Below are 54912 nucleotides of genomic sequence, written 5' to 3'. Positions count from 1 at the left end.
TCTTCTTTTACCATTTTTGTAACCAGTTTAATTTATTTATCTTTACTATTGTTTCTAACAATCCCTATTCGTTTATTTTCCTTCTTTGTTTTTTTTGATTTAAACAATATGTAGCAGTTTTTCTTATGTTGTGTGAGCTTCTTATAAGTCTTAATTGTTTTTGTAAAGTTGATTGTTTTGTTATAGAGTTTATATTGGTTTTTGTTAAGTTTTGTTAATTTAGACTAGGTTTAAAGAGATATGAGAAGAGCAAAGAAGTCATTTGATGATTATGTTGTGTATTTTAAAGAAGGCAGGCTTAATGACGCACAAATAGCAAAAGAGATGGGAGTAAGTCGTGTTAATGTAGGAAAGATGAGACGCAAGTGGGAAGAGGTTAAGGATGACCATGAATACGTTAAAGAAACTGCTAAGCTTACTATTCGTGAGGATACTTTAACTAATATTTTGCTTCATGCTTCACAAAGTACAGCCCAAGCGCGTGATCTTAAAAGTCAGTTCAGTATGGCCAGAAGCATGTTGGGAATTGAATTTATAAATTCATTTAGTCGTTATTTAGAGTTGGAACTTAAAGCCCATAATCACGAGATAGAAATATTAGAATCTAAGATTATAAGTCTTGATAATAAAATTAGGGATAATAATCTTTCGCATTCAGATGAAGAGAGTAAGAGGCTTGAAGAATTAAAACTTAAACTGGATGAACTTAAAAGGGAAAGAGAACTTAAGAAGATGTCACTTTATTATAAGACAATGCTTAAGCTTAAAGCTACTGATGTTGATGTGAGATCTAAATTTTAAATTTAAAGGTTAGGAAATGGATATATATAAACTACCTCTTTTTAAGGAAATGCAAAAAGAATACAAGCGTGAATTTGGTATTGATATAGCAGATTTAATTAAACTGAAAGCAACTGTAATTGATTTTAGAGGGTTTGAGAAGACATATCTAACTAAGAAACAATGTGAGGTTTTAAAATTAATTGAGAATAATAATCAAAGTAAAATTATCCTGTCAGGTGGTATTGCCAGTGGTAAAACATTCTTGGCTTGCTATTTATATCTAAAGATGCTCATTAAGAATAGACATTTTTATAAACAGGATACCAATAATTTTATATTAGGTAATTCACAAAAATCATTAGAGATTAATGTTTTAGGGCAGTTTGAAAAGATTGCTAGCATGCTAAGAGTACCCTTTACGCCAAAGTTTTCTAATACATCATATTTTGAAATAGACTCCTTAAGAGTCAATCTATATGGTGGAGATAAGGCAAGTGATTTTGAAAGGTTTAGAGGAAGTAATTCCGCTCTTATTTACGTTAATGAAGCAACTACACTGCATAAAGAAACATTAATAGAATGTTTAAAGAGACTTAGAGTAGGTATGGAAACTATTATATTTGATACAAATCCAGACAGTCCAGAACATTTTTTTAAAACTGATTACATTGATAACAAGAAAACTTATGCTACATATAACTTTACAACATATGATAATGAACTAATATCAAAAGAATTTATTAAAACCCAAGAAGAGATTTACAGGGACATGCCAACATATAAAGCAAGGGTACTTTTGGGAGAATGGGTTGCCTCATACGATTCGATATTTACCAATATTAATCTTACAAGTAATCATGAATTTATAAGTCCAATAGCATATTTAGATCCTGCATACAGCATTGGAGGTGATAATACTGCCCTTTGTGTTTTAGAAAGAGTAGATCAAAAGTATTATGCATTTATATTTCAAGAGAAGTTACCAGTCAGTGATCCTAAGGTATTAAATACAATTAAAACTATTTTAACAAACCTTAATGTACATACACTATATGTTGAAGATAGGGATGATACTTCTGGGCATGGGAATGTGACTAAAACCTTTCTTAAACTTAGAGCAGGTATGAATCATGAGTTTAGAATTGCGCCAATTAAACCTATAAGTAATAAATTTACTAGAATTGCTACGTTAATAGGACCATTTGCAAGTTCTAACTTAAGTATTATGTACTATTCAAGCAAGTCAGCAATTGCTGATATTTATAAGTACAAAGGAGATGGAAAGAGTGCTGATGATTCATTAGATAGCCTATCAGCAGCATATATGTTATTGACTTTGGGTATACGTTCTCTTAAAGCACATTTTACTAAAAGAAGGTTCCTATAACACTTAAAATATTATATAATAATTAAATAAGGAGATTTTTATGGGACTTGCACAACCAGTAATTACACAACAAATGGTTATAGCAGAACTTACCAAAGCTGGGATAAATAGAGAGATTGCTATTGATCTGTCTTACAGATATTATCGCAATGAGCTTACTTACAAAGACATTGAGTATTTAGAGACTACTTTTAACCTTAAGCTTGAAAAGCTTGAGGCAAGCTTAAAATCTGATATTAGAGACCTTGATAATAAGATTGACTATTACTGTTGAGAATAATCTTAACTAACATTATACTTAAAATTTCTCTTCCTGATAAAGATTGATACTGTTGAGAAATTGAATTAAAATCTGATATTAGAGACCTTGACAACAAGATTGATAACGTTAGAAATGAATTAAAATCTGATATTAGAGACCTTGATAATAAGATTGATACTGTTGAGAATAATCTTAAATAAAGATTACTACTCAACCTTGATAAAGAATACTTTGAGAATAACTAAATGAAATTGTACTGAAATTACTGAACTTGATAACAAGATTGATACTAATACAATAGAACTTAAGAGCACATTAAGATTACATAATTGGATGTTTGGGACTCTTATCACCCTTAATATAGGAATATTTTTAGCATTAATATCACTATTAGTAAAGTAAATTTATTTAACTAGCCCCTTATTTAATTGACTTTCTGTCAATTATTTTTTCCCGTCATTTTTTTTACAAAAATTATTTAATTTTTTGTTAGAAACAATTAGCAAAAATTAATTATTGCATTATACTTGCTATCGTTAAAGGTTAAATAAGCCATGAGCTTAAATTTTAAGATTAATTCAAGAGATTTATATAAATATTCAATATTTTTTAGAAACTACATTTCAAATGTAGCAGAAGATTGCCTTAAGAATGGAATCACTTTAAATAGTGTAACTACTGCTTTGAATGTTAATGATGCTTTAGAAACGTTAAAAATAGAGCTAAAAGCAACATTATTGCAGTGTCTTATTAGTTATCGTTTTAATGGTGTTGGATACATTTTAGTTAAAACAGCAGATCAGCTACAAGATTTATACTTGGAAGTAAATAAAGAATTGCCTATTGGGTTTATGTATCTTGATTATAGTAATGTTCGTGATGAGGGGCCTGATGCTACTTATATAACATATACTTTAAAAGTAAATACAGATGAGAAGATATCTTATAAGGAAATAAAGATACATAAGAGCAGGGTAATCATACACTCCAATTATGATTATGTGCTTAAAGCATACAGCCCATGTTATACGCAAAGCTTTTTGCTTAATATATATCTTTTTGAACAAATATATAAAGAAATAGAAAAGCGAATAGAGAGTCATAACTTTTTATTTTACAGGGATGAATCATTAGTATCATTACAAGATGCCTTAAGTAATGCTACAACCTCATTAGAACTTTTAACTAAGGGTGTTAATGATAGGGCGAGCATATTTCCTAATATCTTTAAAAGAAATGATTTAAATGAGAATCATATAAGTGCGTTTAAGAGTGTAAATAGAGATTTAGAAAGAGAGCTTTCTAGACTTAAATCCAACTTAAATAATGAAGGAATATTTTACAGTGGCACACCAGATGCCTCACTGGAGGTTATTAAGTATGACTTAACCTATTTAAAGGAAGCATTAGCATTAGTAAAAGCAAAGATAGGTGCTGACACAAAAGAACCACTAACAAGGAGCTTTAATGAACAAGTTAAGGGACTGGGAAGTGATGGTAAGGGGGACAGATCGAATTACTATGACTTTCTAAAAGGTGTTCAAGAAGAGCTAGAAATTAATTGTAATAGTAAACTGGGTAAGCATTACTACTTAGACATGAGATTTAATTCATTGCATGTGCTAACTGAAGAAGAAAAGTATGAGAGAGATTCTAGACTTATAGAATTAACCCTTAAATATAAGGAATTAGAATCAAGCAATACGTTAAGTCAAAGAGAACTTGACGCTTTAAGATCAAAATTATTTTTTTATGAAGGCTAAAAGGAGATTTTATGAACAAAAAAACACAAGAAAATGTAGATAGCGCGCAAAAGGATAACTTGATGCAAAGTACAGAGGATAATAAAGAGGATAAAAATAGTATTACTTTAAGTTTAAAGGAATATGAAGAATATAAAGCATATAAAGCAACAAGAGAATCTGATAGTCAGAATTTAAGTATTAATGAGAGGATATCAAAGGAGCTTGCCGATACGCAAGCACGCTTGGAAGAAGAAAATAAATTATTAAGTGAGGCTTCTCGTATTAATGAGATTGATACTTTAGCACGCAAACATTTAAGTTCGCATTTTAATAAAGAAACACTACTTGCTAAAGGCTACTTATTAAAAGATATAATGCAAGCACAACGTAGGGAACTTGTTAGGAAGTACGTACCAGCTGAAGACATTCAAGCTATTGCTAAGGTAAGAGATACTAGTCATTTAGATGGAGAAGTGCTTGAACAACTTGTAAACCTTGCTAAAGTAAATATAAAGAAAAGAATCCAAGCTACAAGTATCAGTTCCAAAGGTGAGATTAAACTTAACTTAACAAATGAGGATATATCAATCTTAGATCCTAACTTTAGTCCCCAAAACTTTAATGAGTTTAATATTTCTATTGCTAATGCTTATAAAGAGAGAAGAAATGAGTTTTATAAGCTTGGAAAACAAAAAACCGCTTAAGGAGATAAGTATATATGTCACAGGCCATAACACAACTAAAAACTGAATATGATAAGAAAGTAAAAGAAATACAAGACCTAATGAAGAACCCGAATAGAGATGCTGGTCTTTTTCATGTAGATATAGGTTTTCAGGATAAAGGAGTACACTTTGCAAATCAAGGTGGGACTATAACTAGCAGTGTTGACAGATTAGAAAATTATCCTGTTAAAGGATATCCATACAAGAGAGGAATTAAGTTATCTTTTGAGGATGGTTATGAACCTTGTGTTGAAGCTTGTGGTGGTGCTGACCTTTATGGAATATGTACTGATATAGATGAATTTACTGGTACTGCCACAGTAATGCCAATAACAAACAATTTTACTGGATATTTGGTAGTAAAAAAAAGTAGTCAATCTTCCATTACACCTGGCGTAAAAGTGAAATTTGATACGAATGGAGAGATTGAAAATGACAGTGGTTCAGGTTCTCGTATTATTAATGGTATTGCCTTATCAAAGGCATTTAAAATCAATGAAAATCTATACATAGCGCTTGTAAGTATATTTGGAAATAGAGGGGTCAGCTAAAAGTGAGTAGCAATGGTCAGCAAGCAAGCTTAACACCAAATGTGCCAAATGAATCACTTGATCCTGACATTTATTCTTCAATGGATGATACTGAAATTGTCCAGTTTTTAAAACAACAAGTAGAACAAGAAGCTTCCATACAAGAGAACTCTACACAGGGGAGGAGAAGAGGTAAGAGACATGCAGCGGCACTAGAGACTGCTGAGGGTAAGACCCTTAAAGAGGGTATCTTAAAATTAAAGAAATACTCTAAAAGTTTTAATGATGAGCCTGCTGTTTTTAAAGCCAAGACTGGATTTAGAGATAAAAATTTAACATTTGATGCTATATGTCAATCTTTATCAAGTAGCACAGATAAATTAGAAGAATACCCAGCTTTTGGATTTCCATACAAACGTGCTGTTAAATTAAAAATTGAAACAGGTAAACCTGATGAAGTTCAAGTAGAAGTTTCTGATGGCAAAAATATGTATGGAATATGCATTGATATTAATGAATATACTAATATCGCAACAGTAATACCAATAACAAATAATTTTGAAGGATATGTATTTGCGCAAAATTCTTCTGGTATTCAGGTTGGTGATAAATTAGATTTCAATTCAAATGGAGAAGCCTTTAAGACATCTAGTTCTTCATCAGTTTCAATTAATGCAATTGCACTTAGTAACATATTTACTTTGCAGCTTACTGATGATGAATCTAAAAAAGGACAAGAAGATTATAAATTGTATTTAGTAAAGATAGCTCTTTATGGTAATAAGGCAGTTTCTTAAAATAGGAGGATTAAAGTGTCAAATGTAACTCAGTTAGTAAAACAATATGAAGATAAAGCTAAAGAGCTTAAAAAGCTGATGAAGAATCCTACCAGGGATGCTGGTACTTTTAGTAATACAGCTGATTTTAGGAATAAAAATTTACATTTTAGTAATTCTGGTGGAACTGTAACTAGTAGGCACGACAAATTTAAGAATTATTTTTTTAAAGGTTATCCATATAAAAGAGGAGTAAAGCTTGTTGTAGATACAACATCAGATAATAGTAAACCACACTATGAACCACATGTTGAAGCTGGGGGTGAGGATGACCTTTATGGTATCTGCACAGATATTGATGAGTTTACACAAACTGCTACAGTAATACCTATTACAAATAGCTTTCAAGGGTATCTTGTTGCAAAAGACAATTCTATTAAGAGAAAAGATAAGCTTAAATTTAACTCAGATGGTCAGGTTGAAAAGAATAGTTCAAGTAATAACAAAATTAGTGTAGTAGCCCTATCAGATTCAATTGAACTTGATAGTACCGAAAAGAAACTTTACGTAGTACATGTAGCTGTTTATGGCAATAAAGGTAAACCAAGTTAATAAATTAAAGGAGTTTGAAGATGTCAGAATTATATGATCAAAATTATTATGCTAAGGAAATATCAAATATATTTTCTGAAATAAAGTTACCAGTATTTTACAACTGGTTTTCAAATGAACAAATCGAAGATGTTGATTTAAAGACCGGGTACTTAAGAACAATAAAATGGGATGCGTTTCTTAATGCCAACCCTACAACATTAGTAAATGAAGTTAATACTATTGCAACAATAGGATTTAGGTCAGAAGCAGTCAAGCTTAACTACCTTAAATTACAATATAAGTTTAGACATTTAAAGCAAACTTCTGAACAGTTTTATAAAAATAATGATTATGCAGGCGATGTAAATAATAATTTATTGCCTTTCAAGGAAGCATATAAGCTTGCAATTAATGAGATTATTAAACTTATAAATCACTTCATATTAACGGGTACTGTTTCAATCCAAAAAGATGGAAAGAATCAAAAACGTATGCTTCCTAATATGTATGGCCTACTTAATATGCCAGATCAAGTCAAAGAAGAAGTAAGCAGTAGTGATAAAGATAAGATGGATAAGATCTTTGAAAAGATTGAATCAGGACTTGCAAAGTTAGAACTTGGTGATGAATTTTCTACTCCTATGATGGTATTAGTTGACCAAGCAACCAGTTTGAAACTTGTAAAACCATATGCAATACCAAATGCGTCCTCATCATCTAATATTTATTCTTCAACTGACTCTTGGGAAGACTTTTTGGTTAAGACTATTAAAGCTGTTAATAATAGACAAGAAGTTTACGTAGAGACAAGTAACTTACTCTCAAATCAGATACTAATTTATCCATTAAATGCAGAACTAATTAAATTTAAACCAAGTAAATATATGTTACCAATGCCAAATGAACAAGTTGATAAGGATTCAACTGATATTGCTCATTCATACATTGATTTTGTACTTGGTGGACTTTTGGCAACACAGAAGACTATTTTAAGAGTTGATATTAAGCAAAGTTAAGGAATTGTGACTTATGGATAGTGATGTAGAATCATCAGAAGGTTTTGGAGAGCTTTACTTACGAATTAAAGCTCTCTTAGATTTATCTGAAGAGGATTTAAGTTTTGCAAAGTTTGAAGAACAAGCAAAGCTACTTGAGATGATACTTAATACACGTGGTGTTAACCTTAGCACATTAAATATTAGTCAAGCATCTCTACTGCTTTATTATCACATAGGTTGCCATCTAAAGCGTTCTGGTGTGATTCGTGAGTTTGGTCTTGAGAAAATCAAAAAAGAAAAATTTGGTGAGCTTGAGATTGATTATTATCCATCCTCAGGTACCGAATTGAATTGTGGGAGTAAAGATTATTGTTCCTCTTTTGAAGAGCTTATCACACAAATTAAGTCAGGAGCGCGTAAGACTTACTGCATAGGTGTTGTGTAATGAGCACAAGAGACAGGCTTGCTAGTATGGCAGAACGCATGATTGGCAGGTTTCGTGAAGAATCATACTTCCTGTTTTACAAAGGAACATATTCGCATGATGATGAGTTTGAAAGCCCTGAGATTAATTTCGATAAAAATAATTACACTCAATTTGTTGGAATTATTATCGATATCTCTCCACAAGAACTTGTAAAAATTAATGACTCTAATATTTATGATTTGAAAAACTTATCAAAGCTTTATACAAATGCTGAGATTAATTTTGAAATTAAAGACAGAGTATCACTTGAAGGTTCATTTTTTGAAATTATAAATATTGACTCTAGCGTTGGTTATAAGACTTTAATTTTACGGGGTTTAGAATGGAGATAAAAGGTTTTAGAGAAATAGAATTAGAGATTGGTTGGTTTGGGGGGCGTGCTTTGGTAGCATTTATACATGAAATGGGTACTAAGAATTTACCCATACGTAAGCACTTGACCGAAGTAGCTAATTCTTCTCAGTTTAGAGAGTACGTTAATACCAATTACATGAATAATGAATTTAATAAAGGCATTCAAAATGGTATGAATGCTTTGGGAAATGCATTCATAGAATATTATAAAAATTACGTATTAGCATCTAAAGTAAAACCTGCACTCTCTCCTAAGACAATTGCTTTAAAAAAGAGAAGGGGTAGCAAAACACCTGAGGTACCACTCAGTTGCAGCGGACTTATGCTTAAGACCATTGAATATAGGATAAATGAATGATACTGGATATTACTACTATAAAGCAATCTCTGATATCAGTTTTAAAAGACTTCACTAAATTTGCAAGCATTCATAAACTTGATGTTGATATTATAAATACGCATAACCATCCATACATGTCTGAACATACAATAAAAAAGCCCAATATCCTTGCAATAAAATTTGAAAATCTTGAAGGTCTTTTTAATCACAACTTAAGAACCGGTTCATTTTACAAAAATGTAAATGAATTTGGTATCTGTTTCCAAATCTATTTCATGGCATTTGCAAACGTTAATAAAAATGCATATAAGAGACTTATGTCACTTTATACGTTATTTAGTGATTTTTTACATGACTTAGGTACCCAAAGTTGTTCGTTCAAACCTGAAGAAGGTATAAGCACTCATGAAATAGAGCTAAAGTTTTACATTTATGCTACAACCAATATGCAAAATTCTGGTCTTATTGATATTGAAAGCAATTATAGTAAGTTAGCATACTCTGCAAGTTGTGGTTTTAAAGCTAATGTACAAGTAAAAGAAAACCAAATTAAGGAGGAAGAACAGAATGCCACAAGATACAATCAGTGTGAATTTGGCACATTCTGAATTAGATATAAACTATGTAAGTTACTATACACCCTTACTAGTGTATAAATGTGCAAAGATCAAACTCAATGATTCAACACCTAAGATAAAGATATTAAACTTAAATATAAATAGCTTTGAAAAACAAATCGAGGCACTTGAAAAGGAAGGAAATAATGGTGAGGATGAATTTAATAAGGAGAGAGAATACCTAAAAAAAGCAATGCAAGCATTCTTCTCAGCAGGTGATGCCGGACTTAGATCAGTCAAGCTACTTATATATAAAGAGGGAACCGAAGCAAAGGCAATTAAAACCCAACTTAAAGACAATAGATATACTTTTGTTGCCCTTATTAATACTTATTCAAGTAACAGTGATGGTGGTGATGGGCTTACAATATATAAGGATGATTATACTCATTTTAAAGACCCTGCTCACTTCTTTGTATTTGCAACAAAAGAATCTGAAATAAAAGAGTTGTTTAAAAATGGTACGAATTCTAAATCTAAAATTATTGTTATCCACTCTAAAGGAGAGGAATACTTACACTTAAGATTTATATCTAAATACTTACATGAAGCTAGTATTTTTCATGCTGTAAACCCTTATGGACTTAAGTTTAGCGGTATGAGTCCTATTACTGATGATTCTATAACCTGTAAACTTAGGAATGCTAATATTAACTTTTACTCATTGCTTAATGAGACTGGTCTTGATGGTGTTATGGCTTTTAAGGAAGGAGTAACTCTTGAAGGAACTCCCATTGACGAATTATTTACTTATCATTATATCAAATCTGAACTTACATCCGAGCTTATTAGAGTATGGAATGTTAATGGTAGACAGAATAGTAAACTATCAGAACTACAACTCTCAGGAAAAAGAGATAATGCTTACAGTGCTGCTGTTGAATGTATGCTTAAACGTTTCATTGATAGGAATATTATTGTTGCTTACTCCAAGCTTAAGATTCACATATCACCAACACCCGAGCTAAAGCTTTTCTTATCAATAGAGATTACTTATAACCACTCTATGAACGCTGTCCTTTTAAACATTACAGCACAAGATATAAATAGTTATATAAATAGCTTGAAGGAGAATTGAGAATGGAACAATACTATGATTTAAGGAACATATTTTTTTCAATTGGTGGGAATGAAATTCAAGGCGGTAAGTTAGAACTTACAAGTGAACCTACAACAAGAGCAGTAGCTAGCAGTGAAGATAGGGGTTTCCCCGTAGTTAGCTTCAGGGATCCTAGAACCATTACTTTCATATTCAATATTGAAGTTACAATTGGATCTTATGAGTACAAATTGCTAACAAAGCTTTCAAAAGACCAATTTTATAATACTCATCAAAGTAAAACTGCAAAGATGTTAGATTTAGTATTCAATGACTTAGAAGACATCAAAATTGTATCTCAATATGCATTTTTTGCAGAAGAACCTTCAAGAAGTTATTCTGCTGAGGCTGAAAAGGTTACATTTGAAATCAGAGCGGTTAACTGCACAGTAAACACCTAATTTTGAACGCTTAAGGAGGATTTTATGATTACGCGTTACAAAATGAATATCTTAACTAAAGATAAGACTTTTACATTTGAAGTAAGAGTACTGCCCGTTTACGAATGGGACTCTATATTAGGATTTTCACAAAATGAAGGCATCAAAAAACTTAATAATCTTGAATACTTAAGAGCAATAACAGACCTTATGATTAAACCTGGCTTTTTAGATGAATTTTACTTTATTTTAAATGAAAATAGAGAGTACATTACTTACTACAAAGATTATCTTAAGTACATACTTTACTCAATTCAGTTTGATGTATTCAAATCAGATCCTGACTTTAAGAAACCAACTTTAGTTTACTTAAGCCATTATCTAAATAATGCTGATGGATTTGTACAATTTGATTACATTAATGATAGTTGGAATTATGAACAGATAATACAAAATATCAAGTCACAACAAACATCAATGGGGATACAGGATGAAAATCCATAATGGAAGTAAAATCTTTAATGAAACCAAACTTGAATATTTTAAGTTACTTGAAGAGATAAAACAAAACAAATATTTCTTTCCTGTTATCATGGGTATTTGCACTTTAAATGAAGTCAAAACATTGAACTACGAAGAACTAAATGAGGTTTACAAAATATCGAATCTGAAACTTGAAAAGCAAATATTTGAAATGACTCTCTCTAAGGGAATGTTATGAATACTCCAAAATTTACAATTAAATTTACAGGAGTGCTAGATCATGCATCAACTCGCAAATCATTAGAAAAAGACATTTCTAAACTAGAACATTTAATTAAACCTAAAAAATCTTCTCTAAAGAGCACTAAAGATATCTTAAAACATAACTTATCTGAGAAGAAACGTGAACTAGCCAAACAAACCAAATATGAGAAATTACGAGAAAGGGTAGAAAAGTTTAGATTTACTGAAACTAAAAAACTTGTTAAGCTAGGATACAAATTTGAAGAAGCTAGAAAAAAAGCATTCAAGCGTTCACTTATGTCAAGTAAAGACCGAAGACAATTAGAATATGAAGAAATGAAAAGTGGCAAGCATAAGGAAACAATACTTCACAAAGCTATTCAAAAAAGTATTCTTAAAGGCGGCAGCATTTTGAAAATTGCTACTGGAACTGCTCTTGGACATATAGTGGGTCATACCTTTCAAAGTGGTATTGGTGATATCTTGAATTTTGCAAAAAAATCTATACTTAATGATGCTAGATTTCAAAAGCTTGACTTAATTACTTCAAGAGTATTTACAACAAATGAAAAGAGCAAACTTGATAGCATGCTTCAAGGCATACCTGGTTTTGGGAACAGCATTGAAAGAGAAGATTTTCTCAACTCTGCTGGGACTCTTAGAAAAGTATTACAACACTTAGGTCAAAACAATGACGATAATCTTAAGCAGGCTGTAACATTTGCTGCAAAGCTTAAATCTACCGGGGTTGTTGGTGATAAGAATTCTGCTATTACTGCAGTAGCAGAATTCTTGCAAGGCAAAAGCGGTTCTCTTTATAACATTATGAGTTCATTTAATAAATTTACTGATAAATATAATGAACGAGCTGAAATGGAATATGACAGAGTAGCAACTGGTTATACCTTTGATTACAGAACAGACAAATTAAAAGAAATTATTAAGGACTGGAACTCTCTTGAGTTTCCTACTTATGCTAGTGAAGCTGAAAAAATTAAGGATAGTCTGGATAAAGCTCAAGATTCATTTGGAAAACTTTCAGCTAGTGTATTCCAACCCATGTTGGAAAAAATAGAAACCATAGCTAAATGGTTAACAGGTTTTACCGTCAAAACACATATTGTTGAGCCCATAATAGACGGAATTAAAAGTTTTTTCGGTGACATTAACGAATGGCTTATAAAGCTTGGAAATCAAATTCTAAAATTAACATTGCCTAATTGGGCATACAAATGGTTATTTGGTTCAATACCTACAACAGATAAAAGCCATTCACCACTCTTAAGTACTGATACTGAATCAAAATTAGAAACAGACGCAAGTATAAAAACACCTTAAGGAACATTTAAATATGATACCACAATTTACAACAGACTTTATTCATAAATATAAAGACACAGCACCAGTAAAGGCAACACTAGACTTCTTAAAGCTTACTCCATCACAAGTAACAAGTATCCTTAAAGAAACATTCAATGAAATTTCTAGTGTGTTTATGGCATATAACTTCTTAAGTTTATGTCCAAGGATGGACTTTAAGGGACTTGGATACGTTCCACAAGGATTTTTCATCTTACCCAAAACTGAACTAATTAGCACAACTTACACCACAACATGTTCAAAGCGTCCTGTAATTGACTACTACACACGTAAATCTGAATATGTAAGTTACAATCCAACTTTCACTGGTGAAGTTATCACATTAAATAATGCTGTATTAACTAGTGCTTATAAGGAACTGCTTAAATTCTCGGCTAATACGGCTTTTGGAAAGTTAATCTTTCCTCATACCAGTAATCTGGCAAAACAACAACTTATTAATAGAGTTGAAGAGAGTGTACCATTTAGTTTCTACAGTCCAACTTTAGGGTTCAGGGGTATTGTTGCAATTACCTCTCTTACCCTTAAGGACACAGTATACCTTGATGAGGTTGAAATTAGTCTTACCTTAGAAGTTCTTAAAACATTTTCAATATATAAAGGGTAACTTCATGGAATGTAGACTTATCAAATACGACTTCAAAATCGAATTTTATAATCCAAGTAAAACTAGCACTAAGAATATCACATCAGAAGAAAAGCCTAAAATTATAATTAAAACTGAAGATGGAATACACATTGACATATCAATATCTGATATGTACTCAAGTAACAATTATGTGTGTGCAAAGAAAAGCAAGCTAACCCTTTGGAACCTACCTATAGACTTTACCGATAATGTAAATGAAGGAGATATTGTAAAAATATCTTATAAAAAGTTCGCAGACTCTAAAGATTATGACTTTATTATGGCAGGTTATTTGGGTGTTCCTATGAGTACTGATTATGCTAATGGTGATTTTAGTGTTGACCTTGAAATTCATTTGGCAACAAAAAGTAATTATTTCAATCGCAAGCTTAAAATAAATCAATTCCAAGGAATGAGTGTAGAGAATGCAATTAAATCAGCTTTTCCTGGTAAATGCATTATCAATATGAGCTATGCTGATAGAACAAAAATTATAACAGAAAGTTTTTGTGCAAATACTCCTCTTGAGTTTCTTGAAAAGATAACTAAAAAGTATGTTCAAAGCGTTAGAACAGATATTGTACCTAAGGAGCATACACAACTTATTAAAGAATCGGCTCTCGGGAACACTCATGTTGAGTGTAATTATATTTTTACTAACGCCACACCTGCAGAGCAAAATACAAATTATCTACCTCTTGAAGATTTTGGTCTGCAGTTTATTCCTCAACAAGAGATTACTATTGGCAGTACTTTAAGTATAAGATTTATATATTGGAATGCCAAAGTTATGTACACACACAAACTGAAAGTTGGTGACAGGATAAAATTTATTGACTCGCTTGGAAAAGAAGTTAAAAGCAGTATTATAGAGTCTAATGCTATCTTAAGCAATACTGGTGAATGTTCGCTTATCCTTAAGCTTTATGATGACTCTAATTACTTAGAAATAAATGGGACGGCTAAATAAATGAACTTGAATTATGAAATATACAGAATGAATAGCCAAATGAAAGGCTCCCCGTTAACACAAGAAGAAATAAAACTATGGATTTATAGAAACATTTTTATCTCTAAAATAGGAATAATTAAATCTTTTAACACCTCTACACAAAAAGGTGTTGTTTTACTCTCTGGACACACAGACTTAGAGATTAAGACACGCAATATATCAAACATGCATTTTAATCTTAAAGAAAATGACGGGGTAATCTTACTTCAAAGTAGTATTAACCTTTTTAATGAGGATGATAATCATTATTTTGACAAAAACTATTTTTATATTCTAAGGCCAATTAACATGCAAAATGCTACTATCAAAGTTAATGACTTTGCAATTGACATACAAAACCCCATAGACATTAAAGCTAACAATACAAGTTTAAGGTCAGTATTAGAAGAAATTGTTTCTTGTCTATACAATTTACGGGTAATTGGGAATGCTAGTGTTGAACCTAGCTTTTACAGCAATCTTACAAAGATTACAAATAAAATAAATATGTTACTAAAATAGGTTTTTGCTAAAATAGTGCTATACTTACTACCGGTTAAAGGTTAAATTAGAATCATTAAAAGGTTAAAGATTGGATTTACAGATTGACAATCAATTTAATTTGGTTTTTAAAAAAGACTTAGCATTAACTAGTGGAATAAATGAACAAAAGCAACGTTTATTTATATTTTTAAGAACTCCAAAGGGTAGTCTTAAGAATGCTCCTAATTGGGGATTTGATTATAATTTCTTTACAAGGTTTGCTAAGACAAGCTCTTTAACACAAATTAAAACTTACTTTTCAAGCATTATACAAGACCTCAAAATTGATGTTGTCAACATTGAAACAATTACTAAAAATAACACATTAAACATTATATTTGAATTTGCAAACGACACTTTAGATATGGAGATTAGAATATGAGCATTCTTTTTGATCCTGATTTTGGTATTCTAAAACAGAATATCCAACAAATAGTTAATGCCAAACGAGCATACTTACGAGATATGCATGGGATTGTAATTAATAATGACCCATCCTCTATTTACAATATTATTGCAACCTCACTTGCAACAATTGAAGAACAAATCATTGATGAACTTAATTCATTTTTCTCTAAAGTAAGTCCCGGTGGCGAATACTTTAAGGCAATCGAAGAGCACATAAGTGTTAAGAGTACTACCTTTGATGCGGTTCGTTCATCATTGCTTAAACTTAAAGAAATAGAGTACGTCAATATTGATTCTAAAGTCGGAACAGCTGATATTTATCTTATATTAAATGACTCTTTACTAAATTCTAGTAAAACTGATATCACTGATTCTACATTTAAAGCCAAACTTTGGAAAGTGCTTTATTCAACTATGCCTGTAGGTACACTCTTTAATGGTAGTATCACAATTGATGGCCTTAACACTCACAATCAACTCAAAAGCTATAAAATATCTTTAGGAAAGAAAAAATACGTATACCTTAAAGTAAAATATCAACTTGATCTTAAAAATCACATATATCTTAACATAGACATGCAAATAAGAGATATATACAAACGTATTGTAACTAATAACTATCCTGATATGGGTATCAGCTTTGAATATCAAGATTTTATAGCTCCTGTTAATGAAATTAAGGGAATTAAGAGTATGAAAATATATGCTTGCATTAAAGACACAGATGACACTAAAATTGCAAGCATTACTGATTCAGAATTTAAGGAAAATACTAATATTGAAGTTAAGCCTGAGGAAATACTTATCTTCAATCTTACTGACAGATTAATCATTGACATTACAACTTAAAGGAGCTATTAAAAATGCAAATACCCATCCATCTTCAAGATACTGGGGTTGAAAAGTTCATACAAAATGAATTAGAGTATGCAAATACAATGTATTTAGAACTAAAAAGGCTAAATTCTAATTTCACAAGTATTACTGCTACACGCCACTGCTCATCACGTTTTATTGCCATTTGGTTATCCAATCTATTTAGAATCTTTTACTCTGAAAGCCAACCACTCGAATCACTTGTAGCAAACATTGATAGTGTGCTTTTTGCTTTACGTCATATTGGCACTGATGAATCATTTATAAGACTTTTTAAGGCCTTCTTAAATGTCGATATTGAAGTTACTACCCCACAAGCTGGTGTAATTAACATAAAATTATTAAACAGGATAAAAACTAACTTTATTTCCTTTATCTCTCCTAGCACCGTTAAAGGGCATAAACCAAAACGTATTCGATTACATCAAACAAAAAAAGGATTTAAAACGGCATATAAATTTTTAACATTCAATTTCCTTCCTAAAGGATATTCACACTCAATTTATGCATTTATAAAAAATCTCATTCCTATAGGACGTGTCTTAAAAATTACAAATAATGAAAACATAGAAATTATTACTTTTAATTAAGGAGAACATTAATGTCAAGTGAAGAGAAACTCTTAATTGATGAAGAAGAATTTATCCAAATCAACAACCTAAACAGAGTTGGTGATATTCAAAAAACTGATTTAATGCTACTTGATGATGGAGGTTCTAATTGCAATGCAATTACATATGAAAATTTTCTTAAAAAAACTAAAGACAAAATCTTCAAAAATGAGGGACTTGAGTATTTCAAAGAAGTCATTAAAGACACAATTGCTACTGAACTATTAGCAAATGAAAACTTTATAAATCAAGCTTATAATAAAGTGCTTGAAAAATTACTCAACAATGCCAATAACGGTGTTTATAATATTTCTGATAAAGTAAGAGACAGAATTATAGGAAATATATCATCAACTACATTAACTAAAAATGATAAGTTTGTAATTATGAATTATAGTACGCTACAAAAATCCCCAGTACCTGAATATTTAACAGGAATTCCTTCTGGGTTTACTACAACAAAAAGCAAAACTACAAGTTCATATATTTACCCATCTTATTTTAAAAATCAAGCTTACGTATTAGACATGACATCAGAATATTCAAATCAAGAAGTTGAACTCTTATTTTATACATCTGATGATGATAACCCTATTTATTTAGACATTACTGTTGCTCTCACAATCAATGCGTCTGGTACTAAATATGCAAAAAAAGTAGCACTTAAATACACTGATAGCTCACAAAAGTCAACAGCATATTATTACGGTGCTAAAAATGCTTATGTAGATATTTTATGTCCAGTACTTAGAGGATGGTACATTCAAAAACGTGGATATATAAATGGTAATCGTGTTCCGGTTTTAGTAAAGTTATAACTTTATATAGTTTTTGCTATTCTTTGCTATATAGTTGTAGCTTACCTATTATAAACTCGAGGTGATAAAGTTGAATGAATTAAGTATTAATAACATATTAGATTTTTTACTTCAACTAATTAACATCAATGAAGTGAAGTTAATCATTATTAGTATTTTTATATTAAGTCTGGGTTTGATTTTCAAACCAGTAATCAAAGATATGCTAAGTATCTTATTAAGTAAGATAAAAATACATGACAGAGACAAAGAAAAGGAGGATTTATGATACTTGATCGTAATTCTTTAGATACTGCTTTAAATGCAATCGTAACATTATTTGACACACTATCTAATTTTGAAGATGGGTCGTTTAATGAAAATGCTCATAAAACATTCATGCTATTAAATGACATTTACACAGAATATCAGATTATCTATACACAAAATATGGAAAGGTTAGAGAATGCCTTAACTCCGCAAATAAGAGAAACACTTGAACCTATCCAAACTAAAATCAAAAAATTCATAGAAAAGGTTAATAGCAATCCAGATAATATGCAATTACCATTAGAAATCTCATCAATTGAAAAGGAGGTCAAATGAAATTAAGTACTGCTAAATTGAGTGTTGATATCCTAAACAAATTTACAGAAATTATAAAAAATAACCACCAAGGTAAAAACACCGTAACCTACATTAATATTTTCACCAAAGTGGTTAATTATTTTTACTCACTATATGAGGCAAGTGTATATCAAATGGAACAAAAGGAAGCTATCAAACTACTCTCTGAAATTGAAGAAATACTAAGGCTCAACATCGAGATAATAGAAACTGCTGGGGATTATGATGATTATTCAAAATACATTTCCCAACTTAGAGCTAAACGTAATAAGCTCATGAGTACTTACATCAAAATGTTAAAAGAGGCCTAATTTGAAAAAACTAGTAAATTTAACTTTCTTAACGCTTATCTTCTCATGTACATCTATTGCTTCTCTAACGGAAGAACCAACATTTCCTAAAACCCAAACCCTCACAGAATTAAGTACTTATGAAGCTAAGCTAGCTGATTATGTTATGTACTTGCAAGTATTCTTAACACGTACAAAAAAGAAAGTTAATGACCCAAAGTATCCTAAGTTTACTTATTTTGATTCTTCTACACTCAAGTCTGAACAGACAATCCAGGATTTAATGTTTAATATCAACATTTTCAAAGCATACATCAAGATAACTAAACCTATTGCTGAAGCGGTTTACAAAAAATATTCAAAACTAAAAAATTAATATTATTTAAAGCCCCTAATGGGGCTTATTTGCTTTAAATTATCATCTATGTATCAAATAAATATCTTAATTCTTCTTCTCTTGACAAGAATCCAAATAATCTGAGTGGACTATCCTCATATTTAGGCTGCATAAGCGCTATAAATGCCTCAAATTGATCTAACTTCCTCATAAGATGATTATTCTTAAATATATATTCTCTAATGAGTTCTATCCAATAGTTAACACTCCTTAAAGCTTTATTCATATTAAAATACTCTAAAAAGGAAGAATCATCCCCCTTCTTTATAGCACTTAAATATGCATTTATCTGCGATATACTCTCAAATGGTTTATCAACCAAATGCTTATGCATACCACGTGCTGCTATAAGAAGACTTTTATAGCAACTAAACTTAATTGAATTAGCTTTATTATCTTTATTTACTCCTACTGTATTAGTATTATTAGATTTCACAACTCTATTCACATCTACAGGTGGGGTTTCTACACCCTTAGATTGTTCCTCTGTTGTGTCTTGTCTAGTTCCTAAGGTATTTGCATCATTATCTTCCTCACTCTCAATTGATAGATTGGATGGTACATGCTTATTATCACTTTTGGTAACAGACTCATAATCAACAGGGTGCATCTCTTTAGTCACTATTTTCTCAGTTTCAGTATGCCCTATTTGTTGTACCTTATGAGCTTCATAAAGATTATCTGTATCTCCTAGCTCTTCTCTTATATAGGGCATACTCTCAAGCCCCGCACCTGGCAAAGTTCTGCATAGACAACTAACTGCACATTTCCTTAACATAAATACTGGTTTCTCTCTCCAAATAGGTGAGTTTTTGTAATACTCATTAAATAAAACAGAAAAACTATAAATATTACCATGCTCTGATTTGAAGTAAGCTGTACATTGCCAATCTTCTTGTACCATTTTATTGCCCTTAGAATCAATTTTAATTGTCTTAACCATCTCTTCTTTAAATTCAAGGCTATATTTACTATACCCTGCCTCATATGCCCTTATAAGTAAGGTTTGATATGCTACCACAACTGCATATCTCCCATTAAATGGAATTATGTATGCTTCCTTCTTGAATGGATTTAGATTATTTACTTGTAGTAAAGTTAAGATTTCTCTCTCTGATTGAGTATCCATTCTTTTAAGTCCATGCATACTCTTATATGCTTCCCATACCTCATAAATATTACTTGAATTCATTTTTTCTGTTATTATACTAATCGTATTTGATATCTCAGGTTTTGCTATATTCTTTGTATTTGTCATGATTAACACCCCTTATTATTTATTTTATAAATAAATAATAATAGCAAAAACTAAATTTGTCAAGTTTTATGAAATTTTTGTTAAAAAAATTTATGGAATATTGGACTATTGATATTGAAAATAAAAATTTAAGTCTTTGTTAACACTTCTTCAAGAAGAACTTGCTAACAAAGACTTAAAGTCTGTCTAAATTGAACAAAATAATAAGGTAGTTCTACAATGAATAGCACTACTAATACTAGTAAAATACAACAAATTTCAAATAAAATCAACCCTTGTTCACAATAACTTTTTTATCCTATAAAGAACTTACTTATGAGAGACATGATAATAAATATAATTATCGGTATTTCTATTACTGTAATAACAATGGAAATTATATTTCCTACACTAATCTTTTCTAGTAATACTGAATGATTATTTTTAATTTTCTCTCTCAAAACTGGAATATTGCTTTTATTTTTTTCTCTTAAGACTTCAAAATTAAAATTGTTATTATGAAGTAAAATGAAATCTACTGCTGCTTCAGCAAACCCCTTATTTAAGAATTCAATCCTTAAATCTTCTGTTTTATATGTTTTATATGCCAAATTATTCATAAACACTCCTTATGAATCGCCTTTTCAACTTTTAAATTCTTTCATAAACTTTTCAAGCAAATCTTTTTCACTTGAAAAAAGTTTATCTAATACAAAGCCAGTAAACTTAGCATTCTTTTTATAAAAATCATAACTATCTTGGCTTTTAAGCTGAAATCTTAGTGGCTTTATTGGATTTACTTTTGATTTCTTCAAATTTCTACTTTCCTTTTCCATCAAAAAAGATAAAGACTGCCTAAATCCATTTTCAACTAAATATTCTTCTTTTAAAATTCCATCTTGAATAGCACTAGCTATCCTTAAATAAGAATAGGCCTGAGATTTGGCTAGTTTATAATCTTTTATAAATTGAGAAAAGCTTTTATACCCATCTAACTTATAATATTCTTTTCCCTTTATCTCTCTTAAAATATGCATGGCCTCTATTTTATTATAGATATCATCTTTTATATTATCCTTTAACTTATTTTTTAAAAGGTCAAATCTTTTCTGGTCATTACTTACGTTAATATCTTTATTAACCAATAAAATAGAATTTTTATCATTGTTTAAATTTCTTGCACTGATTATTATTTCATCATTATTTTTTTTATTCATAAAATCCCCTTGATTTGTTGAATTTTTACAGTTGTCCAGCGCTGGACAACTTATACACTTATACTAGGAACTTCTATTTTATCGTTATTAAGCTTTATGCGATATAATAAATTACTCAATATCTGATCATATTCTATGATAGAATCCGACTTTAAATCAAAATCACTGTTGCTTGCTATTTTTCTATTTAGACTTTCCCTTTCAGATACGAAACCTAAAAAATTATCCTTTTCTTGAATTATTTGCAATAATTTTTTATGTGTATTATTTTTTTTAAACCTTGTTATAATAAAGAAAATTGGTGTTAACCTTTCCAATTTTTTAATGAAAAACTCTAAAAGTTCATAGCTTTCAAGTGTCCATTTTTCAGCTGTCATCGGCACTATAATATAGTCAGTAGAATTTAAAGCACATTTTAATGTAAAATCTAAACTCGGATTAGTATCAATCACTATGTAATCATAATTTATTTTCAACCTCCTTAATTCTACCTTTAACTTTAAATCAATAGATTTATGCCTATTTGCACAATAAAAATCTTCATTTAAACTATGTAAAGTTAAATAACTAGGAAGTAAATCTAAATTGCCTTCAATATTAAAAATTGCATTATCAATCTCCAAATCTCCTTTTAAAACCTCACATATGTTTTTTTCTATTAAATTTATATTGTTTTCTTTTATCTCGTTAAAGAAATAACTAGTAACCGATGCTTGCGTATCCATATCTATTAAGAGTACTTTATACTCTTTTGCCAGCAAAGTAGCTAATATGAGACTAGTCGTACTTTTACCGACACCACCTTTAATCGATGCAATTGTAATTACTTTAGTTTTTTTTCTATCCATTTATTTATAAAACCCCCATCTGGTAATTTTTTATTGTAAAACTCATATACTTGATTTTCTAAATTCACCATTAATTCAAGTAAAAATTTACTATATTGTGTCTCTAATTTTTCTTTCTTAATCAAACGAGATATTCCTTTGATATAGCAAAACACACTCCCTTTTTTAAATCTAAATTCTATGTAATAAACTTTTGAAAAAGTATATGCTTTTACGACACCATTTTCTTCATATCTTGTTATAATGTTTTGTACTGGTTTTCTATACCCGTAATAAATACCTAAGAATTTATCATTCTCTTTTATAGAAAATAAATTCAGTGTGTTTATCTTTTCTTTATTAAATAATCCTCTAAATGCGATAAAAAACTTACTACTTTGTCTCCTATGTACTCCAAACGTATATAAATCATTCATTATCTTTGTGTGATATATTTTTCTACCATTGTTCTCTTCTACTTTAGCAAAGATATGTTTTTTTTCTATTTTTTTTAATCTCTGATTCCTTTTTCTTGAGGCGTTCTAATACACTCTCCACAACTAATCCTTAACTGGTAATTTTCTCAGATTCTCCTAATTTTAAATAATTCCCACCACTCTCTACTAACTCTAAAATTTCGTAGTAATAATGATTATTAAATACCTTGTTATACTCTAATTTATTCTGTTTGTTTAAATATTCTTTTAGCATTGGTACTAAAACTGAGGTGTCTACTTTATGTCTTAATTGTTCAAGAAGTATGCTAAATACGTTATTCCTAATTTCTTTCTCATCTTCTTTTGCGGTTGCTTCAACACGTTCAACTGACTTTTTAAGCTTCCCTATTATCTTTTCTAAGTCATTGTACTTATTGTTTTCTATGATAAAGTGTGGTTTATCTTTATATAGCTCATATACCTTTTGTATTTGGATTTCCAACTGTTTACTATTATAGCCTTCATTTTTTAAGATAATTTTTGTTTCATCCAGTATTCTACTTAATTCCTTTTGCTTACTTGCAAGCTTGTTTTCTTTTAGCTCAATGTTGCTTTTTTTCTTGTGTTTAATTTTTTCAATGAAGTTTTCTGTTCTTTTAAGTATCTTAAGCACTTTAATTGTAACATCTTTTTCTAGTTTTAAATTCAAAATAGAGAAGAAAGTATTTGATTTAAAATTACATTTCTTAGCGTACTTTTTTACTTGCAGTTTCTCTATTTCTTTTATGTCTTTCTTTTCTTCTTTTTTATTATTATATATATTATATATACACTCCCATTTTTCTACACTCCCCTTTTTAGTGCAAGCCTTTTTAATATTTGCTTTAACGCGAGTTTGAAATTTATTTTCTTTTTTCTCTCTAAAGAGTTTATTGATTATGCGGTAACATTTTTTCTTAGAGTATTTAAGTTTGTAATAAATTTCAGTTCCCATGTTAACACCCAAATGTTTGTAATAATTAATTGTTACTTTAAATTCTTTTTCTAATTTGTATAAATAGTTTTGAAGTGTTTTAAGCTTAGCAAGCTTTTGGCCATTTCTTTTCATATTGTTATTAAAGTAATAAAGTATGTCGCTTTGGGTGTATTTTTTAAGATTTAAGTTCATGTAGTTTAGTGTAGATATTAAAATACTCCAATTTGTTCTGTTTGTTTAAATATTCTTTCAGTATTGGTATTAAAACTGATGTGTCTACTTTATGTCTTAATTGTTCAAGAAGTATGCTAAATACGTTATTCCTAATTTCTTTCTCATCTTCTTTTTCGGTTACTTTAACACGTTCAACTGACTTTTTAAGCTTCCCTATTATCTTTTCTAAGTCATTGTACTTATTGTTCTCTATGATAAAGTGTGGTTTATCTTTATATTGCTCATATACCTTTTGTATTTGGACTTCCAACTGTTTACTATTATAGCCTTCATTTTTTAAGATAATTTTTGTTTCATCCAGTATTCTACTTAATTCCTTTTGCTTACTTGCAATCTTGTTTTCTTTTGGCTTAATGTTGCTTTTTTTCTTGTGTTTAGTTTTTTCAATGAAGTTTTCTGTTCTTTTAAGTACCTTAAGCACTTTAATTGTAACATCTTTTTCTAGTTTTAAATTCAAAATAGAGAAGAAAGCATTTGATTTAAAATTGCATTTCTTAGCGTACTTTTTTACTTGCAGTTTTTCTATTTCTTTTATGTCTTTCTTTTCTTCTTTATCTTTATTATATATATTATATATACACTCCCCTTTTTCTACACTCCCCTTTTTATTACATCTTTTTTCAAGACTAGCATTTACACGATCTTTGTGCCTCTCTTCTTTTTTTCTCTCTAAAGAGTTTATTGATTATGCGATGACATTCTTTTTTAGAATACTTAAGGTTATAGTGAATTTCAGTTCCCATGTTAACACCCAAATGTCTGTAATAATTAATTGTGACACCTAATTCTTTTTCTAATTTATAAAGATATTTTTGAAGTGTTTTAAGAGTAGTTTCTTTTGTGACCATTGCGTCTTAAATTTCCGTTAAAGTAATAAAGTATGTTGCTTTGAGTGTATTTTTTAAACTTTAAGTTCATGTAGTTTAATGTTGATATTAAAACGATTAATTTGTATTGATGTTTTTTGGTAGGCTTTTTTTGTACCTCTCATTTATGATCTCCTATTATTTATTGTGTTTTATTACTAACCATAATAACTCAATAAATATTAAAAAGTAAACTTCTCTTTTAATAAAAAAGATTTTTTTTAAAATTTAACAAAAATAATATAGCAAAAGTTTTGACAAAAACAATTTTTGCTATATTATTTTTGTTATAAAACACAGTAAATAATAGGAGATTAATATGACAAATATAAAAGCAACAAAAACAAAAGAGAAAATAGTAGAGGTAGGAATGGAGCAGCCAAGTTTGTATGATCAAAAAATGTTTGAAGGATTTGATTCATTTGCACATCAAAGTCAAGACCAGATTAATAAGGGACAAAAAAGTGTAAGTAAAATCAGCAGAATAGGACGCAAGCTATCAAGAATTGGCAAAAATGAATGTTTCAAGTTTAATAGCAAAGTTGATTTTAGTATTCAAAGGAATTCATTAAAGCGTATAGGAGCAAGTGAAGTTGGGAGTATGTTTATTGGAGCTGAGAGTGTTTCAAAATTAATGCTTGATAGGGTCTTGAAATTATTAGGAAAAGAGATTTCATTAGAAGAGAACTTAAGCATGAGGAAAGGAAAGCTACTTGAGAATTTAGGGTTTGATGAATTTGTACGTATGCATTCTGATGAGATTGCTGTTTTACATAAGAATAAATATGCAAATGGGATAGATAAATATAATTACTTCAAGAAGTTTAAGGGACGGGACAATTTGGTTGGCTCAACAATTGATGGTTGGTTTGAAAACCAAGAAGGGGAAGCAGAGCTTTTAGAAATTAAATGCAGTGATAATATTTATTTAAAGAGTGCTGTAATTGAATACAATAAGAATGGTAATTTTTTAGAAAACAAATACTTTTTCAAGTATTACGTTCAAGTGCAAATACAACTTTTATGTACAGGTTTAAGTAAGGGGAATCTGTTTTTTCTAATAGGTAATGAAGCTATTAATTGTGTAATTGAGAGGAATGATAAGTTTATTAATGAAGTAATGTTTGATGTTTCAACAATGGAAGCGGAAGTAAGTAGTATTTCTGAAGCTTTAAGAGCAAAGTATGATATTGAGAATATAGATTTAGATAGTTTAAGTGAACTAATTCAAGAAGGGATTGAGAGTAGTGAGGTATACAAATATTTTTCAGAATCAGAGTATAAAGATAACTTTCTAGAATTTGTAAGATGTACTGACCTGGAGATTGATGAAGAGAAGGATAATCTGTTGAAAGGATATCTTAGTGAAATTAGTACTTTGCAAACAGAGATAGAAGAAGCAGAAGAGATAGCTAAGAGTAGACATACACAAGAGCTATATAAGGCAACAAAACCCATGAAAGATAAACTTAAATCCCGAATAGATGAAATATTTGCAGAATTTTCATTAATGGAACATGTAAATTATAATTTTGAAGGTATTCTATTCTCTTTAGATACAACCAAGCGAGCTATTAAAGATAGATTTAAGTCTTTAAGTGGCAATATCAGTTTTCTTGCTAGTAGTTTAGATTCAGTGCAGCAATGGTCTGATATTGAAACTTCCATTGTAAGTGCTTAAGGTTGGAGGTTATGAGGATTAGCTTTATGGTAGTACTTTTACTAATTACTTATCAGGTTGTGAAGTTTTTATGTAAATTTAGCAAAAGAACTTTAGAAAAAATAATTTATGATTATTACTCAAGACAAGAATTTTTAGAGGATATGAGAAGACTTGATCATGATTTAAGACTCATGGAAATGATGAGTAGATTAAGGGATAAGGAGAGCTCTCATGTCTGATATTAATTCAGTAGTATTATCAGGACGTCTGACTAGAGACAGTGAAATTACTTACGTTAACAACAGCATTCCTATTTTGAAGTTTGGTTTAGCTAATAATAGGAGAATAAAAAGGAATAATGAATGGATAGATTATGCTCAATTTTTTGATTGTGTGCTTTTTGGGAGTAGAGCAGAAAGACTAATAGCATTTCTTTTAAAGGGGAAACAAGTTGTAGTTAATGGGTCTTTAAGGTATGAGAGTTGGGATGACAAGCGAACTGGTGATAAGAGAAGCAAGAGCAGCATTTTAGTGGATGAGATTCAAATACTAAGCCCATTACCTGCTTTAAGAGCACCTAATAAGGTTGATTCTGATGAAGGGTTTCATGAGGATATCCCTTTTTAGGAATGATATATTGCAATCAAAAATAATTGTAAGCTAAGGAGTTTTGAGTATGACCTATGCAAAAATTGAACTTGTAGAGAAGATGATGGACCAAAGAGATGAATTTGAAGAAGTTTTATTTAGTAAGGTAGTTGAGAAGGGAGCGGTAGTGCTTGTAAAACCTTACGATGAGGAATTTACTTGTTCATTGGCGAGGCATTATCTTGATATTTTTTTAAGGTTTTGCCTAAGGATTCCACATATTAAAGCTATATGTGGAATAACTAAGATTAAGGAAAAAAGTCTTTCTGTAAATAAGCATTTCAGGTCTTCTATGTTTGTGGACCTTATGTTAATTTTTTTGAAGATTTATCGCTGTTTGAAGTTGAATTTCAAAGTATTAAATTTGATAGTAGAGGTTAAAGATTAAAGGTTAGAGGTTAAAGATGAAAATAACGCAAAATAATCCAAAGTTAATTTTAGAAATACGTCAGTGGGGATGTTACTTTTTATGTCTGCATTATTACATAGAACGATTTAAAAAATTGCAGTTTAGTATTAATGATATTAACAATAATTATCATAAATTTGTTGGTTTAGGATACATTAAAAGTAATTGTTATATTCTAAATCCATGCAGTATACTCCAAAGTTTTGGGATTAAGACAAGTGTGCGTTGGATAAGTCATTCTTACAGATGCACAAATAATGAATTTGAAATAAGTGAAGTTAAAATCAAAGGTGTATCAGGCTATCATTTTATAGCAACTAACGATACCAGTGTTCTTTATGATTCACTTACGCTTAAGGAAAGAGGAGTTGAATATCAAATTACATCAAGGAGAGTGTTTAGGAAACATTGAAACTGCTAGCTAGAGAGGGAAGTAAGTATCGTTATAGTAAGGTTATTATAAGTCTTTTTCCTAAGCATACTTCATATATTGAAGGATTTTTTGGAACAGGAGCAATCTTTTTTGCAAAACCATTAGCTTGTTACAATATACTCAATGATAATTCTCAGTTTATTTATAAGTTTTTTTATTATTTGCGACGAAATCCTGATTCACTTTATAAGAAGGTAAGAGACGCAATTATTTATGACAGAATTATAAATGAAAATCAAGACAAAATAGAATATATGGTTTTAAGAAGTTTGTATTCTCTATATGGTTCATATAACTTAACTATGAGGTTAGATAGAAGCAATTCTAAGAGATTATTTCTGGGTATGCTTAAGACTTATAAGTCTAGAGTAAAAGAGATGCTTGATTATGCAATATTTACTTCGCGTGATATCTTTGATTTTCTGGGTGCTTTGCCGAAAAGAGATAAGATCGCTTCAACATTTGTATATCTTGATCCACCATATTCAATTTCACGTGGAAGTCTTGCTGATAATCGGGGGTGGGGTTTAGATTCTCTTGAGAGGCTCATTGTAGAGATGAAGAGATATAATTGGCAATTTGCAATAAGTGAATTTGATGATTTAAGGGTTTTAGAACTTTTCTTGAAATATAATCTTAATGTTAATTATATAGCTCGTTCAACTGGAATAGCTAATACTTTTGGGCATACTAAACATGAAATACTTGCAACTTCATATAGAACCAGTAAATCAAGTATGAGTTGTAAAAATACTCGTTATATTCAACTTGAAATGTTTAAAGAGAAAGCGTGAATTTGTATTCTTAATTTGTGTATAAAAAAAGACTCTACTTCTCTGAATCTTTTAGAGTCTTTTTTTATTTTAAAAATGAAATATTGGTTTAAACTTTCAGGATTTATATGTATTATACACTAAATAATTGCCAAAAACTAGAGCTTAGCAAATAATTTATTGTTAAAAAAAATACCTAAGAACCAATCCTTAGATATTTATACATATTTATATGCGGTAAATGAGTTTTGATAATAACTTTAGTAGAAGTATATAATAAATTAGCAAAAATTGTAAGTTATTTCAAGCTAGTTTTGATATCTTTGTAAGCATTAATTTTACTTGCATGGGAGAGTCCATAAACATTATCAATCTCAGTAGTAGATGAGTATTTCATAAGTTCTTTAATTTCAAATGAGTTGTATCCTTTAGATTTTAGTGAGGCAATAAATATATTTCTACATATATGTAAAGATTTACGGTGTTTAAATCCTGCGCTCTCTAGCAATGATTTAAATTGTTTTGAAATCTTAATTATGCTAATTCTATTGTCACGGAATTTGTGTTTACTCTTTTGAAAAAGATAAGTACGCCTTTTGTCTTTTCCTTTGCTTGCAAAATGTTCTTGATGTATTTGCATAATAGCATAAAATTCAGACTCACTAATAACTACTTCTCTTATGCAGATACTACTTCTCTTCTTTGCTACATTAACACGAAGAGAATAGAATACTTCACCATCACAGCTTGTTTCTTTTGATACATCAGATAGTCTTACATTTTGTATCTCAACACCTCTGCAACCAGTAATACTTAAGATATATACAAACCATCCTGAGATTGGGTTGATTTGTATAAGCTTTTTTATACATTTTTTTACTAGTTTGGTTGTTTTGTCATTTAGATAGAATCTTACAGGAGTGTTTTTTGATTGTTTTGAAGCTTTATTTTTACTCTTAAGTGTACTTTTAAGTTGTGACAATTCTTCATTGAGGCATTCATTTTGCTTTATTAGTTCATTAATAAAGTTAAGATTACTGTTAGTTAAGAGTTCCTTTTCATGCATTTTATTGTTAACTAAAGATTTTAAAAATATTTAAAATTAGTTACAAAAATGTTAGCAAATACTTGTATTGTAAGTCAATTCTAACGTCGCTTCATTGTATATAAAATACCCCCTCTAAGGTACTTTATGTAAATAGAAAGGGTACTTTTTGATATGTTAGGTTAATATTTCTAGTATACTTTATCCTATCTTTAACAAATACTTGAAAATATCCTCTACATATACTCTATTTGTCTTTTTAGTGGATCTTCATTTTACAATGGTACGTATTGCTCTTTAAAATTTAACCTCTTTCTTTTTGTTAACCAATTGTTTACTTTTTATCTTCTTTTACCATTTTTGTAACCAGTTTAATTTATTTATCTTTACTATTGTTTCTAACAATCCCTATTCGTTTATTTTCCTTCTTTGTTTTTTTTGATTTAAACAATATGTAGCAGTTTTTCTTATGTTGTGTGAGCTTCTTATAAGTCTTAATTGTTTTTGTAAAGTTGATTGTTTTGTTATAGAGTTTATATTAGTTTTTGTTAAGTTTTGTTAATTTAGACTAGGTTTAAAGAGATATGAGAAGAGTAAAGAAGTCATTTGATGATTATGTTGTGTATTTTAAAGAAGGCAGGCTTAATGACGCACAAATAGCAAAAGAGATGGGAGTAAGTCGTGTTAATGTAGGAAAGATGAGACGCAAGTGGGAAGAGGTTAAGGATGACCATGAATACGTTAAAGAAACTGCTAAGCTTACTATTCGTGAGGATACTTTAACTAATATTTTGCTTCATGCTTCACAAAGTACAGCCCAAGCGCGTGATCTTAAAAGTCAGTTCAGTATGGCCAGAAGCATGTTGGGAATTGAATTTATAAATTCATTTAGTCGTTATTTAGAGTTGGAACTTAAAGCCCATAATCACGAGATAGAAATATTAGAATCTAAGATTATAAGTTTTGATAATAAAATTAGGGATAATAATCTTTCGCATTCAGATGAAGAGAGTAAGAGGCTTGAAGAATTAAAACTTAAACTGGATGAACTTAAAAGGGAAAGAGAACTTAAGAAGATGTCACTTTATTATAAGACAATGCTTAAGCTTAAAGCTACTGATGTTGATGTGAGATCTAAATTTTAAATTTAAAGGTTAGGAAATGGATATATATAAACTACCTCTTTTTAAGGAAATGCAAAAAGAATACAAGCGTGAATTTGGTATTGATATAGCAGATTTAATTAAACTGAAAGCAACTGTAATTGATTTTAGAGGGTTTGAGAAGACATATCTAACTAAGAAACAATGTGAGGTTTTAAAATTAATTGAGAATAATAATCAAAGTAAAATTATCCTGTCAGGTGGTATTGCCAGTGGTAAAACATTCTTGGCTTGCTATTTATATCTAAAGATGCTCATTAAGAATAGACATTTTTATAAACAGGATACCAATAATTTTATATTAGGTAATTCACAAAAATCATTAGAGATTAATGTTTTAGGGCAGTTTGAAAAGATTGCTAGCATGCTAAGAGTACCCTTTACGCCAAAGTTTTCTAATACATCATATTTTGAAATAGACTCCTTAAGAGTCAATCTATATGGTGGAGATAAGGCAAGTGATTTTGAAAGGTTTAGAGGAAGTAATTCCGCTCTTATTTACGTTAATGAAGCAACTACACTGCATAAGGAAACGCTAATAGAATGTTTAAAGAGACTTAGAGTAGGTATGGAAACTATTATATTTGATACAAATCCAGACAGTCCAGAACATTTTTTTAAAACTGATTACATTGATAACAAGAAAACTTATGCTACATATAACTTTACAACATATGATAATGAACTAATATCAAAAGAATTTATTAAAACCCAAGAAGAGATTTACAGGGACATGCCAACATATAAAGCAAGGGTACTCTTAGGAGAATGGGTTGCCTCATACGATTCGATATTTACCAATATTAATCTTACAAGTAATCATGAATTTATAAGTCCAATAGCATATTTAGATCCTGCATACAGCATTGGAGGTGATAATACTGCCCTTTGTGTTTTAGAAAGAGTAGATCAAAAGTATTATGCATTTATATTTCAAGAGAAGTTACCAGTCAGTGATCCTAAGGTATTAAATACAATTAAAACTATTTTAACAAACCTTAATGTACATACACTATATGTTGAAGATAGGGATGATACTTCTGGGCATGGGAATGTGACTAAAACCTTTCTTAAACTTAGAGCAGGTATGAATCATGAGTTTAGAATTGCGCCAATTAAACCTATAAGTAATAAATTTACTAGAATTGCTACGTTAATAGGACCATTTGCAAGTTCTAACTTAAGTATTATGTACTATTCAAGCAAGTCAGCAATTGCTGATATTTATAAGTACAAAGGAGATGGAAAGAGTGCTGATGATTCATTAGATAGCCTATCAGCAGCATATATGTTATTGACTTTGGGTATACGTTCTCTTAAAGCACATTTTACTAAAAGAAGGTTCCTATAACACTTAAAATATTATATAATAATTAAATAAGGAGATTTTTATGGGACTTGCACAACCAGTAATTACACAACAAATGGTTATAGCAGAACTTACCAAAGCTGGGATAAATAGAGAGATTGCTATTGATCTGTCTTACAGATATTATCGCAATGAGCTTACTTACAAAGACATTGAGTATTTAGAGACTACTTTTAACCTTAAGCTTGAAAAGCTTGAGGCAAGCTTAAAATCTGATATTAGAGACCTTGACAACAAGATTGACAACGTTAGAAATGAATTAAAATCTGACATTAAAGACCTGGATACCAAAATTGATACTGTTGAGAATAATCTTAACATTAAGATTGATAACGTTAGAAATGAATTAAAATCTGACATTAAAGACCTGGATACCAAAATTGATACTGTTGAGAATAATCTTAACATAAAGATTGATACTGTTAGAAATGAATTAAAATCTGATATTAGAGACCTTGACAACAAGATTGATAACGTTAGAAATGAATTAAAATCTGATATTAGAGACCTTGATAATAAGATTGATACTGTTGAGAATAATCTTAACATAAAGATTGATACTGTTAGAAATGAATTAAAATCTGACATTAAAGACCTTGATAATAAGATTGATACTGTTGAGAATAATCTAAATGTAAAGATTGATACTAAATTTACTGAACTTGATAACAAGATTGATACTAATACAATAGAACTTAAGAGCACATTAAGATTACATAATTGGATGTTTGGGACTCTTATCACCCTTAATATAGGAATATTTTTAGCATTAATATCACTATTAGTAAAGTAAATTTATTTAACTAGCCCCTTATTTAATTGACTTTCTGTCAATTATTTTTTCCCGTCATTTTTTTTACAAAAATTATTTAATTTTTTGTTAGAAACAATTAGCAAAAATTAATTATTGCATTATACTTGCTATCGTTAAAGGTTAAATAAGCCATGAGCTTAAATTTTAAGATTAATTCAAGAGATTTATATAAATATTCAATATTTTTTAGAAACTACATTTCAAATGTAGCAGAAGATTGCCTTAAGAATGGAATCACTTTAAATAGTGTAACTACTGCTTTGAATGTTAATGATGCTTTAGAAACGTTAAAAATAGAGCTAAAAGCAACATTATTGCAGTGTCTTATTAGTTATCGTTTTAATGGTGTTGGATACATTTTAGTTAAAACAGCAGATCAGCTACAAGATTTATACTTGGAAGTAAATAAAGAATTGCCTATTGGGTTTATGTATCTTGATTATAGTAATGTTCGTGATGAGGGGCCTGATGCTACTTATATAACATATACTTTAAAAGTAAATACAGATGAGAAGATATCTTATAAGGAAATAAAGATACATAAGAGCAGGGTAATCATACACTCCAATTATGATTATGTGCTTAAAGCATACAGCCCATGTTATACGCAAAGCTTTTTGCTTAATATATATCTTTTTGAACAAATATATAAAGAAATAGAAAAGCGAATAGAGAGTCATAACTTTTTATTTTACAGGGATGAATCATTAGTATCATTACAAGATGCCTTAAGTAATGCTACAACCTCATTAGAACTTTTAACTAAGGGTGTTAATGATAGGGCGAGCATATTTCCTAATATCTTTAAAAGAAATGATTTAAATGAGAATCATATAAGTGCGTTTAAGAGTGTAAATAGAGATTTAGAAAGAGAGCTTTCTAGACTTAAATCCAACTTAAATAATGAAGGAATATTTTACAGTGGCACACCAGATGCCTCACTGGAGGTTATTAAGTATGACTTAACCTATTTAAAGGAAGCATTAGCATTAGTAAAAGCAAAGATAGGTGCTGACACAAAAGAACCACTAACAAGGAGCTTTAATGAACAAGTTAAGGGACTGGGAAGTGATGGTAAGGGGGACAGATCGAATTACTATGACTTTCTAAAAGGTGTTCAAGAAGAGCTAGAAATTAATTGTAATAGTAAACTGGGTAAGCATTACTACTTAGACATGAGATTTAATTCATTGCATGTGCTAACTGAAGAAGAAAAGTATGAGAGAGATTCTAGACTTATAGAATTAACCCTTAAATATAAGGAATTAGAATCAAGCAATACGTTAAGTCAAAGAGAACTTGACGCTTTAAGATCAAAATTATTTTTTTATGAAGGCTAAAAGGAGATTTTATGAACAAAAAAACACAAGAAAATGTAGATAGCGCGCAAAAGGATAACTTGATGCAAAGTACAGAGGATAATAAAGAGGATAAAAATAGTATTACTTTAAGTTTAAAGGAATATGAAGAATATAAAGCATATAAAGCAACAAGAGAATCTGATAGTCAGAATTTAAGTATTAATGAGAGGATATCAAAGGAGCTTGCCGATACGCAAGCACGCTTGGAAGAAGAAAATAAATTATTAAGTGAGGCTTCTCGTATTAATGAGATTGATACTTTAGCACGCAAACATTTAAGTTCGCATTTTAATAAAGAAACACTACTTGCTAAAGGCTACTTATTAAAAGATATAATGCAAGCACAACGTAGGGAACTTGTTAGGAAGTACGTACCAGCTGAAGACATTCAAGCTATTGCTAAGGTAAGAGATACTAGTCATTTAGATGGAGAAGTGCTTGAACAACTTGTAAACCTTGCTAAAGTAAATATAAAGAAAAGAATCCAAGCTACAAGTATCAGTTCCAAAGGTGAGATTAAACTTAACTTAACAAATGAGGATATATCAATCTTAGATCCTAACTTTAGTCCCCAAAACTTTAATGAGTTTAATATTTCTATTGCTAATGCTTATAAAGAGAGAAGAAATGAGTTTTATAAGCTTGGAAAACAAAAAACCGCTTAAGGAGATAAGTATATATGTCACAGGCCATAACACAACTAAAAACTGAATATGATAAGAAAGTAAAAGAAATACAAGACCTAATGAAGAACCCGAATAGAGATGCTGGTCTTTTTCATGTAGATATAGGTTTTCAGGATAAAGGAGTACACTTTGCAAATCAAGGTGGGACTATAACTAGCAGTGTTGACAGATTAGAAAATTATCCTGTTAAAGGATATCCATACAAGAGAGGAATTAAGTTATCTTTTGAGGATGGTTATGAACCTTGTGTTGAAGCTTGTGGTGGTGCTGACCTTTATGGAATATGTACTGATATAGATGAATTTACTGGTACTGCCACAGTAATGCCAATAACAAACAATTTTACTGGATATTTGGTAGTAAAAAAAAGTAGTCAATCTTCCATTACACCTGGCGTAAAAGTGAAATTTGATACGAATGGAGAGATTGAAAATGACAGTGGTTCAGGTTCTCGTATTATTAATGGTATTGCCTTATCAAAGGCATTTAAAATCAATGAAAATCTATACATAGCGCTTGTAAGTATATTTGGAAATAGAGGGGTCAGCTAAAAGTGAGTAGCAATGGTCAGCAAGCAAGCTTAACACCAAATGTGCCAAATGAATCACTTGATCCTGGCATTTATTCTTCAATGGATGATACTGAAATTGTCCAGTTTTTAAAACAACAAGTAGAACAAGAAGCTTCCATACAAGAGGACTCTACACAGGGGAGGAGAAGAGGTAAGAGACATGCAGCGGCACTAGAGACTGCTGAGGGTAAGACCCTTAAAGAGGGTATCTTAAAATTAAAGAAATACTCTAAAAGTTTTAATGATGAGCCTGCTGTTTTTAAAGCCAAGACTGGATTTAGAGATAAAAATTTAACATTTGATGCTATATGTCAATCTTTATCAAGTAGCACAGATAAATTAGAAGAATACCCAGCTTTTGGATTTCCATACAAACGTGCTGTTAAATTAAAAATTGAAACAGGTAAACCTGATGAAGTTCAAGTAGAAGTTTCTGATGGCAAAAATATGTATGGAATATGCATTGATATTAATGAATATACTAATATCGCAACAGTAATACCAATAACAAATAATTTTGAAGGATATGTATTTGCGCAAAATTCTTCTGGTATTCAGGTTGGTGATAAATTAGATTTCAATTCAAATGGAGAAGCCTTTAAGACATCTAGTTCTTCATCAGTTTCAATTAATGCAATTGCACTTAGTAACATATTTACTTTGCAGCTTACTGATGATGAATCTAAAAAAGGACAAGAAGATTATAAATTGTATTTAGTAAAGATAGCTCTTTATGGTAATAAGGCAGTTTCTTAAAATAGGAGGATTAAAGTGTCAAATGTAACTCAGTTAGTAAAACAATATGAAGATAAAGCTAAAGAGCTTAAAAAGCTGATGAAGAATCCTACCAGGGATGCTGGTACTTTTAGTAATACAGCTGATTTTAGGAATAAAAATTTACATTTTAGTAATTCTGGTGGAACTGTAACTAGTAGGCACGACAAATTTAAGAATTATTTTTTTAAAGGGTATCCATATAAAAGAGGAGTAAAGCTTGTTGTAGATACAACATCAGATAATAGTAAACCACACTATGAACCACATGTTGAAGCTGGGGGTGAGGATGACCTTTATGGTATCTGCACAGATATTGATGAGTTTACACAAACTGCTACAGTAATACCTATTACAAATAGCTTTCAAGGGTATCTTGTTGCAAAAGACAATTCTATTAAGAGAAAAGATAAGCTTAAATTTAACTCAGATGGTCAGGTTGAAAAGAATAGTTCAAGTAATAACAAAATTAGTGTAGTAGCCCTATCAGATTCAATTGAACTTGATAGTACCGAAAAGAAACTTTACGTAGTACATGTAGCTGTTTATGGCAATAAAGGTAAACCAAGTTAATAAATTAAAGGAGTTTGAAGATGTCAGAATTATATGATCAAAATTATTATGCTAAGGAAATATCAAATATATTTTCTAAAATAAAGTTACCAGTATTTTACAACTGGTTTTCAAATGAACAAATCGAAGATGTTGATTTAAAGACCGGGTACTTAAGAACAATAAAATGGGATGCGTTTCTTAATGCCAACCCTACAACATTAGTAAATGAAGTTAATACTATTGCAACAATAGGATTTAGGTCAGAAGCAGTCAAGCTTAACTACCTTAAATTACAATATAAGTTTAGACATTTAAAGCAAACTTCTGAACAGTTTTATAAAAATAATGATTATGCAGGCGATGTAAATAATAATTTATTGCCTTTCAAGGAAGCATATAAGCTTGCAATTAATGAGATTATTAAACTTATAAATCACTTCATATTAACGGGTACTGTTTCAATCCAAAAAGATGGAAAGAATCAAAAACGTATGCTTCCTAATATGTATGGCCTACTTAATATGCCAGATCAAGTCAAAGAAGAAGTAAGCAGTAGTGATAAAGATAAGATGGATAAGATCTTTGAAAAGATTGAATCAGGACTTGCAAAGTTAGAACTTGGTGATGAATTTTCTACTCCTATGATGGTATTAGTTGACCAAGCAACCAGTTTGAAACTTGTAAAACCATATGCAATACCAAATGCGTCCTCATCATCTAATATTTATTCTTCAACTGACTCTTGGGAAGACTTTTTGGTTAAGACTATTAAAGCTGTTAATAATAGACAAGAAGTTTACGTAGAGACAAGTAACTTACTCTCAAATCAGATACTAATTTATCCATTAAATGCAGAACTAATTAAATTTAAACCAAGTAAATATATGTTACCAATGCCAAATGAACAAGTTGATAAGGATTCAACTGATATTGCTCATTCATACATTGATTTTGTACTTGGTGGACTTTTGGCAACACAGAAGACTATTTTAAGAGTTGATATTAAGCAAAGTTAAGGAATTGTGACTTATGGATAGTGATGTAGAATCATCAGAAGGTTTTGGAGAGCTTTACTTACGAATTAAAGCTCTCTTAGATTTATCTGAAGAGGATTTAAGTTTTGCAAAGTTTGAAGAACAAGCAAAGCTACTTGAGATGATACTTAATACACGTGGTGTTAACCTTAGCACATTAAATATTAGTCAAGCATCTCTACTGCTTTATTATCACATAGGTTGCCATCTAAAGCGTTCTGGTGTGATTCGTGAGTTTGGTCTTGAGAAAATCAAAAAAGAAAAATTTGGTGAGCTTGAGATTGATTATTATCCATCCTCAGGTACCGAATTGAATTGTGGGAGTAAAGATTATTGTTCCTCTTTTGAAGAGCTTATCACACAAATTAAGTCAGGAGCGCGTAAGACTTACTGCATAGGTGTTGTGTAATGAGCACAAGAGACAGGCTTGCTAGTATGGCAGAACGCATGATTGGCAGGTTTCGTGAAGAATCATACTTCCGGTTTTACAAAGGAACATATTCGCATGATGATGAGTTTGAAAGCCCTGAGATTAATTTCGATAAAAATAATTACACTCAATTTGTTGGAATTATTATCGATATCTCTCCACAAGAACTTGTAAAAATTAATGACTCTAATATTTATGATTTGAAAAACTTATCAAAGCTTTATACAAATGCTGAGATTAATTTTGAAATTAAAGACAGAGTATCACTTGAAGGTTCATTTTTTGAAATTATAAATATTGACTCTAGCGTTGGTTATAAGACTTTAATTTTACGGGGTTTAGAATGGAGATAAAAGGTTTTAGAGAAATAGAATTAGAGATTGGTTGGTTTGGGGGGCGTGCTTTGGTAGCATTTATACATGAAATGGGTACTAAGAATTTACCCATACGTAAGCACTTGACCGAAGTAGCTAATTCTTCTCAGTTTAGAGAGTACGTTAATACCAATTACATGAATAATGAATTTAATAAAGGCATTCAAAATGGTATGAATGCTTTGGGAAATGCATTCATAGAATATTATAAAAATTACGTATTAGCATCTAAAGTAAAACCTGCACTCTCTCCTAAGACAATTGCTTTAAAAAAGAGAAGGGGTAGCAAAACACCTGAGGTACCACTCAGTTGCAGCGGACTTATGCTTAAGACCATTGAATATAGGATAAATGAATGATACTGGATATTACTACTATAAAGCAATCTCTGATATCAGTTTTAAAAGACTTCACTAAATTTGCAAGCATTCATAAACTTGATGTTGATATTATAAATACGCATAACCATCCATACATGTCTGAACATACAATAAAAAAGCCCAATATCCTTGCAATAAAATTTGAAAATCTTGAAGGTCTTTTTAATCACAACTTAAGAACCGGTTCATTTTACAAAAATGTAAATGAATTTGGTATCTGTTTCCAAATCTATTTCATGGCATTTGCAAACGTTAATAAAAATGCATATAAGAGACTTATGTCACTTTATACGTTATTTAGTGATTTTTTACATGACTTAGGTACCCAAAGTTGTTCGTTCAAACCTGAAGAAGGTATAAGCACTCATGAAATAGAGCTAAAGTTTTACATTTATGCTACAACCAATATGCAAAATTCTGGTCTTATTGATATTGAAAGCAATTATAGTAAGTTAGCATACTCTGCAAGTTGTGGTTTTAAAGCTAATGTACAAGTAAAAGAAAACCAAATTAAGGAGGAAGAACAGAATGCCACAAGATACAATCAGTGTGAATTTGGCACATTCTGAATTAGATATAAACTATGTAAGTTACTATACACCCTTACTAGTGTATAAATGTGCAAAGATCAAACTCAATGATTCAACACCTAAGATAAAGATATTAAACTTAAATATAAATAGCTTTGAAAAACAAATCGAGGCACTTGAAAAGGAAGGAAATAATGGTGAGGATGAATTTAATAAGGAGAGAGAATACCTAAAAAAAGCAATGCAAGCATTCTTCTCAGCAGGTGATGCCGGACTTAGATCAGTCAAGCTACTTATATATAAAGAGGGAACCGAAGCAAAGGCAATTAAAACCCAACTTAAAGACAATAGATATACTTTTGTTGCCCTTATTAATACTTATTCAAGTAACAGTGATGGTGGTGATGGGCTTACAATATATAAGGATGATTATACTCATTTTAAAGACCCTGCTCACTTCTTTGTATTTGCAACAAAAGAATCTGAAATAAAAGAGTTGTTTAAAAATGGTACGAATTCTAAATCTAAAATTATTGTTATCCACTCTAAAGGAGAGGAATACTTACACTTAAGATTTATATCTAAATACTTACATGAAGCTAGTATTTTTCATGCTGTAAACCCTTATGGACTTAAGTTTAGCGGTATGAGTCCTATTACTGATGATTCTATAACCTGTAAACTTAGGAATGCTAATATTAACTTTTACTCATTGCTTAATGAGACTGGTCTTGATGGTGTTATGGCTTTTAAGGAAGGAGTAACTCTTGAAGGAACTCCCATTGACGAATTATTTACTTATCATTATATCAAATCTGAACTTACATCCGAGCTTATTAGAGTATGGAATGTTAATGGTAGACAGAATAGTAAACTATCAGAACTACAACTCTCAGGAAAAAGAGATAATGCTTACAGTGCTGCTGTTGAATGTATGCTTAAACGTTTCATTGATAGGAATATTATTGTTGCTTACTCCAAGCTTAAGATTCACATATCACCAACACCCGAGCTAAAGCTTTTCTTATCAATAGAGATTACTTATAACCACTCTATGAACGCTGTCCTTTTAAACATTACAGCACAAGATATAAATAGTTATATAAATAGCTTGAAGGAGAATTGAGAATGGAACAATACTATGATTTAAGGAACATATTTTTTTCAATTGGTGGGAATGAAATTCAAGGCGGTAAGTTAGAACTTACAAGTGAACCTACAACAAGAGCAGTAGCTAGCAGTGAAGATAGGGGTTTCCCCGTAGTTAGCTTCAGGGATCCTAGAACCATTACTTTCATATTCAATATTGAAGTTACAATTGGATCTTATGAGTACAAATTGCTAACAAAGCTTTCAAAAGACCAATTTTATAATACTCATCAAAGTAAAACTGCAAAGATGTTAGATTTAGTATTCAATGACTTAGAAGACATCAAAATTGTATCTCAATATGCATTTTTTGCAGAAGAACCTTCAAGAAGTTATTCTGCTGAGGCTGAAAAGGTTACATTTGAAATCAGAGCGGTTAACTGCACAGTAAACACCTAATTTTGAACGCTTAAGGAGGATTTTATGATTACGCGTTACAAAATGAATATCTTAACTAAAGATAAGACTTTTACATTTGAAGTAAGAGTACTGCCCGTTTACGAATGGGACTCTATATTAGGATTTTCACAAAATGAAGGCATCAAAAAACTTAATAATCTTGAATACTTAAGAGCAATAACAGACCTTATGATTAAACCTGGCTTTTTAGATGAATTTTACTTTATTTTAAATGAAAATAGAGAGTACATTACTTACTACAAAGATTATCTTAAGTACATACTTTACTCAATTCAGTTTGATGTATTCAAATCAGATCCTGACTTTAAGAAACCAACTTTAGTTTACTTAAGCCATTATCTAAATAATGCTGATGGATTTGTACAATTTGATTACATTAATGATAGTTGGAATTATGAACAGATAATACAAAATATCAAGTCACAACAAACATCAATGGGGATACAGGATGAAAATCCATAATGGAAGTAAAATCTTTAATGAAACCAAACTTGAATATTTTAAGTTACTTGAAGAGATAAAACAAAACAAATATTTCTTTCCTGTTATCATGGGTATTTGCACTTTAAATGAAGTCAAAACATTGAACTACGAAGAACTAAATGAGGTTTACAAAATATCGAATCTGAAACTTGAAAAGCAAATATTTGAAATGACTCTCTCTAAGGGAATGTTATGAATACTCCAAAATTTACAATTAAATTTACAGGAGTGCTAGATCATGCATCAACTCGCAAATCATTAGAAAAAGACATTTCTAAACTAGAACATTTAATTAAACCTAAAAAATCTTCTCTAAAGAGCACTAAAGATATCTTAAAACATAACTTATCTGAGAAGAAACGTGAACTAGCCAAACAAACCAAATATGAGAAATTACGAGAAAGGGTAGAAAAGTTTAGATTTACTGAAACTAAAAAACTTGTTAAGCTAGGATACAAATTTGAAGAAGCTAGAAAAAAAGCATTCAAGCGTTCACTTATGTCAAGTAAAGACCGAAGACAATTAGAATATGAAGAAATGAAAAGTGGCAAGCATAAGGAAACAATACTTCACAAAGCTATTCAAAAAAGTATTCTTAAAGGCGGCAGCATTTTGAAAATTGCTACTGGAACTGCTCTTGGACATATAGTGGGTCATACCTTTCAAAGTGGTATTGGTGATATCTTGAATTTTGCAAAAAAATCTATACTTAATGATGCTAGATTTCAAAAGCTTGACTTAATTACTTCAAGAGTATTTACAACAAATGAAAAGAGCAAACTTGATAGCATGCTTCAAGGCATACCTGGTTTTGGGAACAGCATTGAAAGAGAAGATTTTCTCAACTCTGCTGGGACTCTTAGAAAAGTATTACAACACTTAGGTCAAAACAATGACGATAATCTTAAGCAGGCTGTAACATTTGCTGCAAAGCTTAAATCTACCGGGGTTGTTGGTGATAAGAATTCTGCTATTACTGCAGTAGCAGAATTCTTGCAAGGCAAAAGCGGTTCTCTTTATAACATTATGAGTTCATTTAATAAATTTACTGATAAATATAATGAACGAGCTGAAATGGAATATGACAGAGTAGCAACTGGTTATACCTTTGATTACAGAACAGACAAATTAAAAGAAATTATTAAGGACTGGAACTCTCTTGAGTTTCCTACTTATGCTAGTGAAGCTGAAAAAATTAAGGATAGTCTGGATAAAGCTCAAGATTCATTTGGAAAACTTTCAGCTAGTGTATTCCAACCCATGTTGGAAAAAATAGAAACCATAGCTAAATGGTTAACAGGTTTTACCGTCAAAACACATATTGTTGAGCCCATAATAGACGGAATTAAAAGTTTTTTCGGTGACATTAACGAATGGCTTATAAAGCTTGGAAATCAAATTCTAAAATTAACATTGCCTAATTGGGCATACAAATGGTTATTTGGTTCAATACCTACAACAGATAAAAGCCATTCACCACTCTTAAGTACTGATACTGAATCAAAATTAGAAACAGACGCAAGTATAAAAACACCTTAAGGAACATTTAAATATGATACCACAATTTACAACAGACTTTATTCATAAATATAAAGACACAGCACCAGTAAAGGCAACACTAGACTTCTTAAAGCTTACTCCATCACAAGTAACAAGTATCCTTAAAGAAACATTCAATGAAATTTCTAGTGTGTTTATGGCATATAACTTCTTAAGTTTATGTCCAAGGATGGACTTTAAGGGACTTGGATACGTTCCACAAGGATTTTTCATCTTACCCAAAACTGAACTAATTAGCACAACTTACACCACAACATGTTCAAAGCGTCCTGTAATTGACTACTACACACGTAAATCTGAATATGTAAGTTACAATCCAACTTTCACTGGTGAAGTTATCACATTAAATAATGCTGTATTAACTAGTGCTTATAAGGAACTGCTTAAATTCTCGGCTAATACGGCTTTTGGAAAGTTAATCTTTCCTCATACCAGTAATCTGGCAAAACAACAACTTATTAATAGAGTTGAAGAGAGTGTACCATTTAGTTTCTACAGTCCAACTTTAGGGTTCAGGGGTATTGTTGCAATTACCTCTCTTACCCTTAAGGACACAGTATACCTTGATGAGGTTGAAATTAGTCTTACCTTAGAAGTTCTTAAAACATTTTCAATATATAAAGGGTAACTTCATGGAATGTAGAATTATCAAATACGACTTCAAAATCGAATTTTATAATCCAAGTAAAACTAGCACTAAGAATATCACATCAGAAGAAAAGCCTAAAATTATAATTAAAACTGAAGATGGAATACACATTGACATATCAATATCTGATATGTACTCAAGTAACAATTATGTGTGTGCAAAGAAAAGCAAGCTAACCCTTTGGAACCTACCTATAGACTTTACTGATAATGTAAATGAAGGAGATATTGTAAAAATATCTTATAAAAAGTTCGCAGACTCTAAAGATTATGACTTTATTATGGCAGGTTATTTGGGTGTTCCTATGAGTACTGATTATGCTAATGGTGATTTTAGTGTTGACCTTGAAATTCATTTGGCAACAAAAAGTAATTATTTCAATCGCAAGCTTAAAATAAATCAATTCCAAGGAATGAGTGTAGAGAATGCAATTAAATCAGCTTTTCCTGGTAAATGCATTATCAATATGAGCTATGCTGATAGAACAAAAATTATAACAGAAAGTTTTTGTGCAAATACTCCTCTTGAGTTTCTTGAAAAGATAACTAAAAAGTATGTTCAAAGCGTTAGAACAGATATTGTACCTAAGGAGCATACACAACTTATTAAAGAATCGGCTCTCGGGAACACTCATGTTGAGTGTAATTATATTTTTACTAACGCCACACCTGCAGAGCAAAATACAAATTATCTACCTCTTGAAGATTTTGGTCTGCAGTTTATTCCTCAACAAGAGATTACTATTGGCAGTACTTTAAGTATAAGATTTATATATTGGAATGCCAAAGTTATGTACACACACAAACTGAAAGTTGGTGACAGGATAAAATTTATTGACTCGCTTGGAAAAGAAGTTAAGAGCAGTATTATAGAGTCTAATGCTATCTTAAGCAATACTGGTGAATGCTCGCTTATCCTTAAGCTTTATGATGACTCTAATTACTTAGAAATAAATGGGACGGCTAAATAAATGAACTTGAATTATGAAATATACAGAATGAATAGCCAAATGAAAGGCTCCCCGTTAACACAAGAAGAAATAAAACTATGGATTTATAGAAACATTTTTATCTCTAAAATAGGAATAATTAAATCTTTTAACACCTCTACACAAAAAGGTATTGTTTTACTCTCTGGACACACAGACTTAGAGATTAAGACACGCAATATATCAAACATGCATTTTAATCTTAAAGAAAATGACGGGGTAATCTTACTTCAAAGTAGTATTAACCTTTTTAATGAGGATGATAATCATTATTTTGACAAAAACTATTTTTATATTCTAAGGCCAATTAACATGCAAAATGCTACTATCAAAGTTAATGACTTTGCAATTGACATACAAAACCCCATAGACATTAAAGCTAACAATACAAGTTTAAGGTCAGTATTAGAAGAAATTGTTTCTTGTCTATACAATTTACGGGTAATTGGGAATGCTAGTGTTGAACCTAGCTTTTACAGCAATCTTACAAAGATTACAAATAAAATAAATATGTTACTAAAATAGGTTTTTGCTAAAATAGTGCTATACTTACTACCGGTTAAAGGTTAAATTAGAATCATTAAAAGGTTAAAGATTGGATTTACAGATTGACAATCAATTTAATTTGGTTTTTAAAAAAGACTTAGCATTAACTAGTGGAATAAATGAACAAAAGCAACGTTTATTTATATTTTTAAGAACTCCAAAGGGTAGTCTTAAGAATGCTCCTAATTGGGGATTTGATTATAATTTCTTTACAAGGTTTGCTAAGACAAGCTCTTTAACACAAATTAAAACTTACTTTTCAAGCATTATACAAGACCTCAAAATTGATGTTGTCAACATTGAAACAATTACTAAAAATAACACATTAAACATTATATTTGAATTTGCAAACGACACTTTAGATATGGAGATTAGAATATGAGCATTCTTTTTGATCCTGATTTTGGTATTCTAAAACAGAATATCCAACAAATAGTTAATGCCAAACGAGCATACTTACGAGATATGCATGGGATTGTAATTAATAATGACCCATCCTCCATTTACAATATTATTGCAACCTCACTTGCAACAATTGAAGAACAAATCATTGATGAACTTAATTCATTTTTCTCTAAAGTAAGTCCCGGTGGCGAATACTTTAAGGCAATCGAAGAGCACATAAGTGTTAAGAGCACTACCTTTGATGCGGTTCGTTCATCATTGCTTAAACTTAAAGAAATAGAGTACGTCAATATTGATTCTAAAGTCGGAACAGCTGATATTTATCTTATATTAAATGACTCTTTACTAAATTCTAGTAAAACTGATATCACTGATTCTACATTTAAAGCCAAACTTTGGAAAGTGCTTTATTCAACTATGCCTGTAGGTACACTCTTTAATGGTAGTATCACAATTGATGGCCTTAACACTCACAATCAACTCAAAAGCTATAAAATATCTTTAGGAAAGAAAAAATACGTATACCTTAAAGTAAAATATCAACTTGATCTTAAAAATCACATATATCTTAACATAGACATGCAAATAAGAGATATATACAAACGTATTGTAACTAATAACTATCCTGATATGGGTATCAGCTTTGAATATCAAGATTTTATAGCTCCTGTTAATGAGATTAAGGGAATTAAGAGTATGAAAATATATGCTTGCATTAAAAACACAGATGACACTAAAATTGCAAGCATTACTGATTCAGAATTTAAGGAAAATACTAATATTGAAGTTAAGCCTGAGGAAATACTTATCTTCAATCTTACTGACAGATTAATCATTGACATTACAACTTAAAGGAGCTATTAAAAATGCAAATACCCATCCATCTTCAAGATACTGGGGTTGAAAAGTTCATACAAAATGAATTAGAGTATGCAAATACAATGTATTTAGAACTAAAAAGTCTAAATTCTAATTTCACAAGTATTACTGCTACACGCCACTGCTCATCACGTTTTATTGCCATTTGGTTATCCAATCTATTTAGAATCTTTTACTCTGAAAGCCAACCACTCGAATCACTTGTAGCAAACATTGATAGTGTACTTTTTGCTTTACGTCATATTGGCACTGATGAATCATTTATAAGACTTTTTAAGGCCTTCTTAAATGTCGATATTGAAGTTACTACCCCACAAGCTGGTGTAATTAACATAAAATTATTAAACAGGATAAAAACTAACTTTATTTCCTTTATCTCTCCTAGCACCGTTAAAGGGCATAAACCAAAACGTATTCGATTACATCAAACAAAAAAAGGATTTAAAACGGCATATAAATTTTTAACATTCAATTTCCTTCCTAAAGGATATTCACACTCAATTTATGCATTTATAAAAAATCTCATTCCTATAGGACGTGTCTTAAAAATTACAAATAATGAAAACATAGAAATTATTACTTTTAATTAAGGAGAACATTAATGTCAAGTGAAGAGAAACTCTTAATTGATGAAGAAGAATTTATCCAAATCAACAACCTAAACAGAGTTGGTGATATTCAAAAAACTGATTTAATGCTACTTGATGATGGAGGTTCTAATTGCAATGCAATTACATATGAAAATTTTCTTAAAAAAACTAAAGACAAAATCTTCAAAAATGAGGGACTTGAGTATTTCAAAGAAGTCATTAAAGACACAATTGCTACTGAACTATTAGCAAATGAAAACTTTATAAATCAAGCTTATAATAAAGTGCTTGAAAAATTACTCAACAATGCCAATAACGGTGTTTATAATATTTCTGATAAAGTAAGAGACAGAATTATAGGAAATATATCATCAACTACATTAACTAAAAATGATAAGTTTGTAATTATGAATTATAGTACGCTACAAAAATCCCCAGTACCTGAATATTTAACAGGAATTCCTTCTGGGTTTACTACAACAAAAAGCAAAACTACAAGTTCATATATTTACCCATCTTATTTTAAAAATCAAGCTTACGTATTAGACATGACATCAGAATATTCAAATCAAGAAGTTGAACTCTTATTTTATACATCTGATGATGATAACCCTATTTATTTAGACATTACTGTTGCTCTCACAATCAATGCGTCTGGTACTAAATATGCAAAAAAAGTAGCACTTAAATACACTGATAGCTCACAAAAGTCAACAGCATATTATTACGGTGCTAAAAATGCTTATGTAGATATTTTATGTCCAGTACTTAGAGGATGGTACATTCAAAAACGTGGATATATAAATGGTAATCGTGTTCCGGTTTTAGTAAAGTTATAACTTTATATAGTTTTTGCTATTCTTTGCTATATAGTTGTAGCTTACCTATTATAAACTCGAGGTGATAAAGTTGAATGAATTAAGTATTAATAACATATTAGATTTTTTACTTCAACTAATTAACATCAATGAAGTGAAGTTAATCATTATTAGTATTTTTATATTAAGTCTGGGTTTGATTTTCAAACCAGTAATCAAAGATATGCTAAGTATCTTATTAAGTAAGATAAAAATACATGACAGAGACAAAGAAAAGGAGGATTTATGATACTTGATCGTAATTCTTTAGATACTGCTTTAAATGCAATTGTAACATTATTTGATGCCCTATCTAATTTTGAAGATGGGTCGTTTAATGAAAATGCTCATAAAACATTCATGCTATTAAATGACATTTACACAGAATATCAAATTATCTATACACAAAATATGGAAAGGTTAGAGAATGCCTTAACTCCGCAAATAAGAGAAGCACTTGAACCTATCCAAACTAAAATCAAAAAATTTATAGAAAAGGTTAATAGCAATCCAGATAATATGCAATTACCATTAGAAATCTCATCAATTGAAAAGGAGGTCAAATGAAATTAAGTACTGCTAAATTAAGTGTTGATATCCTAAACAAATTTACAGAAATTATAAAAAATAACCACCAAGGTAAAAACACCGTAACCTACATTAATATTTTCACCAAAGTGGTTAATTATTTTTACTCACTATATGAGGCAAGTGTATATCAAATGGAACAAAAGGAAGCTATCAAACTACTCTCTGAAATTGAAGAAATACTAAGGCTCAACATCGAGATAATAGAAACTGCTGGGGATTATGATGATTATTCAAAATACATTTCCCAACTTAGAGCTAAACGTAATAAGCTCATGAGTACTTACATCAAAATGTTAAAGGAGGCCTAATTTGAAAAAACTAGTAAATTTAACTTTCTTAACGCTTATCTTCTCATGTACATCTATTGCTTCTCTAACGGAAGAACCAACATTTCCTAAAACCCAAACTCTCACAGAATTAAGTACTTATGAAGCTAAGCTAGCTGATTATGTTATGTACTTGCAAGTATTCTTAACACGTACAAAAAAGAAAGTTAATGACCCAAAGTATCCTAAGTTTACTTATTTTGATTCTTCTACACTCAAGTCTGAACAGACAATCCAGGATTTAATGTTTAACATCAACATTTTCAAAGCATACATCAAGATAACTAAACCTATTGCTGAAGCGGTTTACAAAAAATATTCAAAACTAAAAAATTAATATTATTTAAAGCCCCTAATGGGGCTTATTTGCTTTAAATTATCATCTATGTATCAAATAAATATCTTAACTCTTCTTCTCTTGACAAGAATCCAAATAATCTGAGTGGACTATCCTCATATTTAGGCTGCATAAGCGCTATAAATGCCTCAAATTGATCTAACTTCCTCATAAGATGATTATTCTTAAATATATATTCTCTAATGAGTTCTATCCAATAGTTAACACTCCTTAAAGCTTTATTCATATTAAAATACTCTAAAAAGGAAGAATCATCCCCCTTCTTTATAGCACTTAAATATGCATTTATCTGCGATATACTCTCAAATGGTTTATCAACCAAATGCTTATGCATACCACGTGCTGCTATAAGAAGACTTTTATAGCAACTAAACTTAATTGAATTAGCTTTATTATCTTTATTTACTCCTACTGTATTAGTATTATTAGATTTCACAACTCTATTCACATCTACAGGTGGGGTTTCTACACCCTTAGATTGTTCCTCTGTTGTGTCTTGTCTAGTTCCTAAGGTATTTGCATCATTATCTTCCTCACTCTCAACTGATAGATTGGATGGTACATGCTTATTATCACTTTTGGTAACAGACTCATAATCAACAGGGTGCATCTCTTTAGTCACTATTTTTTCAGTTTCAGTATGCCCTATTTGTTGTACCTTATGAGCTTCATAAAGATTATCTGTATCTCCTAACTCTTCTCTTATATAGGGCATACTCTCAAGCCCCGCGCCTGGCAAAGTTCTGCATAGACAACTAACCGCACATTTCCTTAACATAAATACTGGTTTCTCTCTCCAAATAGGTGAGTTTTTGTAATACTCATTAAATAAAACAGAAAAACTATAAATATTACCATGCTCTGATTTGAAGTAAGCTGTACATTGCCAATCTTCTTGTACCATTTTATTGCCCTTAGAATCAATTTTAATTGTCTTAACCATTTCTTCTTTAAATTCAAGGCTATATTTACTATACCCTGCCTCATATGCCCTTATAAGTAAGGTTTGATATGCTACCACAACTGCATATCTCCCATTAAATGGGATTATGTATGCTTCCTTCTTGAATGGATTTAGATTATTTACTTGTAGTAAAGTTAAGATTTCTCTCTCTGATTGAGTATCCATTCTTTTAAGTCCATGCATACTCTTATATGCTTCCCATACCTCATAAATATTACTTGAATTCATTTTTTCTGTTATTGTACTAATCGTATTTGATATCTCAGGCTTTGTTATATTCTTTGCATTACTCATATTTAACTCCTATAATCTATTGTGTTTTATAAACAAAATAATATATCAAATACCAGTTTTTGTCAACTTTTTAACAAAATATTTTTAATAAAAAACTTTACAAAAATAATATATCAAATCATTAAACTTGAAGATAAAAATTTAGGCCTTAATTAAAAACTCTTAAAAAGAATGTTTAATCAAGACCTAAAGCCTTTGTGAATCGAACACAATAACATTAGGAGTCCTAAACAAATAGCACTACTAATACTAATAAAATACAACAAATTTCAAATAAAATCAATCCTCATTCATAAGTAACTTTTTTATCCTATAAAGAATTTACTTATTAGAGACATGATAATAGATATAATTATTGGTATTCCTATTGCTGTAATAACAGTGAGAATTCTATTTCCTACACTAAGCTTTTCTAATAGTACTGCATTATCTCTTTTCATTTCTTCTTGAATCATCGTATTGTTACTTTCTATTTCTTTAAAGAAATTTTTTCTAAAAATGATTCATTGTTTTAATGAGTTCATCTTTTCTCTTAAAACTTTAAAAGTATAATTGTCATTATGAAGTAAAATGAAATCTATTGGCGTTTCAGTAAACCCTTTATCTAAGAACCCCATTCTTAAATCTTATCTTCTATATGTCTTATATGCTAAATTATTCATAAATAATTCCTTACATTTAGCTTTTTAAACTTTCAAATTCTTTCATAAACTTTTCGAGTAAATCTTTTTTGTCCTTAAAAACCCTATCTAAAAAGTAACTAGTAAACTTGGCATTTTTCTTATAAAAATCATAACTCTCCTGGCTTTTAAGCTGAAATCTTAGTGGCTTTATTGGATTTACTTTTGAAATATTTTTATCTATATCAGACTTCTTAATTCTTTTATACGCCTCTCTAAATCCAAATTGCTTAATTTCCTCTATTTTTAAATCACCCGATAATACTCTTTTATAAAGCCGTAAATACAAGAATGCTTGACTCCTTGCTATAATAAATTTTTCAAGAAAATCTTCAAATTTTTTGTATCCATCAAGTTGATAAAGTTTTTTCATCCTTATTTTATATAAAATTTCCATTAATTCAATTTTATTGTTTATATCACTTACAGTAATTCTTCTTATTTGATTTTTATAACTTTCATATTCCATTTCATCATCTTTATCATTACTCCTTTCAAATTGATTAACACTAATTTTTCTGTTATTAAGAACAATCTCCTTTTTCTGACTTCTAGACATTGTTTCCTCCTTTATTTTCAAATATCATAAAAGTACGCTAGCGTACTTTTACTATTTTCTCTAAAGCTTCCTGAGCTTCTTTGTAATACATTGCTTGAATATCAGGTTCTTTTAACTCGTTAATTAAAACTTTAATACTGTTAAGACTATGAATTTTACCTTTAATCAACATTCCATAATTCTTTAATACCAACTCTTCTATATCTTTGAAAGTATTCCTATTTTTAACAAACTGATTCTCCACTATTGAAACATCTATTTTTTTACTTTTAAAAATGTTAACTTCTTCTATTGCATCCATTAACATAGGAAATGCTTCAACAGACCACCTTTCAAGTTGAACAGGTATTATAACTTTATCTGTAACATTTAAAGCATTGTATAGTAAAGGACTCAAACTAGGAGGTGTATCAATCATTATATAATCAAAATTGTTATTAGATAAAATCTTGCTTATGCAATGTTCCAATAATTGTTCTTTATATCTTTCATCTTCTTGTTCAAATTTGCACAAAATTGGATGAGAAGGTATAATGCACATTTCACTATTTATCTTATTTAAATATTTATTTAGATCAAAATTCCTATATTCTTTAAGCATGTAATATACATTAAGCCCTTCAACACTTTTTATGTATTTGATGAAATAACTAGTTAAACTGTTTTGAGGATCCAAGTCAACCAATAAAACTTTTTTATTAAAATCTTTCAAAATGTGACTAAAAATAATTGCTAGCACGCTTTTACCAACACCACCTTTAATTGATGCTATAGTGATTATTTCTGGTTTTTTTCTATCCATTTAGTAATTATCCCTCCGTCTGGTAATTTTTTATTGTAAAATTCATATACTTGTCTCTCTAAATTTATTATTAGCTCAAGTAAAAATTGACTATACTGTGTTTTTAATTTTTCTTTTTTAATCAAACGAGACATTCCTTTGATGTAACAACAAACACTGCCCTTTTTAAATCTAAATTCTATGTAATAAGCCCTTGAAAAGGTATATGACTTTATAACCCCATTCTCTTCATATCTTGTTATGATATTTTGTACTGGTTTTCTATACCCATAGAAAATCCCTAAGAATTTATCATTTTCTTTCAAAGAAAATAAATTAAACTCATTGATTTTTCCTCTGTGAAATAATCCTCTAAATGAAATGAAAAATTTATGTTTTTGATTTTTATTAACCCCAAATACATATAAATCATTCATTATCTTTGTGTGGTATATTTTTCTACCATTTCTATCTTCTACTTTAGCAAAGATACGTTTTCTTTCTATTTTCTTAATCTCTAATTCTTTGGTTTTGAGGCGTTCTGATACACTCTCCACAACTAATCCTTAACTCGTAATTTTTTTGGGTTCTCCTAATTTTAAATAATTCCCGCCATTTTCTACTAATCCTAAAATCTCGTAGTAATAATGGTTACTAAATACCTTGTTATACTCCAATTTGTTCTGTTTGTTTAAATATTCTTTCAGTATTGGTATTAAAACTGATGTGTCTACTTTATGTCTTAATTGTTCAAGAAGTATGCTAAATACGTTATTCCTAATTTCTTTCTCATCTTCTTTTACGGTTACTTTAACACGTTCAACTGACTTTTTAAGCTTCCCTATTATCTTTTCTAAGTCATTGTACTTATTGTTCTCTATGATAAAGTGTGGTTTATCTTTATATTGCTCATATACCTTTTGTATTTGGACTTCCAACTGTTTACTATTATAGCCTTCATTTTTTAAGATAATTTTTGTTTCATCCAGTATTCTACTTAATTCCTTTTGCTTACTTGCAATCTTGTTTTCTTTTGGCTTAATGTTGCTTTTTTTCTTGTGTTTAGTTTTTTCAATGAAGTTTTCTGTTCTTTTAAGTACCTTAAGCACTTTAATTGTAACATCTTTTTCTAGTTTTAAATTCAAAATAGAGAAGAAAGCATTTGATTTAAAATTGCATTTCTTAGCGTACTTTTTTACTTGCAGTTTTTCTATTTCTTTTATGTCTTTCTTTTCTTCTTTATCTTTATTATATATATTATATATACACTCCCCTTTTTCTACACTCCCCTTTTTATTACATCTTTTTTCAAGACTAGCATTTACACGATCTTTGTGCCTCTCTTCTTTTTTCTCTCTAAAGAGTTTATTGATTATGCGATGACATTCTTTTTTAGAATACTTAAGGTTATAGTGAATTTCAGTTCCCATGTTAACACCCAAATGTCTGTAATAATTAATTGTGACACCTAATTCTTTTTCTAATTTATAAAGATATTTTTGAAGTGTTTTAAGAGTAGTTTCTTTGTGACCATTGCGTCTTAAATTTCCGTTAAAGTAATAAAGTATGTTGCTTTGAGTGTATTTTTTAAACTTTAAGTTCATGTAGTTTAATGTTGATATTAAAACGATTAATTTGTATTGATGTTTTTTGGTAGGCTTTTTTGTACCTCTCAT

79 protein-coding genes and 2 pseudogenes are annotated in these 54912 nt (G+C 30.0%); 64 read left to right on the top strand and 17 right to left on the bottom strand.

Annotated features, from left to right (window positions below; all coding sequences use genetic code 11):
* Positions 1 to 240: 240 nt before the first annotated feature.
* The 29 genes and pseudogenes from bhYOR_RS05180 to bhYOR_RS05040 all read left to right on the top strand — a co-directional run bounded on the left by bhYOR_RS05180 (position 241) and on the right by bhYOR_RS05040 (position 19330).
* A complete protein-coding gene (locus bhYOR_RS05180) occupies positions 241 to 801 on the top strand; it encodes a DUF603 domain-containing protein (protein WP_247088372.1) in 561 nt (186 codons plus the stop codon).
* A gap of 16 nt (positions 802 to 817) precedes the next feature.
* Complete coding sequence (locus bhYOR_RS05175) at positions 818 to 2170, top strand: PBSX family phage terminase large subunit (RefSeq protein ID WP_247088323.1); 1353 nt, start codon at positions 818 to 820, stop codon at positions 2168 to 2170.
* Between the two features lie 40 nt (positions 2171 to 2210).
* Positions 2211 to 2834 (top strand): annotated as a pseudogene (gene bdr / locus bhYOR_RS08365) (Bdr family repetitive protein).
* A gap of 152 nt (positions 2835 to 2986) precedes the next feature.
* Positions 2987 to 4195, top strand: coding sequence for an anti-CBASS protein Acb1 family protein (locus tag bhYOR_RS05165; RefSeq protein ID WP_247088320.1), 1209 nt, complete (start codon positions 2987 to 2989; stop codon positions 4193 to 4195).
* A gap of 11 nt (positions 4196 to 4206) precedes the next feature.
* Positions 4207 to 4881 (top strand): DUF1357 family protein, encoded by a 675-nt coding sequence (locus bhYOR_RS05160; protein ID WP_025400152.1) that lies wholly within the window; start codon positions 4207 to 4209, stop codon positions 4879 to 4881.
* A gap of 14 nt (positions 4882 to 4895) precedes the next feature.
* Positions 4896 to 5453 (top strand): DUF228 domain-containing protein, encoded by a 558-nt coding sequence (locus bhYOR_RS05155; RefSeq protein ID WP_025400151.1) that lies wholly within the window; start codon positions 4896 to 4898, stop codon positions 5451 to 5453.
* A 2-nt stretch (positions 5454 to 5455) separates the two neighbouring features.
* The gene (locus bhYOR_RS05150) at positions 5456 to 6229 is read left to right on the top strand and encodes a DUF228 domain-containing protein (protein WP_025434167.1); all 774 of its coding nucleotides are present in this window, start codon (positions 5456 to 5458) and stop codon (positions 6227 to 6229) included.
* 15 nt (positions 6230 to 6244) lie between these two features.
* Positions 6245 to 6820: a DUF228 domain-containing protein gene (locus tag bhYOR_RS05145; RefSeq protein WP_025400150.1), complete on the top strand. Its 576-nt coding sequence runs from the start codon at positions 6245 to 6247 to the stop codon at positions 6818 to 6820.
* Positions 6821 to 6840: 20 nt separating this feature from the next.
* Entirely contained in the window at positions 6841 to 7818 is a 978-nt protein-coding gene (locus tag bhYOR_RS05140; RefSeq protein ID WP_041178756.1) for a hypothetical protein, read from the top strand.
* Between the two features lie 13 nt (positions 7819 to 7831).
* Positions 7832 to 8245, top strand: coding sequence for a DUF3890 domain-containing protein (locus bhYOR_RS05135; protein WP_247088318.1), 414 nt, complete (start codon positions 7832 to 7834; stop codon positions 8243 to 8245).
* Positions 8245 to 8619 (top strand): DUF1506 family protein, encoded by a 375-nt coding sequence (locus bhYOR_RS05130; RefSeq protein WP_025434322.1) that lies wholly within the window; start codon positions 8245 to 8247, stop codon positions 8617 to 8619. Before bhYOR_RS05135 ends, bhYOR_RS05130 begins: the two co-directional genes overlap by 1 nt.
* Complete coding sequence (locus bhYOR_RS05125) at positions 8610 to 8999, top strand: hypothetical protein (RefSeq protein ID WP_025407097.1); 390 nt, start codon at positions 8610 to 8612, stop codon at positions 8997 to 8999. Before bhYOR_RS05130 ends, bhYOR_RS05125 begins: the two co-directional genes overlap by 10 nt.
* Complete coding sequence (locus bhYOR_RS05120) at positions 8996 to 9589, top strand: DUF764 family protein (RefSeq protein WP_247088362.1); 594 nt, start codon at positions 8996 to 8998, stop codon at positions 9587 to 9589. The genes bhYOR_RS05125 and bhYOR_RS05120 overlap by 4 nt, the downstream gene beginning before the upstream one ends.
* Positions 9549 to 10676 carry a DUF787 family protein gene (locus tag bhYOR_RS05115; protein ID WP_247088353.1) on the top strand — a complete coding sequence of 376 codons (1128 nt, stop codon included), beginning with the start codon at positions 9549 to 9551 and terminating at the stop codon, positions 10674 to 10676. Before bhYOR_RS05120 ends, bhYOR_RS05115 begins: the two co-directional genes overlap by 41 nt.
* A gap of 2 nt (positions 10677 to 10678) precedes the next feature.
* Positions 10679 to 11098, top strand: coding sequence for a DUF1463 family protein (locus tag bhYOR_RS05110; RefSeq protein WP_025400200.1), 420 nt, complete (start codon positions 10679 to 10681; stop codon positions 11096 to 11098).
* 24 nt (positions 11099 to 11122) lie between these two features.
* Positions 11123 to 11581, top strand: a complete 459-nt coding sequence (locus bhYOR_RS05105; RefSeq protein WP_025400199.1) for a DUF1473 family protein — start codon at positions 11123 to 11125, stop codon at positions 11579 to 11581.
* Positions 11568 to 11798 (top strand): DUF1322 family protein, encoded by a 231-nt coding sequence (locus bhYOR_RS05100; RefSeq protein WP_025400198.1) that lies wholly within the window; start codon positions 11568 to 11570, stop codon positions 11796 to 11798. Before bhYOR_RS05105 ends, bhYOR_RS05100 begins: the two co-directional genes overlap by 14 nt.
* On the top strand, positions 11795 to 13141 hold the full coding sequence (locus bhYOR_RS05095) for a DUF759 family protein (RefSeq protein WP_247088351.1): 1347 nt from the start codon (positions 11795 to 11797) through the stop codon (positions 13139 to 13141). The genes bhYOR_RS05100 and bhYOR_RS05095 overlap by 4 nt, the downstream gene beginning before the upstream one ends.
* A 13-nt stretch (positions 13142 to 13154) precedes the next feature.
* Positions 13155 to 13790, top strand: a complete 636-nt coding sequence (locus bhYOR_RS05090) for a DUF792 family protein (protein WP_025434162.1) — start codon at positions 13155 to 13157, stop codon at positions 13788 to 13790.
* Positions 13791 to 13794: 4 nt separating this feature from the next.
* Entirely contained in the window at positions 13795 to 14781 is a 987-nt protein-coding gene (locus bhYOR_RS05085; RefSeq protein ID WP_025434161.1) for a DUF693 family protein, read from the top strand.
* On the top strand, positions 14782 to 15324 hold the full coding sequence (locus bhYOR_RS05080; protein ID WP_281506146.1) for a DUF777 family protein: 543 nt from the start codon (positions 14782 to 14784) through the stop codon (positions 15322 to 15324).
* Positions 15325 to 15394: 70 nt separating this feature from the next.
* A complete protein-coding gene (locus bhYOR_RS05075; RefSeq protein WP_025434159.1) occupies positions 15395 to 15727 on the top strand; it encodes a hypothetical protein in 333 nt (110 codons plus the stop codon).
* The gene (locus bhYOR_RS05070; protein WP_025400196.1) at positions 15724 to 16602 is read left to right on the top strand and encodes a DUF276 domain-containing protein; all 879 of its coding nucleotides are present in this window, start codon (positions 15724 to 15726) and stop codon (positions 16600 to 16602) included. Before bhYOR_RS05075 ends, bhYOR_RS05070 begins: the two co-directional genes overlap by 4 nt.
* Before the next feature lie 14 nt (positions 16603 to 16616).
* Positions 16617 to 17219 carry a DUF735 family protein gene (locus tag bhYOR_RS05065; RefSeq protein ID WP_247088347.1) on the top strand — a complete coding sequence of 201 codons (603 nt, stop codon included), beginning with the start codon at positions 16617 to 16619 and terminating at the stop codon, positions 17217 to 17219.
* An 11-nt stretch (positions 17220 to 17230) separates the two neighbouring features.
* On the top strand, positions 17231 to 18058 hold the full coding sequence (locus tag bhYOR_RS05060; RefSeq protein WP_247088345.1) for a DUF685 domain-containing protein: 828 nt from the start codon (positions 17231 to 17233) through the stop codon (positions 18056 to 18058).
* Positions 18059 to 18128: 70 nt separating this feature from the next.
* Positions 18129 to 18326, top strand: coding sequence for a BlyA family holin (locus bhYOR_RS05055; RefSeq protein WP_025434156.1), 198 nt, complete (start codon positions 18129 to 18131; stop codon positions 18324 to 18326).
* The gene (locus bhYOR_RS05050; RefSeq protein ID WP_025434310.1) at positions 18323 to 18643 is read left to right on the top strand and encodes a BlyB family putative holin accessory protein; all 321 of its coding nucleotides are present in this window, start codon (positions 18323 to 18325) and stop codon (positions 18641 to 18643) included. Before bhYOR_RS05055 ends, bhYOR_RS05050 begins: the two co-directional genes overlap by 4 nt.
* Positions 18640 to 18975, top strand: coding sequence for a BlyB family putative holin accessory protein (locus tag bhYOR_RS05045; RefSeq protein ID WP_025407106.1), 336 nt, complete (start codon positions 18640 to 18642; stop codon positions 18973 to 18975). Before bhYOR_RS05050 ends, bhYOR_RS05045 begins: the two co-directional genes overlap by 4 nt.
* 1 nt (position 18976) lies before the next feature.
* Entirely contained in the window at positions 18977 to 19330 is a 354-nt protein-coding gene (locus tag bhYOR_RS05040; protein ID WP_025434309.1) for a BBA14 family lipoprotein, read from the top strand.
* 46 nt (positions 19331 to 19376) lie between these two features.
* Here the strand turns inward: bhYOR_RS05040 and bhYOR_RS05035 are convergent, their stop codons facing one another.
* The 9 genes and pseudogenes from bhYOR_RS05035 to bhYOR_RS08305 all read right to left on the bottom strand — a co-directional run bounded on the left by bhYOR_RS05035 (position 19377) and on the right by bhYOR_RS08305 (position 25197).
* Positions 19377 to 20609, bottom strand: a complete 1233-nt coding sequence (locus tag bhYOR_RS05035) for a recombinase RecT (RefSeq protein WP_247088343.1) — start codon at positions 20607 to 20609, stop codon at positions 19377 to 19379.
* 293 nt (positions 20610 to 20902) lie between these two features.
* Positions 20903 to 21208 carry a Bdr family repetitive protein gene (bdr, locus tag bhYOR_RS08360; RefSeq protein WP_025434399.1) on the bottom strand — a complete coding sequence of 102 codons (306 nt, stop codon included), beginning with the start codon at positions 21206 to 21208 and terminating at the stop codon, positions 20903 to 20905.
* A gap of 24 nt (positions 21209 to 21232) precedes the next feature.
* Positions 21233 to 21805 (bottom strand): chromosome replication/partitioning protein, encoded by a 573-nt coding sequence (locus tag bhYOR_RS05025; RefSeq protein WP_040126329.1) that lies wholly within the window; start codon positions 21803 to 21805, stop codon positions 21233 to 21235.
* Positions 21806 to 21855: 50 nt separating this feature from the next.
* A complete protein-coding gene (locus bhYOR_RS05020; RefSeq protein WP_025434400.1) occupies positions 21856 to 22653 on the bottom strand; it encodes a ParA family protein in 798 nt (265 codons plus the stop codon).
* Positions 22629 to 23190 (bottom strand): annotated as a pseudogene (locus tag bhYOR_RS05015) (DUF226 domain-containing protein). The gene bhYOR_RS05020 and the pseudogene bhYOR_RS05015 overlap by 25 nt, the downstream one beginning before the upstream one ends.
* A 9-nt stretch (positions 23191 to 23199) precedes the next feature.
* Positions 23200 to 24255: a plasmid maintenance protein gene (locus bhYOR_RS05010; protein WP_331486835.1), complete on the bottom strand. Its 1056-nt coding sequence runs from the start codon at positions 24253 to 24255 to the stop codon at positions 23200 to 23202.
* Positions 24221 to 24961 carry a plasmid maintenance protein gene (locus bhYOR_RS05005; protein ID WP_331486834.1) on the bottom strand — a complete coding sequence of 247 codons (741 nt, stop codon included), beginning with the start codon at positions 24959 to 24961 and terminating at the stop codon, positions 24221 to 24223. Before bhYOR_RS05005 ends, bhYOR_RS05010 begins: the two co-directional genes overlap by 35 nt.
* Positions 24906 to 25127, bottom strand: a complete 222-nt coding sequence (locus bhYOR_RS08310; RefSeq protein WP_331486833.1) for a plasmid maintenance protein — start codon at positions 25125 to 25127, stop codon at positions 24906 to 24908. The genes bhYOR_RS05005 and bhYOR_RS08310 overlap by 56 nt, the downstream gene beginning before the upstream one ends.
* Complete coding sequence (locus bhYOR_RS08305; protein WP_331486832.1) at positions 25102 to 25197, bottom strand: plasmid maintenance protein; 96 nt, start codon at positions 25195 to 25197, stop codon at positions 25102 to 25104. Before bhYOR_RS08305 ends, bhYOR_RS08310 begins: the two co-directional genes overlap by 26 nt.
* Before the next feature lie 267 nt (positions 25198 to 25464).
* On the opposite strand from bhYOR_RS08305, the gene bhYOR_RS05000 reads away from it, so the two are divergent.
* Genes bhYOR_RS05000 through bhYOR_RS04975 form a run of 6 tightly spaced genes read left to right on the top strand, consistent with a single transcriptional unit; the run spans position 25465 to position 29092 of the window.
* Positions 25465 to 26826 (top strand): DUF244 domain-containing protein, encoded by a 1362-nt coding sequence (locus tag bhYOR_RS05000; protein WP_247088378.1) that lies wholly within the window; start codon positions 25465 to 25467, stop codon positions 26824 to 26826.
* 26 nt (positions 26827 to 26852) lie between these two features.
* Positions 26853 to 27047 carry a hypothetical protein gene (locus tag bhYOR_RS04995; protein ID WP_025434177.1) on the top strand — a complete coding sequence of 65 codons (195 nt, stop codon included), beginning with the start codon at positions 26853 to 26855 and terminating at the stop codon, positions 27045 to 27047.
* Positions 27040 to 27435, top strand: a complete 396-nt coding sequence (locus bhYOR_RS04990; protein ID WP_247088376.1) for a single-stranded DNA-binding protein — start codon at positions 27040 to 27042, stop codon at positions 27433 to 27435. Before bhYOR_RS04995 ends, bhYOR_RS04990 begins: the two co-directional genes overlap by 8 nt.
* Positions 27436 to 27484: 49 nt before the next feature.
* Entirely contained in the window at positions 27485 to 27844 is a 360-nt protein-coding gene (locus bhYOR_RS04985; protein ID WP_247088403.1) for a hypothetical protein, read from the top strand.
* A 16-nt stretch (positions 27845 to 27860) separates the two neighbouring features.
* Complete coding sequence (locus tag bhYOR_RS04980; protein ID WP_025434179.1) at positions 27861 to 28277, top strand: DUF261 domain-containing protein; 417 nt, start codon at positions 27861 to 27863, stop codon at positions 28275 to 28277.
* Complete coding sequence (locus bhYOR_RS04975; protein WP_247088401.1) at positions 28274 to 29092, top strand: DNA adenine methylase; 819 nt, start codon at positions 28274 to 28276, stop codon at positions 29090 to 29092. Before bhYOR_RS04980 ends, bhYOR_RS04975 begins: the two co-directional genes overlap by 4 nt.
* 277 nt (positions 29093 to 29369) lie before the next feature.
* Here bhYOR_RS04975 and bhYOR_RS04970 read toward each other — a convergent pair whose 3' ends face one another.
* Positions 29370 to 30137, bottom strand: coding sequence for a tyrosine-type recombinase/integrase (locus bhYOR_RS04970; RefSeq protein ID WP_247088399.1), 768 nt, complete (start codon positions 30135 to 30137; stop codon positions 29370 to 29372).
* Positions 30138 to 30700: 563 nt separating this feature from the next.
* Between bhYOR_RS04970 and bhYOR_RS04965 the strand changes: the two genes are divergently transcribed.
* The 29 genes from bhYOR_RS04965 to bhYOR_RS04825 all read left to right on the top strand — a co-directional run bounded on the left by bhYOR_RS04965 (position 30701) and on the right by bhYOR_RS04825 (position 49937).
* Positions 30701 to 31261: a DUF603 domain-containing protein gene (locus tag bhYOR_RS04965; protein WP_247088397.1), complete on the top strand. Its 561-nt coding sequence runs from the start codon at positions 30701 to 30703 to the stop codon at positions 31259 to 31261.
* A gap of 16 nt (positions 31262 to 31277) precedes the next feature.
* Positions 31278 to 32630, top strand: a complete 1353-nt coding sequence (locus bhYOR_RS04960) for a PBSX family phage terminase large subunit (protein WP_247088323.1) — start codon at positions 31278 to 31280, stop codon at positions 32628 to 32630.
* A 40-nt stretch (positions 32631 to 32670) separates the two neighbouring features.
* Complete coding sequence (gene bdr, locus bhYOR_RS04955; protein WP_247088394.1) at positions 32671 to 33441, top strand: Bdr family repetitive protein; 771 nt, start codon at positions 32671 to 32673, stop codon at positions 33439 to 33441.
* A gap of 152 nt (positions 33442 to 33593) precedes the next feature.
* Complete coding sequence (locus tag bhYOR_RS04950; protein ID WP_247088320.1) at positions 33594 to 34802, top strand: anti-CBASS protein Acb1 family protein; 1209 nt, start codon at positions 33594 to 33596, stop codon at positions 34800 to 34802.
* A gap of 11 nt (positions 34803 to 34813) precedes the next feature.
* Positions 34814 to 35488, top strand: a complete 675-nt coding sequence (locus tag bhYOR_RS04945; protein WP_025400152.1) for a DUF1357 family protein — start codon at positions 34814 to 34816, stop codon at positions 35486 to 35488.
* A gap of 14 nt (positions 35489 to 35502) precedes the next feature.
* On the top strand, positions 35503 to 36060 hold the full coding sequence (locus bhYOR_RS04940) for a DUF228 domain-containing protein (RefSeq protein ID WP_025400151.1): 558 nt from the start codon (positions 35503 to 35505) through the stop codon (positions 36058 to 36060).
* A gap of 2 nt (positions 36061 to 36062) precedes the next feature.
* Complete coding sequence (locus bhYOR_RS04935; RefSeq protein WP_247088392.1) at positions 36063 to 36836, top strand: DUF228 domain-containing protein; 774 nt, start codon at positions 36063 to 36065, stop codon at positions 36834 to 36836.
* Positions 36837 to 36851: 15 nt separating this feature from the next.
* Positions 36852 to 37427 carry a DUF228 domain-containing protein gene (locus bhYOR_RS04930; protein WP_025400150.1) on the top strand — a complete coding sequence of 192 codons (576 nt, stop codon included), beginning with the start codon at positions 36852 to 36854 and terminating at the stop codon, positions 37425 to 37427.
* A gap of 20 nt (positions 37428 to 37447) precedes the next feature.
* Positions 37448 to 38425, top strand: coding sequence for a hypothetical protein (locus bhYOR_RS04925; protein ID WP_040126256.1), 978 nt, complete (start codon positions 37448 to 37450; stop codon positions 38423 to 38425).
* Positions 38426 to 38438: 13 nt separating this feature from the next.
* The gene (locus tag bhYOR_RS04920; RefSeq protein WP_247088318.1) at positions 38439 to 38852 is read left to right on the top strand and encodes a DUF3890 domain-containing protein; all 414 of its coding nucleotides are present in this window, start codon (positions 38439 to 38441) and stop codon (positions 38850 to 38852) included.
* Positions 38852 to 39226, top strand: a complete 375-nt coding sequence (locus bhYOR_RS04915; protein WP_247088390.1) for a DUF1506 family protein — start codon at positions 38852 to 38854, stop codon at positions 39224 to 39226. The genes bhYOR_RS04920 and bhYOR_RS04915 overlap by 1 nt, the downstream gene beginning before the upstream one ends.
* Entirely contained in the window at positions 39217 to 39606 is a 390-nt protein-coding gene (locus bhYOR_RS04910; protein ID WP_025407097.1) for a hypothetical protein, read from the top strand. The genes bhYOR_RS04915 and bhYOR_RS04910 overlap by 10 nt, the downstream gene beginning before the upstream one ends.
* Positions 39603 to 40196, top strand: coding sequence for a DUF764 family protein (locus bhYOR_RS04905; RefSeq protein WP_247088362.1), 594 nt, complete (start codon positions 39603 to 39605; stop codon positions 40194 to 40196). The genes bhYOR_RS04910 and bhYOR_RS04905 overlap by 4 nt, the downstream gene beginning before the upstream one ends.
* Complete coding sequence (locus bhYOR_RS04900) at positions 40156 to 41283, top strand: DUF787 family protein (protein ID WP_247088353.1); 1128 nt, start codon at positions 40156 to 40158, stop codon at positions 41281 to 41283. Before bhYOR_RS04905 ends, bhYOR_RS04900 begins: the two co-directional genes overlap by 41 nt.
* Positions 41284 to 41285: 2 nt before the next feature.
* On the top strand, positions 41286 to 41705 hold the full coding sequence (locus bhYOR_RS04895) for a DUF1463 family protein (RefSeq protein WP_025400200.1): 420 nt from the start codon (positions 41286 to 41288) through the stop codon (positions 41703 to 41705).
* A gap of 24 nt (positions 41706 to 41729) precedes the next feature.
* On the top strand, positions 41730 to 42188 hold the full coding sequence (locus tag bhYOR_RS04890; protein WP_025400199.1) for a DUF1473 family protein: 459 nt from the start codon (positions 41730 to 41732) through the stop codon (positions 42186 to 42188).
* Positions 42175 to 42405, top strand: a complete 231-nt coding sequence (locus tag bhYOR_RS04885) for a DUF1322 family protein (protein WP_025400198.1) — start codon at positions 42175 to 42177, stop codon at positions 42403 to 42405. The genes bhYOR_RS04890 and bhYOR_RS04885 overlap by 14 nt, the downstream gene beginning before the upstream one ends.
* Positions 42402 to 43748: a DUF759 family protein gene (locus bhYOR_RS04880; protein ID WP_247088351.1), complete on the top strand. Its 1347-nt coding sequence runs from the start codon at positions 42402 to 42404 to the stop codon at positions 43746 to 43748. Before bhYOR_RS04885 ends, bhYOR_RS04880 begins: the two co-directional genes overlap by 4 nt.
* Before the next feature lie 13 nt (positions 43749 to 43761).
* Entirely contained in the window at positions 43762 to 44397 is a 636-nt protein-coding gene (locus tag bhYOR_RS04875; protein ID WP_025434162.1) for a DUF792 family protein, read from the top strand.
* 4 nt (positions 44398 to 44401) lie between these two features.
* The gene (locus bhYOR_RS04870; protein WP_247088388.1) at positions 44402 to 45388 is read left to right on the top strand and encodes a DUF693 family protein; all 987 of its coding nucleotides are present in this window, start codon (positions 44402 to 44404) and stop codon (positions 45386 to 45388) included.
* On the top strand, positions 45389 to 45931 hold the full coding sequence (locus tag bhYOR_RS04865; protein ID WP_025434160.1) for a DUF777 family protein: 543 nt from the start codon (positions 45389 to 45391) through the stop codon (positions 45929 to 45931).
* Between the two features lie 70 nt (positions 45932 to 46001).
* Entirely contained in the window at positions 46002 to 46334 is a 333-nt protein-coding gene (locus tag bhYOR_RS04860; RefSeq protein WP_025434159.1) for a hypothetical protein, read from the top strand.
* On the top strand, positions 46331 to 47209 hold the full coding sequence (locus bhYOR_RS04855) for a DUF276 domain-containing protein (protein WP_247088384.1): 879 nt from the start codon (positions 46331 to 46333) through the stop codon (positions 47207 to 47209). The genes bhYOR_RS04860 and bhYOR_RS04855 overlap by 4 nt, the downstream gene beginning before the upstream one ends.
* A gap of 14 nt (positions 47210 to 47223) precedes the next feature.
* A complete protein-coding gene (locus bhYOR_RS04850) occupies positions 47224 to 47826 on the top strand; it encodes a DUF735 family protein (RefSeq protein ID WP_025434158.1) in 603 nt (200 codons plus the stop codon).
* 11 nt (positions 47827 to 47837) lie between these two features.
* A complete protein-coding gene (locus bhYOR_RS04845) occupies positions 47838 to 48665 on the top strand; it encodes a DUF685 domain-containing protein (RefSeq protein ID WP_247088345.1) in 828 nt (275 codons plus the stop codon).
* Between the two features lie 70 nt (positions 48666 to 48735).
* Positions 48736 to 48933 carry a BlyA family holin gene (locus bhYOR_RS04840; RefSeq protein ID WP_025434156.1) on the top strand — a complete coding sequence of 66 codons (198 nt, stop codon included), beginning with the start codon at positions 48736 to 48738 and terminating at the stop codon, positions 48931 to 48933.
* Complete coding sequence (locus bhYOR_RS04835; protein ID WP_247088309.1) at positions 48930 to 49250, top strand: BlyB family putative holin accessory protein; 321 nt, start codon at positions 48930 to 48932, stop codon at positions 49248 to 49250. The genes bhYOR_RS04840 and bhYOR_RS04835 overlap by 4 nt, the downstream gene beginning before the upstream one ends.
* Positions 49247 to 49582 carry a BlyB family putative holin accessory protein gene (locus tag bhYOR_RS04830; protein ID WP_025407106.1) on the top strand — a complete coding sequence of 112 codons (336 nt, stop codon included), beginning with the start codon at positions 49247 to 49249 and terminating at the stop codon, positions 49580 to 49582. Before bhYOR_RS04835 ends, bhYOR_RS04830 begins: the two co-directional genes overlap by 4 nt.
* A gap of 1 nt (position 49583) precedes the next feature.
* Positions 49584 to 49937: a BBA14 family lipoprotein gene (locus bhYOR_RS04825; RefSeq protein WP_025434309.1), complete on the top strand. Its 354-nt coding sequence runs from the start codon at positions 49584 to 49586 to the stop codon at positions 49935 to 49937.
* A 46-nt stretch (positions 49938 to 49983) separates the two neighbouring features.
* Here bhYOR_RS04825 and bhYOR_RS04820 read toward each other — a convergent pair whose 3' ends face one another.
* The 7 genes from bhYOR_RS04820 to bhYOR_RS04795 all read right to left on the bottom strand — a co-directional run bounded on the left by bhYOR_RS04820 (position 49984) and on the right by bhYOR_RS04795 (position 54912).
* Positions 49984 to 51216, bottom strand: coding sequence for a recombinase RecT (locus bhYOR_RS04820; RefSeq protein WP_247088382.1), 1233 nt, complete (start codon positions 51214 to 51216; stop codon positions 49984 to 49986).
* A 305-nt stretch (positions 51217 to 51521) separates the two neighbouring features.
* Positions 51522 to 51656, bottom strand: a complete 135-nt coding sequence (locus bhYOR_RS08145; protein ID WP_281506147.1) for a hypothetical protein — start codon at positions 51654 to 51656, stop codon at positions 51522 to 51524.
* 63 nt (positions 51657 to 51719) lie between these two features.
* Positions 51720 to 51833, bottom strand: coding sequence for a Bdr family repetitive protein (gene bdr / locus bhYOR_RS04815; RefSeq protein ID WP_241763824.1), 114 nt, complete (start codon positions 51831 to 51833; stop codon positions 51720 to 51722).
* Between the two features lie 61 nt (positions 51834 to 51894).
* Complete coding sequence (locus bhYOR_RS04810; RefSeq protein WP_025400166.1) at positions 51895 to 52455, bottom strand: chromosome replication/partitioning protein; 561 nt, start codon at positions 52453 to 52455, stop codon at positions 51895 to 51897.
* 37 nt (positions 52456 to 52492) lie between these two features.
* Positions 52493 to 53257 carry a ParA family protein gene (locus bhYOR_RS04805; protein ID WP_025400167.1) on the bottom strand — a complete coding sequence of 255 codons (765 nt, stop codon included), beginning with the start codon at positions 53255 to 53257 and terminating at the stop codon, positions 52493 to 52495.
* Positions 53233 to 53793, bottom strand: a complete 561-nt coding sequence (locus tag bhYOR_RS04800; protein WP_025434389.1) for a DUF226 domain-containing protein — start codon at positions 53791 to 53793, stop codon at positions 53233 to 53235. Before bhYOR_RS04800 ends, bhYOR_RS04805 begins: the two co-directional genes overlap by 25 nt.
* Positions 53794 to 53802: 9 nt before the next feature.
* Positions 53803 to 54912 (bottom strand): plasmid maintenance protein, encoded by a 1110-nt coding sequence (locus bhYOR_RS04795; protein WP_247088380.1) that lies wholly within the window; start codon positions 54910 to 54912, stop codon positions 53803 to 53805.

The organism is Borrelia nietonii YOR (genome assembly GCF_023035795.1).
Lineage (GTDB): Bacteria > Spirochaetota > Spirochaetia > Borreliales > Borreliaceae > Borrelia > Borrelia hermsii.
The sequence above is the reverse complement of the archived record's forward strand: the minus strand, read 5'-3'. Positions and strand labels throughout refer to the sequence as shown.

Coding starts and splice junctions, on each gene's coding strand:
- bhYOR_RS04920 (WP_247088318.1), top strand. CDS start 38,439: ATGGATAGTGATGTAGAATCATCAGAAGGTTTTGGAGAGCTTTACTTA.
- bhYOR_RS04845 (WP_247088345.1), top strand. CDS start 47,838: ATGTCAAGTGAAGAGAAACTCTTAATTGATGAAGAAGAATTTATCCAA.
- bhYOR_RS04910 (WP_025407097.1), top strand. CDS start 39,217: ATGGAGATAAAAGGTTTTAGAGAAATAGAATTAGAGATTGGTTGGTTT.
- bhYOR_RS04890 (WP_025400199.1), top strand. CDS start 41,730: ATGATTACGCGTTACAAAATGAATATCTTAACTAAAGATAAGACTTTT.
- bhYOR_RS05035 (WP_247088343.1), bottom strand. CDS start 20,609: ATGACAAATACAAAGAATATAGCAAAACCTGAGATATCAAATACGATT.
- bhYOR_RS05165 (WP_247088320.1), top strand. CDS start 2,987: ATGAGCTTAAATTTTAAGATTAATTCAAGAGATTTATATAAATATTCA.
- bhYOR_RS05065 (WP_247088347.1), top strand. CDS start 16,617: ATGCAAATACCCATCCATCTTCAAGATACTGGGGTTGAAAAGTTCATA.
- bhYOR_RS05045 (WP_025407106.1), top strand. CDS start 18,640: ATGAAATTAAGTACTGCTAAATTGAGTGTTGATATCCTAAACAAATTT.
- bhYOR_RS05130 (WP_025434322.1), top strand. CDS start 8,245: ATGAGCACAAGAGACAGGCTTGCTAGTATGGCAGAACGCATGATTGGC.
- bhYOR_RS04830 (WP_025407106.1), top strand. CDS start 49,247: ATGAAATTAAGTACTGCTAAATTAAGTGTTGATATCCTAAACAAATTT.
- bhYOR_RS05060 (WP_247088345.1), top strand. CDS start 17,231: ATGTCAAGTGAAGAGAAACTCTTAATTGATGAAGAAGAATTTATCCAA.
- bhYOR_RS05025 (WP_040126329.1), bottom strand. CDS start 21,805: ATGAATAAAAAAAATAATGATGAAATAATAATCAGTGCAAGAAATTTA.
- bhYOR_RS05105 (WP_025400199.1), top strand. CDS start 11,123: ATGATTACGCGTTACAAAATGAATATCTTAACTAAAGATAAGACTTTT.
- bhYOR_RS05155 (WP_025400151.1), top strand. CDS start 4,896: ATGTCACAGGCCATAACACAACTAAAAACTGAATATGATAAGAAAGTA.
- bhYOR_RS05020 (WP_025434400.1), bottom strand. CDS start 22,653: ATGGATAGAAAAAAAACTAAAGTAATTACAATTGCATCGATTAAAGGT.
- bdr (WP_247088394.1), top strand. CDS start 32,671: ATGGGACTTGCACAACCAGTAATTACACAACAAATGGTTATAGCAGAA.
- bhYOR_RS04915 (WP_247088390.1), top strand. CDS start 38,852: ATGAGCACAAGAGACAGGCTTGCTAGTATGGCAGAACGCATGATTGGC.
- bhYOR_RS08310 (WP_331486833.1), bottom strand. CDS start 25,127: ATGGTCACAAAAGAAACTACTCTTAAAACACTTCAAAAATATCTTTAT.
- bhYOR_RS04820 (WP_247088382.1), bottom strand. CDS start 51,216: ATGAGTAATGCAAAGAATATAACAAAGCCTGAGATATCAAATACGATT.
- bhYOR_RS04895 (WP_025400200.1), top strand. CDS start 41,286: ATGGAACAATACTATGATTTAAGGAACATATTTTTTTCAATTGGTGGG.
- bdr (WP_241763824.1), bottom strand. CDS start 51,833: ATGGGGTTCTTAGATAAAGGGTTTACTGAAACGCCAATAGATTTCATT.
- bhYOR_RS05115 (WP_247088353.1), top strand. CDS start 9,549: ATGCCACAAGATACAATCAGTGTGAATTTGGCACATTCTGAATTAGAT.
- bhYOR_RS04985 (WP_247088403.1), top strand. CDS start 27,485: ATGACCTATGCAAAAATTGAACTTGTAGAGAAGATGATGGACCAAAGA.
- bhYOR_RS04900 (WP_247088353.1), top strand. CDS start 40,156: ATGCCACAAGATACAATCAGTGTGAATTTGGCACATTCTGAATTAGAT.
- bhYOR_RS04965 (WP_247088397.1), top strand. CDS start 30,701: ATGAGAAGAGTAAAGAAGTCATTTGATGATTATGTTGTGTATTTTAAA.
- bhYOR_RS05000 (WP_247088378.1), top strand. CDS start 25,465: ATGACAAATATAAAAGCAACAAAAACAAAAGAGAAAATAGTAGAGGTA.
- bhYOR_RS05090 (WP_025434162.1), top strand. CDS start 13,155: ATGATACCACAATTTACAACAGACTTTATTCATAAATATAAAGACACA.
- bhYOR_RS05110 (WP_025400200.1), top strand. CDS start 10,679: ATGGAACAATACTATGATTTAAGGAACATATTTTTTTCAATTGGTGGG.
- bhYOR_RS04835 (WP_247088309.1), top strand. CDS start 48,930: ATGATACTTGATCGTAATTCTTTAGATACTGCTTTAAATGCAATTGTA.
- bhYOR_RS08305 (WP_331486832.1), bottom strand. CDS start 25,197: ATGAACTTAAAGTTTAAAAAATACACTCAAAGCAACATACTTTATTAC.
- bhYOR_RS05125 (WP_025407097.1), top strand. CDS start 8,610: ATGGAGATAAAAGGTTTTAGAGAAATAGAATTAGAGATTGGTTGGTTT.
- bhYOR_RS04850 (WP_025434158.1), top strand. CDS start 47,224: ATGCAAATACCCATCCATCTTCAAGATACTGGGGTTGAAAAGTTCATA.
- bdr (WP_025434399.1), bottom strand. CDS start 21,208: ATGAATAATTTGGCATATAAAACATATAAAACAGAAGATTTAAGGATT.
- bhYOR_RS04880 (WP_247088351.1), top strand. CDS start 42,402: ATGAATACTCCAAAATTTACAATTAAATTTACAGGAGTGCTAGATCAT.
- bhYOR_RS05050 (WP_025434310.1), top strand. CDS start 18,323: ATGATACTTGATCGTAATTCTTTAGATACTGCTTTAAATGCAATCGTA.
- bhYOR_RS05095 (WP_247088351.1), top strand. CDS start 11,795: ATGAATACTCCAAAATTTACAATTAAATTTACAGGAGTGCTAGATCAT.
- bhYOR_RS05070 (WP_025400196.1), top strand. CDS start 15,724: ATGAGCATTCTTTTTGATCCTGATTTTGGTATTCTAAAACAGAATATC.
- bhYOR_RS05080 (WP_281506146.1), top strand. CDS start 14,782: ATGAACTTGAATTATGAAATATACAGAATGAATAGCCAAATGAAAGGC.
- bhYOR_RS04865 (WP_025434160.1), top strand. CDS start 45,389: ATGAACTTGAATTATGAAATATACAGAATGAATAGCCAAATGAAAGGC.
- bhYOR_RS04810 (WP_025400166.1), bottom strand. CDS start 52,455: ATGTCTAGAAGTCAGAAAAAGGAGATTGTTCTTAATAACAGAAAAATT.
- bhYOR_RS04970 (WP_247088399.1), bottom strand. CDS start 30,137: ATGCATGAAAAGGAACTCTTAACTAACAGTAATCTTAACTTTATTAAT.
- bhYOR_RS08145 (WP_281506147.1), bottom strand. CDS start 51,656: ATGAAAAGAGATAATGCAGTACTATTAGAAAAGCTTAGTGTAGGAAAT.
- bhYOR_RS04995 (WP_025434177.1), top strand. CDS start 26,853: ATGGTAGTACTTTTACTAATTACTTATCAGGTTGTGAAGTTTTTATGT.
- bhYOR_RS04990 (WP_247088376.1), top strand. CDS start 27,040: ATGTCTGATATTAATTCAGTAGTATTATCAGGACGTCTGACTAGAGAC.
- bhYOR_RS04885 (WP_025400198.1), top strand. CDS start 42,175: ATGAAAATCCATAATGGAAGTAAAATCTTTAATGAAACCAAACTTGAA.
- bhYOR_RS05140 (WP_041178756.1), top strand. CDS start 6,841: ATGTCAGAATTATATGATCAAAATTATTATGCTAAGGAAATATCAAAT.
- bhYOR_RS05180 (WP_247088372.1), top strand. CDS start 241: ATGAGAAGAGCAAAGAAGTCATTTGATGATTATGTTGTGTATTTTAAA.
- bhYOR_RS04950 (WP_247088320.1), top strand. CDS start 33,594: ATGAGCTTAAATTTTAAGATTAATTCAAGAGATTTATATAAATATTCA.
- bhYOR_RS04945 (WP_025400152.1), top strand. CDS start 34,814: ATGAACAAAAAAACACAAGAAAATGTAGATAGCGCGCAAAAGGATAAC.
- bhYOR_RS04855 (WP_247088384.1), top strand. CDS start 46,331: ATGAGCATTCTTTTTGATCCTGATTTTGGTATTCTAAAACAGAATATC.
- bhYOR_RS05085 (WP_025434161.1), top strand. CDS start 13,795: ATGGAATGTAGACTTATCAAATACGACTTCAAAATCGAATTTTATAAT.
- bhYOR_RS05135 (WP_247088318.1), top strand. CDS start 7,832: ATGGATAGTGATGTAGAATCATCAGAAGGTTTTGGAGAGCTTTACTTA.
- bhYOR_RS04870 (WP_247088388.1), top strand. CDS start 44,402: ATGGAATGTAGAATTATCAAATACGACTTCAAAATCGAATTTTATAAT.
- bhYOR_RS05160 (WP_025400152.1), top strand. CDS start 4,207: ATGAACAAAAAAACACAAGAAAATGTAGATAGCGCGCAAAAGGATAAC.
- bhYOR_RS04795 (WP_247088380.1), bottom strand. CDS start 54,912: ATGAGAGGTACAAAAAAGCCTACCAAAAAACATCAATACAAATTAATC.
- bhYOR_RS05120 (WP_247088362.1), top strand. CDS start 8,996: ATGATACTGGATATTACTACTATAAAGCAATCTCTGATATCAGTTTTA.
- bhYOR_RS04940 (WP_025400151.1), top strand. CDS start 35,503: ATGTCACAGGCCATAACACAACTAAAAACTGAATATGATAAGAAAGTA.
- bhYOR_RS04875 (WP_025434162.1), top strand. CDS start 43,762: ATGATACCACAATTTACAACAGACTTTATTCATAAATATAAAGACACA.
- bhYOR_RS04960 (WP_247088323.1), top strand. CDS start 31,278: ATGGATATATATAAACTACCTCTTTTTAAGGAAATGCAAAAAGAATAC.
- bhYOR_RS04980 (WP_025434179.1), top strand. CDS start 27,861: ATGAAAATAACGCAAAATAATCCAAAGTTAATTTTAGAAATACGTCAG.
- bhYOR_RS04805 (WP_025400167.1), bottom strand. CDS start 53,257: ATGGATAGAAAAAAACCAGAAATAATCACTATAGCATCAATTAAAGGT.
- bhYOR_RS04905 (WP_247088362.1), top strand. CDS start 39,603: ATGATACTGGATATTACTACTATAAAGCAATCTCTGATATCAGTTTTA.
- bhYOR_RS05175 (WP_247088323.1), top strand. CDS start 818: ATGGATATATATAAACTACCTCTTTTTAAGGAAATGCAAAAAGAATAC.
- bhYOR_RS05100 (WP_025400198.1), top strand. CDS start 11,568: ATGAAAATCCATAATGGAAGTAAAATCTTTAATGAAACCAAACTTGAA.
- bhYOR_RS04925 (WP_040126256.1), top strand. CDS start 37,448: ATGTCAGAATTATATGATCAAAATTATTATGCTAAGGAAATATCAAAT.